At 35.9% G+C, this 57,671-nt stretch carries 55 protein-coding genes (2 of these 55 running past the window's edge); 38 read left to right on the top strand and 17 right to left on the bottom strand.

All coding sequences use genetic code 11. The features are described from left to right. Window positions 1-765: the 3' portion of a hypothetical protein gene (locus FORMB_RS11065; protein ID WP_069677514.1), read on the top strand. 147 nt of this gene lie to the left of the window's left edge; 765 of the gene's 912 nt are visible here — the last part of the coding sequence; its start codon lies beyond the left edge, outside the window; its stop codon occupies window positions 763-765. Window positions 766-826: 61 nt separating this feature from the next. On the opposite strand, the gene FORMB_RS11060 is transcribed toward FORMB_RS11065, so the two are convergent. From FORMB_RS11060 to FORMB_RS11050, 3 genes are read right to left on the bottom strand one after another with little or no spacing between them, the layout of a single operon-like run. Next, complete coding sequence (locus FORMB_RS11060) at window positions 827-2,107, bottom strand: glycosyltransferase family 4 protein (RefSeq protein WP_069677513.1); 1,281 nt, start codon at window positions 2,105-2,107, stop codon at window positions 827-829. Continuing rightward, window positions 2,104-4,512: a YfhO family protein gene (locus FORMB_RS11055; protein ID WP_069677512.1), complete on the bottom strand. Its 2,409-nt coding sequence runs from the start codon at window positions 4,510-4,512 to the stop codon at window positions 2,104-2,106. Before FORMB_RS11055 ends, FORMB_RS11060 begins: the two co-directional genes overlap by 4 nt. A gap of 12 nt (window positions 4,513-4,524) precedes the next feature. Beyond that, entirely contained in the window at window positions 4,525-4,791 is a 267-nt protein-coding gene (locus FORMB_RS11050) for a DUF4834 family protein (protein ID WP_069677511.1), read from the bottom strand. A gap of 270 nt (window positions 4,792-5,061) precedes the next feature. Between FORMB_RS11050 and FORMB_RS11045 the strand changes: the two genes are divergently transcribed. Together FORMB_RS11045 and FORMB_RS11040 are read left to right on the top strand one after the other, a co-directional pair. Beyond that, window positions 5,062-6,048, top strand: a complete 987-nt coding sequence (locus tag FORMB_RS11045) for a transporter (RefSeq protein ID WP_069677510.1) — start codon at window positions 5,062-5,064, stop codon at window positions 6,046-6,048. 6 nt (window positions 6,049-6,054) lie between these two features. Continuing rightward, complete coding sequence (locus FORMB_RS11040; protein ID WP_069677509.1) at window positions 6,055-7,170, top strand: GTP cyclohydrolase; 1,116 nt, start codon at window positions 6,055-6,057, stop codon at window positions 7,168-7,170. Window positions 7,171-7,174: 4 nt separating this feature from the next. Here the strand turns inward: FORMB_RS11040 and FORMB_RS11035 are convergent, their stop codons facing one another. The 6 genes from FORMB_RS11035 to FORMB_RS11005 all read right to left on the bottom strand — a co-directional run bounded on the left by FORMB_RS11035 (window position 7,175) and on the right by FORMB_RS11005 (window position 14,328). Beyond that, on the bottom strand, window positions 7,175-8,434 hold the full coding sequence (locus tag FORMB_RS11035) for an aminotransferase class I/II-fold pyridoxal phosphate-dependent enzyme (protein WP_069677966.1): 1,260 nt from the start codon (window positions 8,432-8,434) through the stop codon (window positions 7,175-7,177). A gap of 231 nt (window positions 8,435-8,665) precedes the next feature. Then, a complete protein-coding gene (locus FORMB_RS11030) occupies window positions 8,666-9,061 on the bottom strand; it encodes a type II toxin-antitoxin system VapC family toxin (RefSeq protein ID WP_083243955.1) in 396 nt (131 codons plus the stop codon). Next, a complete protein-coding gene (locus FORMB_RS11025) occupies window positions 9,061-9,306 on the bottom strand; it encodes a hypothetical protein (protein WP_069677507.1) in 246 nt (81 codons plus the stop codon). Before FORMB_RS11025 ends, FORMB_RS11030 begins: the two co-directional genes overlap by 1 nt. A gap of 731 nt (window positions 9,307-10,037) precedes the next feature. Next, the gene (locus FORMB_RS11015; protein WP_069677505.1) at window positions 10,038-11,081 is read right to left on the bottom strand and encodes a PLP-dependent cysteine synthase family protein; all 1,044 of its coding nucleotides are present in this window, start codon (window positions 11,079-11,081) and stop codon (window positions 10,038-10,040) included. A gap of 47 nt (window positions 11,082-11,128) precedes the next feature. Further along, window positions 11,129-13,189, bottom strand: coding sequence for a S9 family peptidase (locus tag FORMB_RS11010; protein ID WP_069677504.1), 2,061 nt, complete (start codon window positions 13,187-13,189; stop codon window positions 11,129-11,131). 119 nt (window positions 13,190-13,308) lie between these two features. Further along, entirely contained in the window at window positions 13,309-14,328 is a 1,020-nt protein-coding gene (locus FORMB_RS11005; RefSeq protein WP_069677503.1) for a threonine aldolase family protein, read from the bottom strand. A gap of 80 nt (window positions 14,329-14,408) precedes the next feature. On the opposite strand from FORMB_RS11005, the gene prfB reads away from it, so the two are divergent. From prfB to FORMB_RS10965, 8 genes are all read left to right on the top strand, one after another. Further along, window positions 14,409-15,516, top strand: a protein-coding gene (prfB, locus tag FORMB_RS11000) for a peptide chain release factor 2 (RefSeq protein ID WP_157498162.1) whose coding sequence is annotated in 2 segments (ribosomal slippage) — window positions 14,409-14,471 and window positions 14,473-15,516 — 1,107 coding nt in all. Because the reading frame shifts where the segments join, the coding sequence is not laid out codon by codon here. Further along, window positions 15,513-15,854 (top strand): arsenate reductase (glutaredoxin), encoded by a 342-nt coding sequence (arsC, locus tag FORMB_RS10995; RefSeq protein WP_069677501.1) that lies wholly within the window; start codon window positions 15,513-15,515, stop codon window positions 15,852-15,854. The genes prfB and arsC overlap by 4 nt, the downstream gene beginning before the upstream one ends. 71 nt (window positions 15,855-15,925) lie before the next feature. Then, the gene (locus FORMB_RS10990) at window positions 15,926-17,059 is read left to right on the top strand and encodes an aminotransferase class I/II-fold pyridoxal phosphate-dependent enzyme (RefSeq protein WP_069677500.1); all 1,134 of its coding nucleotides are present in this window, start codon (window positions 15,926-15,928) and stop codon (window positions 17,057-17,059) included. 28 nt (window positions 17,060-17,087) lie between these two features. Further along, complete coding sequence (gene bioD / locus FORMB_RS10985) at window positions 17,088-17,708, top strand: dethiobiotin synthase (RefSeq protein WP_069677499.1); 621 nt, start codon at window positions 17,088-17,090, stop codon at window positions 17,706-17,708. Beyond that, entirely contained in the window at window positions 17,708-18,973 is a 1,266-nt protein-coding gene (bioA, locus tag FORMB_RS10980; protein WP_069677498.1) for an adenosylmethionine--8-amino-7-oxononanoate transaminase, read from the top strand. Before bioD ends, bioA begins: the two co-directional genes overlap by 1 nt. Next, window positions 18,974-20,131 (top strand): beta-ketoacyl synthase N-terminal-like domain-containing protein, encoded by a 1,158-nt coding sequence (locus tag FORMB_RS10975; RefSeq protein WP_069677497.1) that lies wholly within the window; start codon window positions 18,974-18,976, stop codon window positions 20,129-20,131. A gap of 41 nt (window positions 20,132-20,172) precedes the next feature. Further along, entirely contained in the window at window positions 20,173-21,258 is a 1,086-nt protein-coding gene (gene bioB / locus FORMB_RS10970) for a biotin synthase BioB (protein WP_069677496.1), read from the top strand. A gap of 112 nt (window positions 21,259-21,370) precedes the next feature. Continuing rightward, on the top strand, window positions 21,371-23,818 hold the full coding sequence (locus tag FORMB_RS10965; protein ID WP_069677495.1) for a TonB-dependent receptor domain-containing protein: 2,448 nt from the start codon (window positions 21,371-21,373) through the stop codon (window positions 23,816-23,818). Between the two features lie 61 nt (window positions 23,819-23,879). On the opposite strand, the gene FORMB_RS13180 is transcribed toward FORMB_RS10965, so the two are convergent. Then, a complete protein-coding gene (locus FORMB_RS13180) occupies window positions 23,880-24,056 on the bottom strand; it encodes a hypothetical protein (RefSeq protein WP_197493472.1) in 177 nt (58 codons plus the stop codon). A 421-nt stretch (window positions 24,057-24,477) separates the two neighbouring features. On the opposite strand from FORMB_RS13180, the gene FORMB_RS10960 reads away from it, so the two are divergent. The 6 genes from FORMB_RS10960 (at window position 24,478) to FORMB_RS10930 (ending at window position 29,355) form a co-directional block, all read left to right on the top strand. Next, complete coding sequence (locus FORMB_RS10960) at window positions 24,478-25,332, top strand: competence protein CoiA family protein (RefSeq protein ID WP_069677494.1); 855 nt, start codon at window positions 24,478-24,480, stop codon at window positions 25,330-25,332. A 335-nt stretch (window positions 25,333-25,667) separates the two neighbouring features. Further along, a complete protein-coding gene (locus FORMB_RS10950; RefSeq protein WP_069677492.1) occupies window positions 25,668-26,210 on the top strand; it encodes an REP-associated tyrosine transposase in 543 nt (180 codons plus the stop codon). 190 nt (window positions 26,211-26,400) lie between these two features. Continuing rightward, window positions 26,401-27,102 (top strand): tetratricopeptide repeat protein, encoded by a 702-nt coding sequence (locus FORMB_RS10945; RefSeq protein WP_231925543.1) that lies wholly within the window; start codon window positions 26,401-26,403, stop codon window positions 27,100-27,102. Between the two features lie 135 nt (window positions 27,103-27,237). Continuing rightward, window positions 27,238-27,720: an REP-associated tyrosine transposase gene (locus FORMB_RS10940; RefSeq protein ID WP_231925542.1), complete on the top strand. Its 483-nt coding sequence runs from the start codon at window positions 27,238-27,240 to the stop codon at window positions 27,718-27,720. Window positions 27,721-27,840: 120 nt separating this feature from the next. Continuing rightward, window positions 27,841-28,662, top strand: a complete 822-nt coding sequence (locus tag FORMB_RS10935) for a hypothetical protein (RefSeq protein ID WP_069677490.1) — start codon at window positions 27,841-27,843, stop codon at window positions 28,660-28,662. 72 nt (window positions 28,663-28,734) lie between these two features. Then, window positions 28,735-29,355 carry a hypothetical protein gene (locus FORMB_RS10930; RefSeq protein WP_069677489.1) on the top strand — a complete coding sequence of 207 codons (621 nt, stop codon included), beginning with the start codon at window positions 28,735-28,737 and terminating at the stop codon, window positions 29,353-29,355. Window positions 29,356-29,533: 178 nt separating this feature from the next. Here FORMB_RS10930 and FORMB_RS10925 read toward each other — a convergent pair whose 3' ends face one another. Further along, on the bottom strand, window positions 29,534-29,941 hold the full coding sequence (locus tag FORMB_RS10925) for a DUF2721 domain-containing protein (RefSeq protein WP_069677488.1): 408 nt from the start codon (window positions 29,939-29,941) through the stop codon (window positions 29,534-29,536). 232 nt (window positions 29,942-30,173) lie between these two features. Between FORMB_RS10925 and fumC the strand changes: the two genes are divergently transcribed. Then, window positions 30,174-31,571: a class II fumarate hydratase gene (fumC, locus tag FORMB_RS10920; protein WP_069677487.1), complete on the top strand. Its 1,398-nt coding sequence runs from the start codon at window positions 30,174-30,176 to the stop codon at window positions 31,569-31,571. A gap of 4 nt (window positions 31,572-31,575) precedes the next feature. Next, a complete protein-coding gene (gene hutI / locus FORMB_RS10915) occupies window positions 31,576-32,814 on the top strand; it encodes an imidazolonepropionase (RefSeq protein ID WP_069677486.1) in 1,239 nt (412 codons plus the stop codon). A gap of 7 nt (window positions 32,815-32,821) precedes the next feature. Here hutI and FORMB_RS10910 read toward each other — a convergent pair whose 3' ends face one another. Continuing rightward, entirely contained in the window at window positions 32,822-33,703 is an 882-nt protein-coding gene (locus FORMB_RS10910) for a hypothetical protein (protein ID WP_069677485.1), read from the bottom strand. 90 nt (window positions 33,704-33,793) lie between these two features. Here FORMB_RS10910 and FORMB_RS10905 point away from each other — a divergent pair, with 90 nt between their 5' ends. Further along, window positions 33,794-34,819, top strand: a complete 1,026-nt coding sequence (locus tag FORMB_RS10905) for a formimidoylglutamase (protein WP_069677484.1) — start codon at window positions 33,794-33,796, stop codon at window positions 34,817-34,819. Between the two features lies 1 nt (window position 34,820). Here FORMB_RS10905 and FORMB_RS10900 read toward each other — a convergent pair whose 3' ends face one another. Beyond that, entirely contained in the window at window positions 34,821-35,696 is an 876-nt protein-coding gene (locus FORMB_RS10900; protein ID WP_069677483.1) for a sterol desaturase family protein, read from the bottom strand. Next, window positions 35,697-37,616, bottom strand: coding sequence for an alpha-ketoacid dehydrogenase subunit alpha/beta (locus tag FORMB_RS10895; RefSeq protein ID WP_197493511.1), 1,920 nt, complete (start codon window positions 37,614-37,616; stop codon window positions 35,697-35,699). Window positions 37,617-38,006: 390 nt separating this feature from the next. Here FORMB_RS10895 and FORMB_RS10890 point away from each other — a divergent pair, with 390 nt between their 5' ends. The 4 genes from FORMB_RS10890 to FORMB_RS10875 all read left to right on the top strand — a co-directional run bounded on the left by FORMB_RS10890 (window position 38,007) and on the right by FORMB_RS10875 (window position 41,122). Next, the gene (locus FORMB_RS10890; protein ID WP_069677481.1) at window positions 38,007-38,957 is read left to right on the top strand and encodes an isopenicillin N synthase family dioxygenase; all 951 of its coding nucleotides are present in this window, start codon (window positions 38,007-38,009) and stop codon (window positions 38,955-38,957) included. Next, on the top strand, window positions 38,957-39,286 hold the full coding sequence (locus tag FORMB_RS10885; protein ID WP_069677480.1) for a translation initiation factor: 330 nt from the start codon (window positions 38,957-38,959) through the stop codon (window positions 39,284-39,286). The genes FORMB_RS10890 and FORMB_RS10885 overlap by 1 nt, the downstream gene beginning before the upstream one ends. A 15-nt stretch (window positions 39,287-39,301) precedes the next feature. Beyond that, entirely contained in the window at window positions 39,302-40,171 is an 870-nt protein-coding gene (locus FORMB_RS10880; RefSeq protein WP_069677479.1) for a nucleoside phosphorylase, read from the top strand. A gap of 90 nt (window positions 40,172-40,261) precedes the next feature. Further along, a complete protein-coding gene (locus FORMB_RS10875) occupies window positions 40,262-41,122 on the top strand; it encodes a substrate-binding domain-containing protein (protein ID WP_069677478.1) in 861 nt (286 codons plus the stop codon). Here FORMB_RS10875 and FORMB_RS10870 read toward each other — a convergent pair. Then, window positions 41,119-41,784: a uracil-DNA glycosylase gene (locus tag FORMB_RS10870; protein WP_069677477.1), complete on the bottom strand. Its 666-nt coding sequence runs from the start codon at window positions 41,782-41,784 to the stop codon at window positions 41,119-41,121. The two genes, FORMB_RS10875 and FORMB_RS10870, sit on opposite strands and share 4 nt — an antisense overlap. Window positions 41,785-41,880: 96 nt before the next feature. On the opposite strand from FORMB_RS10870, the gene FORMB_RS10865 reads away from it, so the two are divergent. The 14 genes from FORMB_RS10865 (at window position 41,881) to FORMB_RS10805 (ending at window position 55,194) form a co-directional block, all read left to right on the top strand. Further along, window positions 41,881-44,049, top strand: a complete 2,169-nt coding sequence (locus FORMB_RS10865; RefSeq protein WP_069677476.1) for an endonuclease MutS2 — start codon at window positions 41,881-41,883, stop codon at window positions 44,047-44,049. Then, window positions 44,049-44,444 (top strand): thiol-disulfide oxidoreductase DCC family protein, encoded by a 396-nt coding sequence (locus FORMB_RS10860; protein WP_069677475.1) that lies wholly within the window; start codon window positions 44,049-44,051, stop codon window positions 44,442-44,444. The genes FORMB_RS10865 and FORMB_RS10860 overlap by 1 nt, the downstream gene beginning before the upstream one ends. Window positions 44,445-44,681: 237 nt before the next feature. Next, window positions 44,682-45,233, top strand: coding sequence for a hypothetical protein (locus tag FORMB_RS10855; protein ID WP_157498158.1), 552 nt, complete (start codon window positions 44,682-44,684; stop codon window positions 45,231-45,233). A 25-nt stretch (window positions 45,234-45,258) separates the two neighbouring features. Then, window positions 45,259-45,678 carry a helix-turn-helix domain-containing protein gene (locus FORMB_RS10850; protein ID WP_069677473.1) on the top strand — a complete coding sequence of 140 codons (420 nt, stop codon included), beginning with the start codon at window positions 45,259-45,261 and terminating at the stop codon, window positions 45,676-45,678. Window positions 45,679-46,034: 356 nt separating this feature from the next. Beyond that, a complete protein-coding gene (locus FORMB_RS10845; RefSeq protein ID WP_157498156.1) occupies window positions 46,035-47,141 on the top strand; it encodes a sel1 repeat family protein in 1,107 nt (368 codons plus the stop codon). Window positions 47,142-47,237: 96 nt separating this feature from the next. Continuing rightward, window positions 47,238-47,987: a hypothetical protein gene (locus tag FORMB_RS10840; RefSeq protein WP_069677471.1), complete on the top strand. Its 750-nt coding sequence runs from the start codon at window positions 47,238-47,240 to the stop codon at window positions 47,985-47,987. Then, window positions 47,968-50,121, top strand: coding sequence for a UvrD-helicase domain-containing protein (locus FORMB_RS10835; protein ID WP_069677470.1), 2,154 nt, complete (start codon window positions 47,968-47,970; stop codon window positions 50,119-50,121). The genes FORMB_RS10840 and FORMB_RS10835 overlap by 20 nt, the downstream gene beginning before the upstream one ends. Before the next feature lie 119 nt (window positions 50,122-50,240). Beyond that, a complete protein-coding gene (locus tag FORMB_RS10830; RefSeq protein ID WP_069677469.1) occupies window positions 50,241-51,269 on the top strand; it encodes a hypothetical protein in 1,029 nt (342 codons plus the stop codon). Continuing rightward, the gene (locus tag FORMB_RS10825; RefSeq protein WP_069677468.1) at window positions 51,257-51,589 is read left to right on the top strand and encodes an STAS-like domain-containing protein; all 333 of its coding nucleotides are present in this window, start codon (window positions 51,257-51,259) and stop codon (window positions 51,587-51,589) included. Before FORMB_RS10830 ends, FORMB_RS10825 begins: the two co-directional genes overlap by 13 nt. After that, window positions 51,586-52,158 carry a hypothetical protein gene (locus FORMB_RS10820; protein ID WP_069677467.1) on the top strand — a complete coding sequence of 191 codons (573 nt, stop codon included), beginning with the start codon at window positions 51,586-51,588 and terminating at the stop codon, window positions 52,156-52,158. Before FORMB_RS10825 ends, FORMB_RS10820 begins: the two co-directional genes overlap by 4 nt. 128 nt (window positions 52,159-52,286) lie before the next feature. After that, window positions 52,287-53,933: an SBBP repeat-containing protein gene (locus tag FORMB_RS10815; RefSeq protein ID WP_069677466.1), complete on the top strand. Its 1,647-nt coding sequence runs from the start codon at window positions 52,287-52,289 to the stop codon at window positions 53,931-53,933. Between the two features lie 332 nt (window positions 53,934-54,265). Beyond that, entirely contained in the window at window positions 54,266-54,400 is a 135-nt protein-coding gene (locus FORMB_RS13285; RefSeq protein WP_257784854.1) for a hypothetical protein, read from the top strand. A gap of 126 nt (window positions 54,401-54,526) precedes the next feature. Next, the gene (locus FORMB_RS10810; protein WP_069677465.1) at window positions 54,527-54,775 is read left to right on the top strand and encodes a DUF6364 family protein; all 249 of its coding nucleotides are present in this window, start codon (window positions 54,527-54,529) and stop codon (window positions 54,773-54,775) included. After that, complete coding sequence (locus FORMB_RS10805) at window positions 54,772-55,194, top strand: type II toxin-antitoxin system VapC family toxin (RefSeq protein WP_069677464.1); 423 nt, start codon at window positions 54,772-54,774, stop codon at window positions 55,192-55,194. Before FORMB_RS10810 ends, FORMB_RS10805 begins: the two co-directional genes overlap by 4 nt. Before the next feature lie 309 nt (window positions 55,195-55,503). Here FORMB_RS10805 and FORMB_RS10800 read toward each other — a convergent pair whose 3' ends face one another. Together FORMB_RS10800 and aroC are read right to left on the bottom strand one after the other, a co-directional pair. Continuing rightward, window positions 55,504-56,826 carry a dicarboxylate/amino acid:cation symporter gene (locus FORMB_RS10800; RefSeq protein WP_069677463.1) on the bottom strand — a complete coding sequence of 441 codons (1,323 nt, stop codon included), beginning with the start codon at window positions 56,824-56,826 and terminating at the stop codon, window positions 55,504-55,506. Window positions 56,827-56,845: 19 nt separating this feature from the next. Next, window positions 56,846-57,671, bottom strand: the 3' portion of a protein-coding gene (aroC, locus tag FORMB_RS10795; RefSeq protein WP_069677462.1) for a chorismate synthase. 239 nt of this gene lie beyond the right edge of the window; only the last 826 of its 1,065 coding nucleotides appear in the window; its start codon lies off the right edge, out of view; the stop codon is at window positions 56,846-56,848.

Genomic DNA, 57,671 nt, shown 5'->3' with positions numbered 1-57,671 from the left:
GATTTTAATGTGCTCAGACAGCGTCAAAATTCTATTCAATTTTCAAATCATAATGGAATAAACATCAGTTTCAATACAGGCTACGATTACAGTGCTTATGTTCAATATGATAGTTATGGGGCCGTCATTCAAATTGAAAATACCCCTATATATTATGATTATTATGGACGTATCAGCCAAGCCGGAAATGTGCATGTTAATTATGACTACAGAGGTCGGGTGTCTTGGATTGGCAACATGCGTATAAACTACGATCGCTACAACAATTCACACTGTAATGGCTATGTGAACCGTCAACACCGATACTACACCCCTAGCGCGTGGTATTCGTATTACAGCGTACCAAATGTTCAGTATTGTGTGATTTTCAAGACACCTTATAGAAGACATTATACGCCTGTCAGATATCAGTACCAAAGACCGTACAGAAACAATCGTCGTCCGAATGTATATAGAAATCAACGGGGTCACAATAGAGTCGCAAACAACCGATCGAATCAAAGTGATCGCTATAGAACCAACCGACGTACCAGACGAACGACGAACAACACAACGCACTCTGAGAACCGTCAAACAACACGAGGAACAACGCGTCCATCAACAAATCGATCCAATAACAGCGTTGTAACTTCCAATCAGAGGGTACGAACGAATACATCGAATCAAGTGAACCGTAGCAAACCGGTCACAAGAAATTCAAGAACAGTTGCCCAAAGAACGCCGAGAGTAAACTCAAAAAGAACGCCCGTAAGACGAAGAAAATAATTAGTTAGTTAGTTGAAAACTCCGTAGATGAATATCCCACATCACTACGGAGTTTTTATGTTTAATCCAGAAGTTTTTGAGCCAATTGTTGGGTCAATGATTTACGGCTGTAGGCTTCCAATCCTTTTGAATCCACGTTTAATTGCTGTGTTTGATAGGCATCAAAATGCTCTAACAAAAGTGTGCGGAGTGCCGCGGCTTCGTCATATCTAAAATAAGTACCCGATCCGGTTTGGTTTAAGATTTTTTCTATATCAGAAACCTCAGGTCCAATGGCTATTATGGGGCGTTTAGACGCCATATATTCAAATAATTTTCCTGGAATTATGTATTCCGTTTCCTTTGAATTTTCTTCAATAAGTAGCAATAATTGAGTCTTTTTCTGATACTCTAAAACTTCGTTGTGGGGAATATATCCAATATTACTAATATAGTTTTCCAATCCATAAATCCGAATGGCATCCATCACTTCTGTACTGACCGATCCAATAAGATTGAGTTGAAACGCCGAAGCAAATTCATCGGATTCATTTATCAAATCCGATAAAACGGTCCATAACATATAGGGATTGCGTCCCGCTAGTAAAGATCCAATATGTGATAGTGTAAACTTTGAATCTAATGTGCTATCGTTGGTGATTTCAAAATCAAAACCATTGGTAAGAACCGTTATTGGTGTGGTGGTTAATTCTGAAAATATTGTTTTAGTTTTGAAGCTAGTTACCACTATTTCATCTGCGGTTTGAAGCACCACAGTTTCTAATTTTTTATGTTTTTTTTGAGCAAACGAGCTTAGCATTAATTTTTTATGATACCCTATTTGCGTCCAAGGATCTCTAAAATCTGCCACCCATTTGATCGCATGATTTTGTTTTAATTGCAACCCAATCAAATGTAAACTGTGAGGTGGACCCGTGGTGACAATCGTATCAATTTGATGAGTCGTAATATAGTCCGATAAAAACAAAACAGAAGGACGAATCCAAGAGACTCGCGCATCGGGAATGAAAAAATTCCCTCTTACAAAAAGGAGTAGTTTTTCGAGGATTGATTGTTTTTTTTGATTTGAAATAAGCCCTTTAGATAGGTTTGCTGTTTTGGACTTAGAAAATAATTGTGCCCATTTATAGGGTTCGCGAATGGGTGTTTTTAAAACCGTTAAATCGGAACTTACATCTGCTACTAACGAAGCATCTGTAATGGGGTAATTGGGATTGTCTGGACAATAAACAATGGGTTCTATACCAAAATCAGGCAGATACTTCACGAACTTCAACCAACGTTGAACGCCCGGTCCACCAGCAGGTGGCCAATAGTATGTAATGAGGAGTACCTTTTTCACGATGGTTTTCTATAAATTAGAAGTCCTTGACCTAGAATTAGCAGCACCAACAAAATGGTACTCCCCAAGGAGATATTTGAACCTGTAGCTACAACGGCTGGATTAAACGAAAATACCACTGTATGTTCTCCCTTTGGGATTTCCAAGCCACGAAGTACGTAGTCCACATTGTAATGTTCTACTTCGACACCATCTATAGTAACGTTCCACCCATTTTTATAATAGGCCTCTGAAAATACTGCAAATCCATCTTCAAGGTTTTGGGTTGCATACACCAAATGATTGAGTTTGTAATTCACCAATTGAATCGAAGCGGTAGAATCTTTTGCAAAACGTTGCGACTTCAATTCTGAAGTATTGGCGGTCGCAGTTGTTTTTGTGTTTATTTTATCGAAGGATAAAATTTCTTCATCTGCGGTTTCAAAGGTTTCAATTGCATCTACAAACCAAGCATTTCCATTTGCTTTTTCATTTTCAAAATACAGCACTTCTCCTTCTTTGTTTTGATAAATGATATACTTTGTATTGAGCATATTAAGAACTTCAAAGTTATTTTTATCAATATGAAATTCTTGCAAGGCTTTAAAACGTTTCAATTTAGCGGCATGATACCCTCCTATTGAGTTATGAAAATAAGAAGCTTTCGTAGAATTGTCGGACATATCAAAGACTCTAAAATTTGTGGTGTCTTTTAATATTTCTTTATCAATTTTACTTGCTTGATACGGGCGATCTACTTTAATTGCAGAAACAAAATTATCATTATTCACATAGCGAAGGTCCACCCCTACAAGGTCAAAAATAAGAATAACACCCAAAATAACGATCGTGGTGTTTTGAGCGATTTTTTGTTTGAGATAGGCAAAAATCAAACCTCCAACAGCTAAGACCAATAACAAAGTTCGCAATGCATCCTCTGTAAAAATAGTGCTACGATCCATTCGCAACGCTTCTACAAAAGAAGCTCCATAATACTCCTTAAATTGTCCATCACTCATCCCAACAAAATCAAACAAGCTATTCTTAAAAATCAAAAACAAGACTGTCAATCCGGCTACAATGCCCAACGATTTTTTTAAGGCATACAGCTTCGTTTCTGAGCTGACGTCTTTTTGAAATAATTGTGACAATCCTAAGACCGCTAACAATGGAATACACAATTCTAAAATCACTTGAATGGAACTTACTGCTCTAAATTTGTTGTAAAGTGGAACATAATCAATAAATAAGTCGGTGAGAAACGATAGATTTTTTCCGTAAGACAAAAACAAAGACATCAATACCCCTGCAATCAGCCACCATTTGAAACGACCTTGGTATAGAAACAACGCCAATACAAAAAGAAAAATCACAACGGCTCCAATATAGGCAGGCGCCTCCACAATAGGTTGATTGCCCCAATACATGGGGGCTTGTTTCGATTCCTGAAGTGCTTGTAAGGGAGTTGCTCCCAATGCACGGTAGGCTTTATAGGTTTCCGAATCTTTGCCAAGGTTCTCTCTATTTCCACCACCCATAAATCGAGGGATGAACAGGTTAAACGTTTCTAAAATTCCGTAACTGAATTGCGTAATATAGGCTCTCTCCAAACCTGTTGTTTGTTCTTTGGCACTGCCATCCGAATTGATGGTCAATTCACTTTGTCCGCGGGTGCTTTCTTTGGCATATTCACTAGTGGCCATCAAATTAGTGGCATTCATTCCAAAGGCTAAAACAGCAGCGACTAAAAGAATGGCGGACGCTTTAAAAAATGATGGAAGTTCTTTTATTTTGATGGCTTGAATCAAATACGAGAATCCTAAAATTATAATTAAAAACCCTAAGTAGTACGTCATTTGAGGGTGGTTGGTCGCAAGCTCTAAACCGGACGCTACGGCGGTCAATATAAACCCTAAATAATAGCGCTTTTGAAAGGTTAAAATAATTCCTGACAATACCAATGGCATATAGGCAATGGCATGGGCCTTGGAGTTATGTCCTACCCCTAAAATAATAATTAAATAGGTGGAAAACCCAAAGGCGAACGCTCCTAAAGCAGCAACTTTGTAGTCAACTTTTAAAACCAATAACAGGATGTAAAATCCTAATAGATATAAAAATAGATAATCCGCTGGACGGGGTAAAAAACGAAGTGCTAAATCCAGTTGTTTAATGTAATTATGAGGGTATTTAGCACCGAGTTGATAGGTTGGCATGCCACCAAAAGCACTGTTGGTCCAATAGGATTCGGCATCGTAAGCTTTTCGAAAATCGATTTGCTGTTTGGCCATCCCAGTATATTGGACAATATCACTTTGATAGATTTTTTTTCCTTTTAGAACGGGATTGAAATATAAAACAGCCACAAGAACAAACCCTAAAATCACTAAAAAATGGGTGCCAAATTGTTTTAAGCTAGGGTTCATAGTCTCAGTTATTTATTCAACTTCTTCATAATCGACATATTCCCCAACATTATTATTTGATGATTTAGAATTGGGCATTTTATCAATACTAATCTCCCCTTCTTTTTGGGTAGGGGGTTTTGGAGCGGATTGATTTCTAAAATGGGCTTCTGCTTTTTTGGCAATAGACTTCATTATAAAGGGCGCAAATAAGCGCATCAAATACTTGAAAATGGTATAGACCAAAACAAAAATTAGGAGCGTTTTTAGCAATCCAATAAAAGACGCAGTTTGTAACATCGGTAGATTATTTTTTCAAAAATACAATTCTTATTTTTATTTCATGTGTCTATATCTATTGTTTTTTTAAGGACACATGCTGCCTGCCTGCCACAGGCAGGTTCGCTATTAATCATTCCTTAGTTGATAATAATTTTAGCCTACTCGTTTCATAAATTATTATATAAATGATTGCACCCACAAGAAAAAAGAGGCCCTTCCATTAAGAAATTATGTCTTATCAATTAAAAATATAAAAAAAATATGTAGGTTTGGTAAAAGTCTTTTTAAATGAAAATTCTATCCAACCTCATTACTTTTACAATACTTCTGTGTATGTGTAGCACTGTGCACGCACAATATACCGATGTTATAAACTCAAACCGACCGGGCGCTTCCCAGAGTGCATTTTCTGTAGGCACCAAAGTTTTGCAGTTTGAAGTTGGTCCATATATGATTAAGGAAAAACGAGGTCTCTATCCAAAGTATGAAGTCTCTGGATATGGGGTTGATTTTGCAGCCCATTATGGTTTTTGGAAAGAAGCTCTAGAATTTAATATTCAAGGAACTTTTCAGAAGGACACCCAAACTTATACATCGCTTGAGGATGTAGAAATTGAACGTGCAAATTTTAAAAACCTCAACATTGGAGCCAAATATCTGGTGTATGACCCCCATAAAAACAAAGAAGACAAACCAAATTTATACAGTTACCACGCCAATAATGGATTCAAATGGAGCAGTTTACTACCTGCCGTTTCTGTGGCCGCAGGTGTAAATTATGATATCAAAGACAGTCCATACACAGCACCGACAGTAGAAGGGCTCAGCTATCGAGGGGTTGTCATTACGCAGAATAATTTTTCTGGAGGATGGGTATTTATCACAAATTTTATGCTAGATCGCATTGGAAGTGAGCAAACGGATTTTCAATACATTTTGACGCTTACACATTCCTTCGATCCAAAATGGGTAATTTTTGGAGAAACACAAGGTATAAAAAGTGAATTTTATGCAGATAATTTGTTTCGATTTGGAGGTGGTTATTTGTTGAATAAGAATTTACAACTAGACACGGCCCTCACATTCAATACTAAAAACACACCTGCTGTCATGAGTCTGAATTTTGGAGCCTCCTATCGATTGGATCGCCACAAGGATAAAAACAAACCTGATAATGGCACGTCTGCAGAAGAACAAGGCGAACGAAAATCCCGTTCCCAAAATGCTGATAAAAGAAAAAAGAAGAAAAAGAATACTAATTTTGATGAGGACTAAAGCAGTATGATAACCATTAAAGAAGCGGTTTCTAAGAAGGAGATAAAACAATTTGTAACGTTCCCATTTTCACTCTACAAAGATTCTAAGTATTGGGTTCCTCCAATCATAAGCGAAGAAATTAAAGTGTTTGACAAAAACACAAACCCTGTGCTCCAAAATGCGGATGCGCAGTTGTTTCTAGCTTATAAAGATGGGGAAATTGTAGGGCGTGTGGCGGCCATCATTAATTGGCTGGAAGTCGGGAATAAAGATAGCCATAAAATTAGGTTTGGATGGATGGATATGGTTGACGATCTTGAAGTTACAAAAGCATTGTTAGCCAAAGTAGAAACCATTGGAAAAGCGCAAAACTTAAGCTATATGGAAGGGCCTATTGGTTTTTCTAACTTAGACAAAGTGGGGGTTCTCACTTATGGCTATGATGAAATTGGCACCATGGTTTCTTGGTATAATCACTCCTATTATGTGGAACACTTAAATTTGTTGAACTTTAAAGTTGAAAAAGAATATGTAGAACATAAGCATCAGTTTAGTGACATTTTAATCGCGGATTCAAACCGACTCGAAGCAGTCATTAAAGATCGTTACAACTTAAAGGCTTTGGATTTTAATAAAACAAAAGACCTAATGCCGTATGCAGATAAGATGTTTGATTTATTTAATCAAAGCTATGCATCCTTGTCCTCGTTTGTAGAGATTACAGACATTCAAAAAGCATTTTTAAAGAAGAAATTTTTAAATTTCATCAATCCGGAATACATTAAATTTGTGGTGAATGAGGCAGATGAATTGGTTGCGTTTGGAGTTGTAATGCCTTCTTTTGCAGAAGCACTACAAAAAATAAACGGTAAATTATTTCCGTTTGGAATTTTTCATATTCTGAAAGCAAAGCAGTCAAAAAAAGTGAATTTCTATTTAATTGGCGTCCATCCTGAATACCAAAAGAAGGGCGTACATTCCATTATTTTTAGCGCATTTCATAGAACCTTTCAAGAGAAAGGTATTTTAGAATGTCGAAGAACGCCAGAATTAGCGGACAATTTGGCGATTCAAAAATTATGGCGCGATTTTAATCCCGTGTTGATTAAAAAACGATGTACGTTTAGAAAAGAGTTGTAACTAACTACTCCCCCATGGCTGCTGCAACAGAAGCAGAAAGACGCTTATAAACTCCTTTTTCTAAGCGTTCTCTAATTACAGAAAATGCCTTTAAAGTTTCATCTACATCTGCTAAGGTATGCATAGACGTTGGAATCAACCTCAGCAATATGAGTCCTTTAGGAATCACTGGATATACCACGATGGAACAGAAAATTCCATGATTTTCACGCAGGTCTTTTACCAAGGCCATCGCTTCAGGAATACTTCCTTTTAGATATACGGGTGTCACACAACTTTGAGTGGTTCCTAAATCGAATCCTCTTTCGCGTAAGCCCGATTGCAATGCATTTACAATCATCCAAAGGTTTTCTTTAAGTTCGGGCATGGTTCGAAGCATGTCCAAACGTTTGAGAGCGCCTTTCACCAATTGCATTTGCAAGGATTTTGCAAACATTTGTGAACGTAAATTGTATTTTAAATAATCAATAATTTCTTTATCAGCGGCAATAAAAGCGCCTGTACTTGCCATGGATTTGGCAAAGGTTGCAAAATACACATCAATCTCATCTTGAACTCCTTGTTCTTCTCCTGCGCCTGCGCCTGTTTTTCCCAATGTTCCAAAGCCGTGTGCATCGTCTACTAAAAATCTAAAGTTGAATTTATTTTTCAACGCTGCAATTTCTTTTAGCTTCCCTTGTTCGCCGCGCATTCCAAAAACACCTTCGGAAATTACTAAAATTCCACCGCCTGTATGTTCAGCCATTTTGGTGGCACGCTCCAAGTTTTTTTCTAAACTTTCAATATCGTTGTGCTTATACGTAAATCGTTTTCCCATGTGCAAACGAACGCCGTCAATAATACAAGCATGTGAGTCCACATCATACACGATAATATCATCCTTCCCAACCAATGCATCAATTGTGGACATGATTCCTTGGTATCCAAAATTTAAGAGGTAGGTCGCTTCTTTACTTACAAATTCTGCTAATTCATTTTGTAGTTGCTCATGAAGCGAAGTGTGACCAGACATCATTCGAGCGCCCATCGGATAGGCAGACCCATAATCTTTGGCAGCTTCAGCATCCACTTTTCTAACTTCAGGATGGTTTGCAAGACCTAAATAATCATTTATACTCCAAGTGATGACATCTTTCCCCTGAAATTTCATACGGTTGGAAATCTGACCTTCCAATTTTGGAAACACAAAATAGCCTTCTGCATAGCTTGCCCATTTACCTAAAGGACCTTTGTCTTTATATATCTTTTCGAATAAATCTCTCATCATGATTCCTAGTTAGTTTGCTCCACAAAATTATACAATAATATTATGAATACATAATAATTTAAGCAATTAAACAGATATGAACCCTGTGTGAATGATTTGAATTAAGAAAGTGGAGGCTAATTGGTTTATATACCTTGAATTTAGTTTTTACTATTGCGATGTTCTTCTAACTTCTGTTCAATTTCTTTCGCTGTTTCCAAATCAGTTGATAAACCTTCTTTGTGTTTTTTATTGCGTCCAATCTTGAATTTCAATATTTTTAATATTTTTGAAATGCTTGATGTTATTTGTTACAAGCGTCATGTTATTTGAAACAGCACTTGCTCCAATTAACAAATCAAAATCATCTACAGTATTTCCGTTTTTTCTTAATCTTGCTTTTTCAATTGCATAAAAGTCAAGAGAGTTATAAATAGGAACAATTTTAATTCCGTTTATGAAATTATCTAATACTTCTTTATTTTTCTTTTTTTGTTCACTGTTTTCAACTCCGAATTTCAACTCGGCAAGTGTTATTTCAGAAATATAACAATTTTCAATTCCTGCCTTTTTGATTTTTTCATCAAGATTATAAAGACCTTTCATAAAGTAAATAGAAATATTTGTGTCTAATAAACATTTCATTATAAAGCTTCAATTTGTCTATCGAAATTTCTGTGATCTCTTAATTCAATTAATATTTCATCTGCTGATTTTTTTGATTTCCACGCACCAAATGCATCAGTTAATGAACTGTTACTGCTTGTAACATTTCCTTTCAAGGTTTTTGCGATTTTTTCGATTAAATTAATTTTAATTTCTGGACTTAAATTTTTTATAAGTCCAAAATAATTATCAAGTAATGCGGTATTTAAATCTGTCGTTTTCATATACCAAAGATAATATTTTTTTAATAAAGTTTGATTTATTGCTCGATTTTAAGTTCTAAATCAAGAACAATACCAAAAATCGACACCATTTTCTTTTGCAAATTCTTTAACTTCATCAAGTGTTTCTTTTCTCATTTTTTCAATTTCTTTTGGTGCTGTATCAATTACCATTATTCCTATACCATTTTTTTTTAATACTTCAATTTTGTATTAGCTCTTGTTAGCTAAGTTTCAAACTCCGTATAGTAGTGTCTTTATTTTGCAAGTTGAACTCTACATTCATCTCTAAGACAGAATTCCCACTTTAGCTTACTTAAAATCAAATCACCAAATGTCAAATCTTTTTTCTCATTTGTTCTATCAAAGAAAAAATTATCAATCCTAATATATAGAGTTATCGAAAAGTATTTTATAATTAAGCTGTTTATTATCAATACAGGCAATTTTAAAAGTCCAAGTACCAGATTTTTGAATCCAATGAAATCGCCCTCGGATTCAAAGTGTTTATCATATTCGAACTTATCGAAATTCAAATTATATTTTTCAATAAATTCAATAAGTAAGAAATAATTATCATCGCCCAAAAATTTTAAGTCATCAACAATTTTGGTATTCAGATTATTTATTTTCTCACCTGAAGCGTGTTCAAGAAATTTTTTAATCTCTCAATAAGCGTCTTTAATTTCAATGTATTTAAATTTCATATTTGAGGTTTTGGTAATGTATTACAACTACTCAATAAACTCAATACTTTGAGCAACCACCTCATTTTTAGCATCAAAAAAGCCTTGATCTTCCATCCATTGGTCATTAAACACTTTACTCATGTATCTGGATCCGTGATCTGGAAAAATTAAAACAACAACGTCTGTAGATTTAAAAGTATCTTTTTGATTGAGTTGTTTGACGGCCTGAACAACGGCTCCTGACGTATAGCCTGCAAACAAGCCTTCCGTTTGTGCCAACTCTCTTGCAGTATGCGCACTGTCTTCATCCGTGACTTTAACAAACTCGTCAATCGAATCAAAGTCGGTAGCTGTAGGAACCAAGTTTTTACCAAGCCCTTCAATGCGATAGGGATATATTTCATTGGAATCAAACTCTTTGGTTTCATGGTATTTTTTCAACACCGAACCATAAGCATCCACGCCTATAATTTTAATGTCTGGATTTTGTTCTTTTAAATAGTTTGCAGCCCCTGAAATGGTACCACCTGTGCCACTACACGCTACTAAATGCGTGATTTTACCTTGGGTTTGCTGCCATAATTCTGGCCCCGTAGATTGGTAATGCGCCTCTGTATTTAAACTATTAAAATATTGGTTGATATAGACCGATCCTTCAAGTTCTTTGTGCAAACGTTTTGCTACTTCGTAATACGAACGTGGATCGTCGGCACTTACGTGTGCTGGGCACACATAGACCTTCGCTCCCATACTCTTGAGCATGTCAATTTTATCTAAAGACGATTTTGAACTGACGGCTAATACACATTTATACCCTTTGATAATACTGACCATCGCAATACTAAAACCTGTGTTTCCAGAAGTTGTTTCAATAATGGTATCGCCTGGTTTAAGAATCCCTTTTTTTTCAGCATCTTCAATAATATGAAGTGCAATACGGTCTTTAGAAGAATGTCCCGGATTGAAACATTCCAATTTAGCAATAAAGGTACCAGGAGAACCCGACAAAATAGTATTCAACTTCACAAGAGGCGTGTTTCCAACCAGCTCTAGTACATTATCAAATATCAATTTATCTTTATTTACCAAGTTTGTGTATTTAAGTAAGCTACAAAATTACAATAATTTTTTCAAATCTATTTTGAAATCGATTCAAGATCTAATAAAAACGCATACTCTGCTGCCACTTCTTTCAGAGCTTCAAAACGTCCAGAAGCACCTCCATGTCCTGCCTCCATATTGGTTTGAAGATACAGTTGAGACGTGTTTTTATTCTGTGCTCTCAAGCGCGCCACCCATTTAGCCGGCTCCCAATACTGAACTTGTGAATCGTGCAGTCCCGTGGTCACTAACATATTAGGGTACGATTTATTGGAAATATTATCATAAGGTGAATACGATTTCATATACTCGTAGTAGTCTTTTTCGTTAGGATTCCCCCACTCGTCATACTCTCCTGTGGTCAACGGAATACTATCGTCTAACATGGTGGTGACGACATCTACAAAAGGCACCTGCGCTACGACGCCATTGTATAATTCAGGAGCTAAATTGATAATCGCTCCCATCAACAATCCACCAGCACTCCCACCCATCGCATAATGATGCTTAGCAGAGGTATAATTGTTTTCAATTAAATATTTTGAACAGTCCACAAAATCTGAAAAGGTATTTTTCTTTTTAAATAGTTTTCCATCTTCATACCATTGACGACCTAAATACTGTCCCCCTCTAATGTGTGCAATTGCAAAAATAAACCCACGGTCTAAAAGACTCATTCGAACCGTGGAGAAATACGGGTCAATTGTGCTTCCATAAGATCCATAAGCATATAATAACAAAGGAGTGTCAGATGATTTTTTAGTATCCACACGGCGTATTAAAGAGATTGGGATTTGAGTCCCATCCACAGCGGTCGCCCACAAACGTTCAGACGTATAATTTTCTTTTTTAAACTTTCCTCCCAATACTTCTTGTTCTTTTTGAACGGTTTTGGTTTTCGTCACCATGTCAAAATCAATCACAGAAGAAGGTGTGGTCAAAGACTGATAGCCGTATCGTAAAACAGTGGTGTCAAAATCAATATTCGTAGTGGTGTAAGCTGTATAAGTTTCACTGTCAAAAGGAAGGTAGTAACTATCAGTTCCGTCCCAACGTTTGATGTGGATGTGATTCAATCCGTTTTCACGCTCTGAAACCACTAAAAAGTCTTTAAATATTTCGATGTCTTCCAACAATACCGCTTCTCGATGCGGAATCACATCTTTCCAATATTTTTTTTCAGTTTGTGTTTCCGATGTTTTTGATAGCTTAAAGTTTTGAGCGCCATCGGCATTTGAGACGACATAAAAGGAGTCTTCAAAATGAGAAATACCATATTCTAAACCTCGAGTTCTCGCTTGAAATATTTTGAAATCGCCATCAGGAGTATTAGCATTTAAAATCTGATATTCCGATGTTAAGGTACTGTAACTCGCAATGACCAAATATTTGTCAGATTTGGTTTTATAAACACTGACTCCAAAAGTGTCGTCTGTTTCTTCATAAATCAATTCATCTGATTTTGGATCTGTATTCAATCGGTGTTTATAGATCGCTTCGGAACGCAACGTTGTTTCGTCTTTCAGCGTATAAAACAAGGTTTTGTTGTCATTTGCCCAAGTACTGCCACCCGTTGTATTAGAAATTTCATCCTTAAAAACTTCATTGGTTTTAAGATCTTTGATGTGTAATGTATATTGACGTCTGCCTGTGGTATCAATCCCGTAAGAAATTAAATCGTTATTAGAATTTATATTCAACCCAACCAATCTAAAATACGAATGATCTTTGGCCATGTCGTTACAATCAAACAGCAATTCTTCTGCCGCCTCTAAAGTTTCTTTTTTTCGTGTGTAAATAGGATAATCTTTCCCTTTTTCATATTTAGTAATGTACCAATAGCCGTTATATTTATAAGGGACTGAACTGTCATCTTCCTTAATTCTAGACTTCATTTCATCAAACAAATCTGTTTGAAATTTTTTGGTATGCCCCGTATGGGCGTTATAATAGTCGTTTTCTTTATTGAGATAGTCAATCACTTCTGGATTTTCTCTATCGTTTAACCAATAAAATTCATCAACACGCACATCGTCGTGCATTGTTAAATTTTTAGGAATTTGTTTTGCTATTGGAGCATTTGGTAATTCTGACATTGATTTCTGAGTCTTAGTATCACAAGAAAAAAGTGAACTTATTAAAATTAGAGAAAAGATTTTGAGTTTCATAAGCGTTTAGATTAAGTTTTTTCAATCCATAAACTTACAAAAAATAATTAGGGTTTGCGCAAAATTTCTAAAAGATTGGCATGCATGGCATCGGTATAATCTAAATGTGTGACCATTCTCAACTTGCCACTTCCCATATCGCTTACAAGAATATCGTGTGCTTTTAAATTGTCTAAAAACAGCGCTTCAGGGATGTTTGGGTTTAGTTTGAATATGACAATGTTAGTTTCCACAGGTTCAACACTTGAAACAGCTTCCAACTGTTGCAACACTTCTGCAATGTCTTTTGCTTTTTGATGGTCGTCTTTAAGGCGATCGTATTGGTGGTCCAACGCGTAAGATGCTGCTGCTGCCAGCGATCCTATTTGACGCATGCCACCACCCAACATTTTTCGAACGCGCAAGGCTTTGTTCAGCAGATCTTCGTCACCAACCAACATAGAGCCCACGGGAGCGCCTAAACCTTTACTAAAACAGACCGAAATGGTGTCAAAAACTTGACCGTACTGAAGTGCACTTTCTGGTTTAGCAACGAGTGCATTCCATAAACGGGCGCCATCCAAATGGAGTCCTAATTCATGGGCATCACAAACCGTACGAATTTTTGAAATCTCATTAAAATCCCAACAAGCGCCACCGCCTTTATTGGTCGTATTTTCTAAGGTCACCAAAGAGATCAATGGACTGTGGTAAAAATCAGGAGGATTGATCGCTGCTTCTACTTGAGCCGCCGTCATCATACCCCGATGTCCGTCCACAAGTTGACACGACACTCCGCTATTAAAAGAAACACCACCGCCTTCATAATTATAGACATGTGCATATTTATCGCATATCAATTGCTCTCCGGGTTGAGTATGGAGTTTGATAGCCGTTTGATTGGCCATCGTTCCAGAAGGGAAAAACAAGGCTTTTGGTTTTCCAAAAAGAGCGGCTACTCGAGCTTCTAAGGCATTTACCGTTGGATCTTCTGCATAGACATCGTCGCCTAATTTGGCAGTCCTCATTGCGTCCAACATCCCTTTGGAGGGTCTTGTAACGGTATCGCTTCTTAAATCTATTTGCATGAATTTTATTTTGGATATAAAACTACATATTATTTTCATTCTATACTATAAATTCTATTTTTGTATTTCGAAATAAAATTATGATAACACACGATCACATAAAAGATCTTTTTGAGCGCCTTGGAGCGTTGAGGAGGTATCTTTGACTTAGATGCCAAACGCATCGAAATTCAAAATGAAGAAGAAAAAACCTTTTCTCCTGATTTTTGGAACGATTCGAAAGCAGCCGAGCTGCTCATGAAATCTTTACGAGTCAACAAAAAATGGGTGAGCGATTTTGAAAAAGTGCAAACCTACACAGAAGACCTCGAAATCTTATTTGATTTTTTTAAAGAAGGAGAAACGACTGCTGAAGAAGTTGAAAAACAATTTGAGCTTGCCTCTACTTATTTAGAAGATATTGAATTCCGAAACATGCTTTCGGAAGAAGGGGATGGTCTCAGTGCCGTGCTACAAATTACAGCAGGTGCTGGTGGTACCGAAAGTTGTGATTGGGCGTATATGCTCATGCGTATGTATGTGATGTATGCAGAAAAAAATAATTTCAAAATTAAAGAGCTCAACCTCCAAAATGGGGATGTTGCTGGAATCAAAACCGTGACGCTTCAAATTGAAGGGGACTTTGCTTTTGGATGGTTGAAAGGTGAAAACGGCGTGCATCGTTTGGTGCGTATTTCTCCTTTTGATAGCAATGCCAAACGCCATACCAGTTTTGCCTCGGTCTATGTGTATCCTCTTGTGGATGATACAATCGAAATCGATATCAACCCTGCGGATATTGACATCACCACCGCGCGTTCCAGTGGTGCTGGTGGACAAAACGTGAATAAAGTGGAAACGAAAGTACAGTTAACCCACAAGCCTTCGGGAATTCAAATTTCTTGTTCTGAAACACGCTCACAACACGACAACCGTTCCAGAGCGATGCAAATGCTGAAATCGCAATTGTATGAAATTGAACTCAAAAAACAATTGGCACAGCGCGAAGATATTGAAGCAGGGAAAATGAAAATTGAATGGGGAAGTCAAATCCGAAATTACGTCATGCATCCCTATAAACTCGTCAAAGATGTGCGAACCGCTAAAGAAACGGGGAATGTGGACAATGTGATGAATGGTGACATCACCCCCTTCTTAAAAGCATATCTGATGCTGATGGGACAAAAAGAAAAACCAGATACGTTATGATAAAAATTTACCACAACAACCGCTGTCGGAAATCGCGTGAAGGGCTTCAAACCGTTCAAGCGTCTGAACAGCCCTATGAAGTTATTGATTATATTTCCAATCCTTTGGATGCAACTGAACTGAAAGAAATTATTACAGTTTTAGACATCGCACCCATCGATCTTGTGCGTAAGAATGAAGCAATATGGAAATCGGAGTTCAAAGGCAAGGAATTATCAGATCAAAGTATAATTAAAGCCATGGCAACCCATCCAAAACTCATAGAACGTCCCATTGTGATCCATAAAAACAAAGGCGTTATTGGACGTCCTAACGAGCGGATTCTGGACATTCTTTAACGTGCATTCTGTATATAGAATTCTAGTCTTATAATCTTCCAATTGTTTGTTTTTTTTTCTAAGTTAGCACTATGAAATTCCCAAACCCCCTGATTTCAAAAATAACCTCAAGAAAAAACAACAATTCGTTCAGAACGTTGACGACTTCTCATGAACGAATTGATTTTTCATCCAATGACTATTTGGGTTTTTCACGTCTAAAAACTATTACTAAAGCTGTTGAAAGCGCCTCAAAAAAAACTATGTTTGTAAATGGGAGTACAGGATCTAGACTCCTTTCTGGAAATCATGCAATACACATCGAAGTCGAAAATAAACTCGCAGGGTTTTTTAAAACCCCTAGTGCACTGCTTTTTAATTCGGGTTATGATGCAAATTTAGGTCTGCTTTCTAGCGTACCTCAACGAGGCGACATTGTTTTGTTTGATGAACTCTGTCATGCCTCAATTAGAGACGGTATTCGATTGTCAAATGCCACATCCTATAGTTTTAAGCACAATTCTATTTCGGATTTAAAAAAGAAATATTTAAATACCAAAACGGTATCAGCAACAATTTATATCGTTGTAGAATCAATTTACTCTATGGATGGAGATAGAGCACCTTTAAAAGACATCTCTGAGTTTTGTGCAAAACATTCGTGTTACTTAATTGTTGATGAGGCACATGCCACAGGCGTTTTTGGAACTCAAGGCAAAGGATTGATTGACGAACTTTGTTTAGGAGATTTTATTTTTGCGAGGGTCATCACATTTGGAAAAGCATTGGGGTGTCATGGGGCTGTTATTTTAGGTTCAAATGAGTTGCGAAATTATCTAATAAACTTTTCGAGGCCATTTATATATACGACCGCTATGCCCATTCATGCCGCTTTAACAATCAAATTTGCACTTAATGAACTTGAAATCACAGATCAGCTAACAAAGCTTAAAAGAAATATTAGGACGTTTATGAATGGCATTAAAATTCATAATTTACAAAACAAATTTATTGAAAGTGAAAGTGCTATTCAAAGTTGTATTATTGGCGACCCCTTAAAAGCAAAAGATATTGCTTCTAAAATCCGAAAAGAGAATTACGATGTAAAAGCAATTTTATTTCCAACAGTAGCTTTAGGAACAGAACGAATTCGGTTCTGTATTCATAGCTATAATTCCACCTCTGAAATTGAAGGCATTCTTCATATATTTAGTAACCTTATTTAAAAATAAATAAACCCCATATATACCCCACATGAAAAGCCTATTTATCACCGGAATTGGAACTGATGTTGGAAAAACAGTGGTATCTGCTATTGTCACTGAAGCATTAAACGCCGATTATTGGAAACCTATTCAGGCCGGCCAATTATCACACTCGGACTCTCATAAAATTAAAGCATTAATTAGCAATCCGCACTCAAAAATATTTGAGAACAGTTACGCATTGAAAACTCCGATGAGTCCACATGCAGCAGCTGAGATAGACGACATTCGTATTGACTCCAAAAAAATAGCAAAGCCAACTACAACAAACAATTTAGTTATCGAAGGTGCTGGCGGGCTATTAGTGCCTATAAATGATTCTGAAACTATTTTAGACCTTATTAAAAGTGACTATAAAGTTATTGTGGTGTCCAAACATTATCTAGGAAGTATTAATCATACACTTTTAACGATAGAATTATTAAAAAATAGAGGCATCGCTATTGCTGGAATTATATTTAACGGTAATGAGCTTAAAACCTCAGAAAGTATTATTAAAAAAATGACCAGTATTCCAATAATAGGAAGAATTAATGACGAAAAAATAATTAATAAAGCGGTCGTCAAAAGATACGCAACCCTACTGAAACCCTTATTAGAAACCCTATAATGAATTTAACTGAAAGAGATAAAGCCCATTTATGGCATCCCTTAACACAACATAAATTAAAGCCAAACCATTTGCCAATTGTAAAAGCAAAAGGCTCCTCGCTCTATGATAATCAAGGCAAAGAATATATAGATGGCATTGCGTCTTGGTACACTTGTATGTATGGCCACTGTAATGACTCTATTATTTCAAAGATTAAAGTGCAACTGGACGTATTAGATCAAGTTGTTTTTAGTGGCTTTACGCATAAACCAGCGATAGAATTATCAGAAAAATTGATGGCTATCCTCCCTTCAAACCAGAACAAACTATTTTTTTCTGACAATGGTTCTACCGCGGTCGATGTAGCTATAAAAATGGCGCTTCAATATTTTTTTAATAAAAAAGAAAAACGAACGCGGATTATAGCACTAGAAGATGCATTTCATGGCGATACTTTTGGAGCAATGTCCGTTTCAGGCTTATCTGTTTACAATGGGCCGTTTGAGTCATTTTTACTAACGATTGACAGAATTAAAGTTCCCACAAAAGACAATTTAAAAACTGTTATAACCAATTTTAAAAATTTGGTTGACACAGGTGAAATTGCAGCTATTATCTATGAACCGTTGGTTCAAGGAGCGAATTCAATGCGGATGTATGATGCTGATTTATTAGACGAACTGTTAGCCATAGCCAAAGAAAATAATGTCATCGCCATAGCTGATGAGATAATGACGGGTTTTGGGAAAACAGCTAAGAATTTTGCGTCTGAATACATGCTTCATCAACCCGATATTATTTGCATGTCTAAATCGCTTACTGCTGGCATCGCGCCAATGGCATTGACAAGTTGTACTCAAAAAATTTACGAAGCATTTTGTGATGACGATATTACAAAAGGTTTTTTTCACGGACATACCTATTCCGCCAACCCCTTAGCATGCACGGCGGCAATTGCCGGAATTGATTTATTAGTATCTAAAGAAATTCAAGACAGAATTTTAGAAATCAGTACGCGACACTTGGATTTTGAAACTCGTATTAAAAATCATAAAAACGTAAATGCTACTCGGTGTTTAGGCGTGATTTTTGCATTAGACTTAAAAGTAAAAATGGACAGATATGGATCCTTACGAGACACATTATTTAATTATTTTATGGAGGAAGGTGTGTTTTTAAGACCCTTAGGAAATACGATCTACATACTACCTCCATTTGTAATTACAAATAAAGAATTAGAAAGAATCTATGAAGTCATTGAAAATGCATTAGAACTAGTTTAAATGAAAGAAAAAATTTCAATAATGAGTATGGCCTCTATATCTGCACTTGGAAGTAATGACCAGCAAATTTGGGAGCAATACCTCACTGAAAAACATAACTTTATAAATAAAGCCTTCGACGGATTTGAATCCTTGGTGAGTGCGCTATCCGATAACGACTGGAAAGTTGTCAATTTACTAAAAGAATCTGCACATTATAAAGATTTAGATCCCTCTGTTTTACTGGCTATAGACGTTTCTAGAAAAGCAATAGCAAAAGTGTCTTGGAACAATAAATCTTTTGGAATTAATATTGGATCTTCGAGGGGCGCTACTACCCTATTTGAAAAATACCACTCGGAGTTTATACATAGTAAAAATGCAAATGTTTCAACCTTAAGTTCTCCGACAACCACCTTAGGAAACATATCCTCTTGGGTAGGTCACGATTTACAATCAAATGGGCCAACGATTAGCCATTCAATAGCCTGCTCTACCGCTTTACATGCGGTCTTAAATGGCATAGCCTGGATCACAAGCGGTATGGCCGATCGTTTTTTGGTGGGCGGATGTGAAGCATCTAATACACCTTTCACAATCGCACAGATGAAAGCCTTAAAGATTTATTCTAATGATAAAAGTGCGTATCCATGTAAAACTTTAGATTTTAATAAAAAACAAAATACAATGATAGTGGGCGAAGGTGCTGCCGTATTTTGTTTAGAAAAAGGCTCTAAAAAAAATGCAATCGCAATCATTGAAGGCATTGGATATGCAACAGAACCTTTAAAACATAATATTTCCATTTCAACCAATGCCGATTGTTTTCAGAAATCCATGGCAATGGCTATGAGCTCAGTTGAACCAGAAACTATTGATGTTATTGTCATGCACGCCCCTGGAACCATCAAAGGAGACACCTCCGAATACAATGCAATCAAACTATTGTTTAAAGATAAAACACCCGCTTTAACTTCCAACAAATGGAAAATCGGACATACACTTGGGGCATCGGGTGGTTTAAGTTTAGAACTCGCCATCCGAATGCTGCAACAGCAACAATTTATTAGTATTCCATTTTTGAAGGATCAAAAACATCCAAATAAAATAAAAAAAATACTAGTCAATGCCGTCGGTTTTGGAGGAAATGCGGTAAGTTTGTTGCTATCCATAAATTAAAATCCACGTTTTTTATAACCCCGAATTAAAGAAGAATTAAAATGAAAGCCTACTCAAAAAAAGATATCTTAGAAATATACAACAAACCATTAATGGAATTGGTTTTTGAAGCCGCGACTGTGCATCGACTGCATCATGACCCAACCAAAATTCAAGTAAGCACTTTAATTTCGATAAAAACGGGAGGCTGCCCCGAAGATTGCGGCTACTGCCCTCAAGCTGCTAGATATCATACAGGGATTGAAAAGAATGACTTAATGCCTGTAAACACCGTCATTAATTTAGCTAAAAAAGCAAAAAAAAATGGATCTTCTCGTGTATGTATGGGCGCTGCGTGGCGAAACGTCAAAGAAGGAGATGATTTCGAAAGCGTTTTAGAAATGGTTAGAGGCATCAGTCATTTAAATATGGAAGTTTGCTGCACACTCGGAATGATTACTGAAAGTCAGGCGTTGCGTTTGGCAGATGCAGGCTTACATTATTACAATCATAACCTAGATACTTCTGAAGACTATTACAAAGAAGTCATTTCTACAAGAGGTTATGATGACCGCTTAGAAACATTGAAAAATGTAAATAAAGGCGCTTTAAAAGTATGTTCCGGAGGCATCATAGGCATGGGCGAAAGTGTTGAGGATCGAATTGGAATGCTCATGAGCTTGTTGAGTTTAGAAAGAATTCCCGATTCCGTCCCCATTAATGCATTGGTTCCTGTAGAGGGAACGCCTTTAGCGTCTGAAAATATCATTCCCGTCTGGGACATTATTAGAATGATTGCGACCACAAGAATTGTGATGCCAAAAACAACGGTACGACTATCCGCAGGAAGAACAGAAATGAGTATGGAAGCCCAAGCTATATGTTTTATGGCGGGCGCCTCTTCCATTTTTGCAGGTGAAAAATTATTGACAACTCCAAATCCTGGAGAAGATAAAGATGCCGAAATGTTTTCTTTGTTGGGGTTAATTCCAACTGAAAAGAAAAAAGAAACGATTGATAACTTCAAAATTCGAAAATCTTTATTAAAAAAAGACGAAGCTGTTAAGTGGACACGTCCTGGGCATGTTATCGAAAGAAATGTAGAGGCCACAAAACAGGCTAAGGAACTTCGAAGAAAAATGAAATAGTACTTAAATAATTTCATTATTTAGACAATCTAACTCCTTATTATTTAACACAATATTAACCTGAACACACTGTTTAGGAAGTTATTTTTGTGTCCACTATTAACCGATATTTATGAATAAGTATTTCTTATTTGCCATTACTTTAGTTCTAGCTCATTGCTCTTTGTTTGCCCAAAGAAAAGTGGACAGCTTTGTTGTCTCTGGAACTATCCTAGAAAAAGAGAGCCAGCTTCCGCTTGAATATGCGACCATCGCATTTTTTAGCCCTACTGAAAATAAGATAATTCGTGGCGGCATTACAGATACCGAAGGTAATTTTAGCATTGCGATTCCGAAAGGAGTTTATGACATCTCCTTTGAATATTTCTCCTTTGAAACGCTTACAAAACCAAACTACAACATCACTCAAGATGTTAATTTTGGAGTGCTTAAAATGGCAGAAGACTTACAAGCATTGGATGCCGTTGACATCATTGCTGAAAGAACAACGGTTGAAATTAAATTAGATAAAAAAATATACAATGTAGGCAAAGACCTCACGGTAAGAGGTGGCAGCGTCAGTGATGTATTAAACAACGTGCCCTCTGTTTCTGTGGATATTGAAGGCAATGTCGCCTTGAGAGGAAATGAAAATGTACGTATTTTAATAAACGGAAAACCCTCTGGTTTGGTGGGGCTGAATTCAACCGATGCGTTGCGACAACTCCCCGCAGATGCGATTGAAAAAGTTGAAATTATCACCTCCCCTTCTGCGCGCTATGATGCTGAAGGGACTGCTGGAATTTTAAATATTATTTTGAGACGTAGCAAGCTACTTGGATTAAATGGTGCCATCATTCTAAATGCAGGACATCCAGATCAATTAGGGGGCTTGGGAAATATTAATTACCGTACAGGAAATGTAAACATCTTTAACACCTCTGGCTATTCTTACCGTAACAGTCCAGGGAATTCAACCACAAAAACTGAGTTTTTCAATACCGAATACGACGATGATGGAATATTTATTCAAGACGCTCCAAATACGTTTCGGAACGAATACCGCACCTTTGATCGGATTCGAAAAGGATTTAACAGCAACACAGGCATCGAGTGGTATATCAACCCAACCACCTCCTTAACATCTGCTTTTTTAGTTCGGAAAAATGACAATAGTAATGAGACCCTTAACAGGGCGGAAACCTTGGATGCATCCAAAACGCTTGTAAGTGAATCCTTGCGCTATGCTCCCGAATTTGAAACGGATGAAACCACACAGTTTTCTATTAATTTTGACAAGCAGTTTCACGGCAATAGCGAACACCGTTTGACCGTAGATTTCCAAGTTGAAAACAGTGCCGAAGACGAAAACTCCATCATTTATAATAATTCTGTGGTTGCCGAACGGGTTCAAACCATAGAAGATCAAGAGCGTGTTTTACTCAAAACAGATTTCACGCTTCCCATAGGAGAACACAGTCGTTTTGAAGCGGGCTATAATGGACGGTTCAGTAAAAACACAACGGATTATACATTAGAATTTTCTGAAAACGGTGTTTTTGTATTGGATACTGGCGTGAGTAACACCTTAATATATAAAGAAGATGTCAATGCGTTTTACTCCCAATTTGGAAGTAAACTCAAAGATAAATTTTCATTTTTATTTGGCTTGCGATTGGAATCGACACGGGTGACCATTCAACAACTCAGTACTAATGAATATAACAATAATAATTATGTGGGGCTCTTTCCTACGGTTAATTTGGGTTATGAATTCTCTGAAACGCAAAGCTTAACTTTAGGCTATAACCGCCGTATCAGCCGACCGCGTTCACGCTTTTTAAATCCGTTTCCTTCTAGAAGTAGCGCGACGAATTTATTTCAAGGCAATCCAAACATCACTCCAAGTTATTCGGATGGATTTGACATTGGCTACCTTAACGAATTTGGCATTTTAACACTCAATACCTCTTTGTATTTCAACCATGCAACCGATGTGTTCACTTATGTAAGTGAAGATACTGGCGAAGAAGTTGTGGTGGATGGTCAGAGTGTGCCGATCATTCGACGGGGCCCTATCAACTTGGCTGAAAACGACCGTTATGGGTTTGAGTTTACCCTCACCTACCGTCCAGCCAAAAAGTGGAATATGAATGTAAATTTCAACCTCTTTCAATCCATTATTAGAGGCACCTATAAAGGATTAAGTTATGATTCCGAAAACTTAAACTGGTTCATCCGTTTGAACAACAAATACACCTTACCCGGAAACATAGAATGGCAAACACGAGTAAGTTATGATGGTCCACGAATTGATGCCGTCAACAAACGAGAGGGTCGTTTTTCTACAAACATGGCATTTAGTAAAGATCTGTTCAAAGAAAAGGCATCTATTTCATTTAGTGTCAATGACCTCTTTAACACACAACGTCGCAATTTAGAATCTACGACGCCCACATTTTACAGCGATAGTTATTACCGATGGCGAGTACGTTCGTACAATTTATCCTTTACCTACCGTTTCAATCAGAAGAAAAAACGTGCGCCACGTGGCGGTTTTGGGAATGGTTTTGAGGGGTAACAAACAAAAAAATCCAAAACAGCAATGTTTTGGATTTTGATTTATATAAAGGAAAGCTTACTTAAGCTTCTTCCGCTTTTGCTTTTTTAGCGTCTCTCTTTTCTTTGAAGTGTTCCAAAGCAGAACCAACCAACCAATAAGGAATGGCAAAGGTTAATAAGAAAATCATTAACCAAAATCCTAAGGTTAATATGGATAAAAATGCTAAAAATCCTAAATACTGATCAAAATCGAACATGGTATATACTTTTGTTTTACACTGCAAATATACTATAAGAAAAATAGTTTTACAACATAAAATTTCAGATTTATCTATTAAAATCGATGCGTTTTTTTGTCATTTAAAAAATTAGTGTAAATTTGAGTATTGATGATGACCCCAAAGTCTAAATCTTTGTAAGCAATTTAACCGAAGCTTAAGATATTATTTTATTGGATTACATGTATGTTGGAACCGTTCCGATATGGGGTTTCACCACACGATAGATTTGACATCGTCTAATCTTCGATTTCGTGCGGTGATAGGGTTTGGCATTACAAAAATAAAATAAAGACAAACAAAACGGTGTGTGATCCCGAAATATAGAACCGTTAACATAAGATTTTGTTTGGATATAACTAGTTGTGGTGTATTAGAAAAACGAAAGAAAGTACTAAAAATGGATAATGAATTTTATGAACCAGAGAATTATCATCCAATTAAAGATTGGGCGAAAATATGTGCGACTAATAAACCTATTCACGCCAATGAAGCAAAAAAATCAGACGGACCATTTTATTGTCCAGACACATTTGAAGAATTGATAGTTAGAAAATGTGTTGACAAAAGAGACCATTTCGCTTATAAAGGAAGATTAAGTTCTGTTTATGGTGGTGGAGAATCGAAATTACATTTTGAATGCAAAACTGAAATTTGTGAAGAACTAAAAAAAGAATTTCCAGATGGGAATTGGAAAGTTGAAAGATTAATACCCGAAAATAAGGAAAAAGACATAAAGAAATTAACACCAGACATTAGCGGAAGAATAAATGGAAAACCTATTGTTATTGAAGTCCAAGCAAGTTCATTAACACTACCAAAAATTCTTAAACGTGTAAATGGATATTACGCTCGGAAGGTTAGCATTTTATGGATAGTTCCTTTGAAAGAGGATTTGGGTACTGAAAATTTCAGACCAAGATTATATGAAAAATATTTACATTCAATGTATTATGGTAAAGTTTACTATTGGATAAAAGGGAATGGCTCAAAAGTCAGTCCTGTACATTTTGACAATGCAGACAGATGGATTGAGGAGTCACATTGGTTTGAGGAAGATGGAACTGAACGAACTGAAGGAGGCTTTGATAAAACATATAAAACGATATTCAAACCTAATTATGGTAAGAAAATTGACCTTAAAGACTTTATTAGTTACGAAAGAGAGGAGTTTACACCTGAAAATGAAGATAAGACTGTTCCTAAATGTTTGATATTTAAAGATAATATGAAAAAATGGTGGAAGGGAAAATAAATAATGACAAACAAAACGGTATGTGATCCCGGAATATAGAACCGTTAACACAAAATTTTATTTGGATATAACTAGTTGGCAACAAGCTGAACAAAATCCTAACAAAAACGAAATGAAAAAAATCACATTGATAATAATCTTAATTTTTTCTCAACATATCTACTCTCAAACTCAGCAAGAAATGAGTGAAAAAGAAAAAATAAATTACAATATATCAGAAAACGAATTAAACATAGTCTACAATCAAATTCTGGAGCAAAATAAAATTAATTCCCCCGCTAGCGCGAGCATCTTGCTCGTGCCCAGCAAGAGAAAGAAGATAGAAAAATAATATTATGAGCAGAAAATACAAATTTCATAACGAATCAGCAGCCTATTTTATAAGTTTTGCTACCGTGTATTGGTTAGATATTTTTACTCGTCAAGTATATTTTAATGTATTAGAAGAAAGTATAGATTATTGCAGAGAAGAAAAAGGTATGGAAGTATTTGCTTATTGTTTTATGCCAAGTCATGTGCATTTAATATTTAGGTCAAGTAATGAAGATCCATCAGGATTAATAAGAGATTTTAAAGGTTTTACAGCAAGAAAACTAATAAAATCAATAGAAGAAAATCCACAAGAAAGTAGAAAAGAGTGGTTATTCTGGATGATGGAACGAGCAGGTAAAAAGAAAAGCAATGTTAACCAACGTCAATTTTGGCAGCAACACAATAAACCAATAGAATTATGGAGTGAAAAAGTAATACAACAAAAAATAGATTATATTCATAACAACCCTGTTGAAAGCGGTTTTGTTACCGATCCAATAGACTGGAAGTATAGTAGTGCAAGAAATTATCAAGAAGACCAAACAGTTTTAGAAATTGATATATGAGAAGAAATACTAACTTTAGTTTGTTTAAGGGCACGAGCAAGATGCTCGCGCTAGCGGCGACTATCAATCTGACTTTCAAAAATATTGTCAAACTAATGACACTATTAATCAATTAAAAATTTTGACTGAATGGAATTCGGCTAATCCAAAAGATGCTGAACTTTACACGAGTTATTTCAATTATCATTTTATGAAATCTAAGCAAGAAGTTCTTGCTATGTCGACAAATGAACCAAATGGAGAAAGTCTTGTTTTAAAAGATAGTTTAAATCAAACAGCAGGTTTTTTAGGAAGTAAAATACATTTTGACCAAAAAGAATTAGAAAAAGGAATAAGTAAAATTAACGAAGGAATTAAACTTTATCCAAATAGACTTGATATGCGATTTGGAAAAATCTATGTTTTAGGAGAAGTCTCTGATTGGAAAAATTTCACTTCCGAAATTAAAAAAACAATAGAATATTCCACAAAAATTGGAAATAATTGGACTTGGACTAACAACGAAAAATATGATGGCGGAGAAAAAGAATTTCTTTTAGATATTCAAACATATCAATTGCAATTATACAATACTGAAAATGACAACTTGCTCAAAAATATGCGTGAAATTGCAAACACAGTTCTGAAATTCTATCCAAATCATATTGAGAGTTTATCAAATCTATCAATTACTTATTTATTGACGGGAGAATATGACAAAGGAATTGAACCACTTTTACGGGCTGAGAAAATTAATCCGAAAGATTATATTGTTCTTTCAAATATTGCTCAAGGTTATAAATTAAAAGGAGACAAGAAAAAAGCAATCGAATATTACGAAAAGACTGTTGAATTTGGAGATGATAGAGCAAAAGAATATGCGAAACAACAAATAATAGAGCTGAAAAAATAAAAAATGATGCCAATCCCCGCTAGCGCGAGCATCTTGCTCGTGCCCAGCAAGAGAAAGAAGATAGAAAAATAATATTATGAGCAGAAAATACAATTTCATAACGAATCAGCAGCCTATTTTATAAGTTTTGCTACCGTGTATTGGTTAGATATTTTTACTCGTCAAGTATATTTTAATGTATTAGAAGAAAGTATAGATTATTGCAGAGAAGAAAAAGGTATGGAAGTATTTGCTTATTGTTTTATGCCAAGTCATGTGCATTTAATATTTAGGTCAAGTAATGAAGATCCATCAGGATTAATAAGAGATTTTAAAGGTTTTACAGCAAGAAAACTAATAAAATCAATAGAAGAAAATCCACAAGAAAGTAGAAAAGAGTGGTTATTCTGGATGATGGAACGAGCAGGTAAAAAGAAAAGCAATGTTAACCAACGTCAATTTTGGCAGCAACACAATAAACCAATAGAATTATGGAGTGAAAAAGTAATACAACAAAAAATAGATTATATTCATAACAACCCTGTTGAAAGCGGTTTTGTTACCGATCCAATAGACTGGAAGTATAGTAGTGCAAGAAATTATCAAGAAGACCAAACAGTTTTAGAAATTGATATATGAGAAGAAATACTAACTTTAGTTTGTTTAAGGGCACGAGCAAGATGCTCGCGCTAGCGGCGATCCGAAATATAGAACCGTTAACACATCCTTTTGTTTTGATATAACTAGTTACCCAACATTATGAAAATAATACTCAACCTATTAGTTTTTGGATTAATCCTTTCTTGCTCTTCGACAAAGAATATTAAAAAAGAAAATACAAATACATTTAAAACAATTACTGAAGCTTCATACAGTTCAAAACGAAGTGGAGAATTAACCCGTAAAAAAGCCTTAAACCAAAAAGTTAACAGAAAGGAAATTTATAATGTACAAGGAGATTTGATAGAATATTGGCGTTTTGAAAATGATGATACAATTTATGAAAAAACAAAACTCACAAAAAACAAAGAAGGAAAACTTATAAAAAGTATCACTTTTGACAAAGATGGCAATCTAAAAAAACTTACAACAACTGAATTTGATGAAAATGGAAAAATTATTGAGTACAAAACATACAATTCTGATAATGAATTAATTTTTTTACAAAAGAATGAATACGACACTAAAGGAAATCAAATAGCATTGACTAAATCGAGTGTTAAGTCAAATCGAACCTTTAAAACAACTAACGAATATAATTCCAAAAACCAAAAGATTAAAGAAACTGATTTCAAATCAGATGGAATAATAAAAGGCATAAGAACTTATAGATATGACACAAAAGGTAATGAAATTGAATCTGAATTAACAAGACCAAATGGTGATTACACAAAATTTATTTCTACATATAATGAACGAAATAATATCCTAACACAATATTGGTACGATAAGGATGGAAAACAAAAACATTGGAATAATTGGGAGTACAGTTATGATAAGAATGACAATTGGATTACTAAGAAAAGGTTTTCCAAAGGAGAATTAGGATATGTTTGGGAAAGACAAATTGAATACAAATAAAAACGTTGAGTAACCCCGCTAGCGCGAGCATCTTTTGCTCGTGCCCCAGCAATAGAAAAAAAATAAATTAATATGAAAACAAGATTAATAATACTAGCATTCCTATTCACTCAAGTATTTTATTCTCAAATTAAAATTCAAGAGGACAACCTGACTATTGAGTATGAAAAAACTAAAAAAGCGAGTCAATTAATAGCGGTGACTAATGTTAGAACAAAGTCAAAAAAAATAGTTCAATACAACATTAAAGTTAGAATCGAGATGATTGATAATAAGAAAAGATCTTTTGACCCCAACAAATTTTCACTTATAGATTATCAAAACAAAATAAGACTAAGACCTGTTGATGTAGCCTATACAAATTTCACAGACAAATGGCATTTTTACAAATTAATAAAGAATAAGCCAAGCTATAAATCTCTTGAAAATCGGTATGACCCTAGTATTAAAGATACATTTTTGGATTATGAATTTGAGGGAATTACTAATTATATCATACCCATACATTTCGAAGCATATAACAAATATAAAATAAGTTTTAAAAATCCAAAAAAAGTACCTCACGAAACGTATTTTGAACCTAAAGAATTAAGAAAAAGAAATATTAATTTATATTTTCCATTGATAAAAGGGACTAAAAGTGCTACACTTTATTATGGAAATACGAAAATTGAAGACATAAAATTTAAATAAACTTTATAAAAGAATTAAACCCACACTACCGCCACGCTTTAGCGTGGTGGCGTCAAAGAATGGTAAGTCATGGTAGTAGTGGAAATAAAAGATGTTTTTAGCTAGTTTACGGCCACTAAGTACAACTTAGCGGCAGCGGAATGATTTATGAACTCATAGAACATAAAAATAAGACTCCTTAGTTATTTTCTAAATGTTCTTCAATATCAGCAATATGATATTGCAACGCCTGAGCAGAGATCTGTATTTCCTTGATCAATAATAATAAAGAAATGATTAATAAAATTAAAGCGAACCCAAAAATCCAAACGGCCATGTTTTGTTGATGAATATAGATTAAAAACATGGTCAACACACAGAAAAGTAAACTTGAAATTCCAAAAATTTGCATCCATCGGGTTAAGTTTAGACGTAGTTTTAAATTCTTAATCTGTCTTATTAAAGACTCTTCTTTGCGTTCTAAATAAATATCGTGCAAATTTCTAATGACTGCAGCATAGGCTAAAAAACGGTTGGTATACGCCAACATAATTAGAGAAATTGCAGAAAATAAAACTGCAGGGGTAGTCAATGTTAATTCTTCCATATAGATGTCAAAATTAAGTAATTATTACCATCAAAAAAAAGAAATAGTTTATGAAAATCCCTCATCAATTTTCCGCTAGCGTGGCAGCAGCAGGCTATCCGTTTGTTTTACGCTGTAAACAGTCTATCAGAAAACTAGTTTTACTACATAAAATTTCAGATTCATCAACAGCTTGATAACAGCATGGATTTGAAGTGAAAAAATTGTAAATTTGTATTCAAATCAGAATGTTATGAAGTTTAGAATAGAAAAAGATACGATGGGAGATGTTCAGGTTCCCGCAGATAAATTGTGGGGCGCCCAAACCGAACGCTCTCGAAACAATTTCAAAATCGGAAGCGCTGCTTCCATGCCAATTGATATCGTCTATGGATTTGCATATCTTAAAAAAGCCGCTGCCTATACCAATTGCGAACTCGGAATTCTATCTTCTGAAAAACGTGATTTGATTGCACAAGTGTGTGATGAAATTCTCACAGGAAAACACGATGATCAATTTCCTTTAGTCATTTGGCAAACCGGCTCAGGAACGCAAAGCAATATGAACCTGAACGAAGTGATTGCCAACCGTGCCCAACAACTGGCAGGAAAAATTATTGGAGAAGGTGAAAAAACCATCCAACCCAATGACGACGTTAATAAATCACAATCTTCAAACGATACTTTCCCCACAGGAATGCACATTGCTGCTTATAAAAAAGTAGTCGAAACAACCATTCCAGGGGTTCAAAAATTACGAGATACACTTCAAGCGAAATCTGAAAAATTCAAATCTGTTGTAAAAATCGGACGTACCCACCTGATGGATGCGACGCCTCTGACCTTGGGGCAAGAGTTTTCGGGTTATGTATCACAACTAGACCACGGATTAAAAGCATTGAAAAATACACTGGAACACCTAAGCGAAATCGCTTTGGGAGGCACCGCTGTAGGAACCGGATTAAATACACCTGAAGGTTACTCCGAATTGGTAGCCGATTATATTGCAAAATTTACTGGCTTGCCTTTCATAACCGCCCCCAATAAATTCGAAGCGCTGGCTGCTCACGATGCAATTGTAGAAAGTCACGGGGCTTTAAAACAGTTGGCAGTTTCCTTAAACAAAATCGCCAATGACATTCGTATGATGGCTTCAGGGCCTCGCTCTGGCATTGGAGAAATTACCATTCCTGCCAACGAACCTGGAAGCTCAATCATGCCCGGAAAAGTGAATCCTACACAGTGTGAAGCACTTACCATGGTCTGTGCGCAAGTGATGGGGAATGATGTTGCCATTTCGGTTGGTGGCACTCAAGGCCATTACGAACTGAATGTATTTAAGCCAATGATGGCCGCTAACTTCTTGCAATCCGCAGAATTGTTGGGCGATGCAGCACTTAGTTTTGAAGCCCATTGTGCTTCAGGCATTGAACCCAACCACGATGTGATTGAAAAATTATTAAATAACTCCTTGATGTTAATCACCGCTTTAAATACCAAAATAGGTTATTACAAAGCTGCTGAAATAGCGAATACTGCTCACAAAAATGGGACAACGCTTAAGGTAGAAGCCATCAATCTTGGGTATGTCACAGCAGAAAATTATGATGCGTGGGTCAAACCCGAAAACATGGTTGGAAGCCTAAAATAAATTTATGAACATCCTTTTTACGCATATCAAAGAATTACTTCAAACCCGACCAAAATCGGAACTAAAAGTGGTGGGTACTGCAATGAAGAAATTACCACATATCAAAAATGCGTTTCTGAGAATTCAAGGCGATACTATTCTAGATTTTGGTACGATGGATGATTTGGTCATTCAAGAAACGGATGAAGTAGTGAATGTCACTGGAAAAATAATACTTCCGACTTGGTGCGACAGCCATTCGCATGTGGTCTATGCAGGCGATCGTTCGCAAGAATTTGTAGACCGATTGAATGGATTAAGCTACGAAGATATTGCGGCCAAAGGCGGCGGTATTTTGAACTCTGCTCAAACCTTACAAGACACAAGTGAAGATGCCTTATTTGAACAATCCATGGAGCGTGTCCATGCACTCATTCAACTTGGGACGGGTGCCTTGGAAATAAAATCTGGATACGGACTCAGTACCGAAGCGGAGCTTAAAATGCTGCGTGTCATTAAGGCTATTAAAGAGACTGCACCCTTAAAAATAAAAGCGACCTTTTTAGGAGCCCACGCAATTCCAAAAAAATATAAGAACAATAAACAAGCATATCTTGATCTCATTATCAATACCATGCTCCCAGAAATACACACTCAAAAATTAGCTGATTTTGTAGATGTATTTTGCGAAAAAGGCTATTTCTCTTTAGAAGATACCGAACAAATTCTAGAGGCAGCGACAAAATATGGCCTCGTTCCAAAAATTCATGTGAATCAATTTAATGCTTTTGGCGGTGTCGGCTTAGGCGTCAAACACAAAGCCTTATCTGTGGATCATTTGGAAGTACTCAACACGGAAGATCTTGAAGTTTTAAAAAAATCCTCAACCATTCCAGTGGCCTTACCTGGCTGTTCTTTTTTCTTAGGGATTCCTTATACGCCCGCACGAAAACTAATAGATGGAGGCATGGCATTGGCCATCGCAACCGATTTCAATCCCGGCTCTGCTCCTAGTGGCAATATGAATTTTGTGGTGAGTCTCGCCTGTATCAAAATGAATATGAGCCCCGAAGAAGCCATCAATGCAGCCACCCTAAATGGCGCGTACGCGATGAATATATCAGAGCAGTATGGAAGTATTGCAACAGGGAAAAAAGCAAACCTTATCATCACAAAAAACATGACGTCCTACCGTCAAATTCCTTATCATTTTGGGAATAACCCCATACACAAGGTGATGATTAACGGTGAATTTGTGAACTAATTTGTTCCTATTTCAAAGTGAATGTAGAAGTAGTAACCAACACATTCTGATCAAAAACGTTCACCATATAGACTCCTTTTTCATAATCACCTTCTTCAGCAGAAACAAAATCACAAACATCTAACAGTTCGTTGTCGTATGTGAAAGCACTCACGTAACTGTATTTTAAAATGTCTTCATCAAACTGAACTGGTTTATTGGATCCAATCACACTAAGGTTCGGGTCGATCACTTGAACGAAATATTTTTTATCGCCTGCTTCTGTTAACAGATTAGAAGGTACTGAATAACAGATTCTTAAATTGTCAACTCTTGAAGCACGTGTCGTTGGGACTAACTTCCCAGACTTTCGTTGGATAACTCCGTAAGCATTCAAACGTTCAACGGTTAGTTTTTTGGCAGCATCCACAGACTCTGACAAACGAAGGTTTTGCTCTGACAATACAGTATTGGAAGCTAATTGAGAAGACAATTGAACTTGCGTGCTGTCTAAAGAAGTTTCTAATAATGCATTTTGAAATTTCAAAGTTGCATTTTCATCTAACAACACTTCCATTTCAGATTCTAATTCGAAAAATTTCTTCTTGTATTTAAGCAATGCTGACACAGATGATTTTGAGGATTTAAGTTCCGCCATAAGCGCTTCTAAACGTGCTTGAGCTTCGATCAGTTTTTCATTCGCAACTTCATTATCAGCGTTGGCTTCGTTATACAAAGAAGACATGTTTTCTAAATTCCTAAGAACTTCCGTTTTTTCATTTTCAAGGAGTGCCTCAGTTGCGTTACTCTCTTGATGCATTTGATAGCTGTAAAACAAGGTTCCGATAAGCAATAAGGCTAAAATAATAATCGCTGCCTTTGAGCCTTTATTTGAAAATGTAGAATTCATAATGGTATATAATTAAGGATTAAAATAAATGGTTTTTAAAATCAATAAAAATTATTGTAATTTTAAAGTCCAGCAAATGTATTACAAAAAATGAACAATCTTCAAATTATTTCCACTGAAACGTTAAATCGCATCACGACCAAAAGAGCGGGTGAAACTAAATTTTTTGAACTTGTTAAATACCTGAAGAACACGACTCATTTACCTTCGATACTCGAAGATTCTGAAGTGAAATTTGTGCTTTTTGGAATCAAAGAAGACATTGGCGTTTTGGCGAATAATGGGCGCGCTGGTGCAAAAGATACTTGGGATGTTGCCTTGAAATCACTTTTAAACCTTCAGAGCAATCAATTTACAAACCCTTCGAATGTACTTTTGTTAGGCCACTTGGATTTTTCAGAATTATACGATACTCTGCCTTCAATCCAACCCGATCAACTCCAACACACCTATCAAACCTATGTGGAGCAGATTGACAAGAGTGTTACAGAATTGGTTTGTACAATTGTTAAGGCGGGAAAGATTCCCATTCTCATTGGAGGCGGTCACAACAATGCGTATGGCGCTATAAAAGGAAGTGCACTCGCTTTAGATTCTAAAATAAACAGTCTAAATTTTGATGCCCATACAGATTTACGAGCACTAGAAGGTCGACACAGTGGAAATGGCTTTAAATACGCTCTAGAAGAAGGTTATTTGGATCGCTACTTTATTTTTGGAGTGCATGAAAATTATACTTCTAAAGAGATTTTAAACTATATAGAGGTGTCAAAATCAAAAATAGAATTCAATACTTTTGAGGATCTTATCGTTCGTAAAAAGATGTCTTTTAAGAAGGCTTCTGAAAACGCGATGGACTTTATTTCTAATACAAAATTTGGAATTGAAATTGATTGTGATGCCATTCAAAACATTCCTAGCAGTGCGCAGACACCGAGTGGGTTTTCTGTAAATCAAACACGTCAATTTGTACACTATTTTGGAAGCGACCCAAACGCCACTTACTTACATATTTGTGAAGCTGCAACTGGTGAAGATTCACAAACAAACGCACTAACTGGAAAGCTCCTCTCCTATTTGATTACAGATTTTATGAACGCTCGAAAAGATTCTTAAATTAATCTCCTTTTTTAAACCCATAAAACAACTGACCAAAAAACCCAGATGGCATTTGTTGGTCATCGCTGTAACCTAACACAAGATTTTTATCTGGCGTTGGCACATAGTTGGTTTTAAAAATATAATCCCACAAACTTAAGCTGATTGCAAAATTAACTCCAGTTTTAAATCCTTTAGGAATTGCCTGTGCATGGTGATATAAATGCATCACGGGGTTGTTAAATACATATTTTAAAGGACCATAATCTAATTTGATATTCGCATGGTTCAGGTGTCCAATTGAAATGGCAATAAAGTGAATGATAAATGCTTGCTCAGGTTCAAAGCCTCCCAATAACATTAACGCAATCACTTTGAACGGTTTGTAAAGAATATTCTCCATCCAATGGTAGCGCAAATGTGCCGCAAACCCCATTTCTTTTACTGAGTGGTGCACTTTATGAAATTTCCATAAAAACGAAAAACGGTGTAATATGATATGTGTCAACCATTGTACAAAATCGAGAACAACAAAGAAAATCAATAATTGAAGTAGGGGTGAAAAATTAGACAAATCAACGAGGGCAATGGCATTTGGAGAAATCTGAAACGCATCGACTGCAATTTTGGTGATGATTTTATACACTCCACTAATCAACATACTAAAGATGAAAAAGTTGAAAAACATATAAAACCCATCAAGAAAAAAATCTTTTCTAAAAACTGATTGTTGTTTGCGCCAAGGAAAAATCATTTCAATTCCCCACACAATTAATGAGATCGCTATCAGACCCCAAAAATAATTTTGCGTCCAAGGCACCTCAAAACAAATGGATTTCCAAGTCCACTGTACGGTTCCCATAAAGGCGTTTAAAAACAATTCTAAATACTCCATTTAATACGCTAGTAACTCCATTAATTCATGCTCAAAAGTTCGCTTTGCAAGATACTGCTGTTCTAGCTGACTTGCAAATGGAATGGGAGTTTCTATACTTGCCACTCGTTTGACAGGTGCATCTAAAAACTCAAACGCTTGTTCCATCAATTGGGACGAAATATCAGAAGCAATACTTCCAAACAACGAGTCTTCTTGTACTATAATGGCTTTATTGGTTTTTTTAACGGACGCTAATATGGCTTCAAAATCTAAGGGTTGCAAACTTCTTAAATCTATTAAATCCGCGGATATATGCGGATGTTTCTCTAAAGTTTCCAATGCCCAATGTACTGCAGCTCCATAAGAAATAATGGTAACATCCGTACCCTTTTTGAGTGTTGAAGCAACACCGAACGGCAGCGTAAAATAATCTGTAGGCACCTCATGCCTTATGCTTCTGTACAAGGCTTTATGCTCAAAAAACAAGACTGGATTAGGATCGTTGATGGCGGTTGCCAACAAGCCTTTTGCATCGTAAGGAAAGGCGGGATATATCACTTTTAGACCAGGGGTTTTTGTAAACCAAGCTTCGTTGGTTTGGGAATGAAAAGGCCCAGCAGCCACGCTGGCTCCACAAGGCATACGGACCACAATATCCGCTGCTTGCCCCCATCGGTAATGGGATTTTGCTAAATAATTAACCACCGGATTAAATCCTGAACTTACAAAATCTGCAAATTGCATTTCAACCACTGATTTGATGCCCGCAATGGACAAGCCCATCGCTGCTTCCACAATCGCAGATTCACAAATGGGTGTATTCCGAACGCGTGCTTTTCCAAACTGTTCGACAAAATTTTCTGTGATTTTAAAAACCCCTCCATATTCGGCAATGTCTTGTCCCATAATCACCAAATCGGGATGTACTTCCATGGACTGACGAAGGCCATCCGAAATGGCATCAATCAATCGTTTTGTTTCTTGGTTTGATGTGGGTTTCGTTTCTTTATATTCAAACGATTTATAAACATCTGCGAGCTCCGTTTCTAAATCTGGAATGATCGCAGGTTCCTCAGAAGCCGTTTGCAATCCGTCTTGAATTTCTTTTTTATAGGCCGCTTTAAAATCCTCTATTTCAGTTTCTGTAATTACTTTTTCTTGAAGAAGATAGATCTCAAAATTAGAGATAGGATCTTTTTCAGCCCACGCATCTAACAGCTCTTGAGCAACATATTTCGTCCCACTCGCCTCTTCATGGCCTCGCATTCTGAATGTTTTAAATTCAATCAAAACAGGTCGTGGATTGAGTCGAACACTTTTTGCAATGGTATCTAATTTAGAAAACACTTCCATCACATTATTGCCTTCAATCACATGAGATTCCATTCCATAGCCCACGCCACGATCGGCAATGGATTCACAATTATATTGTTCATTAGACGGGGTCGAAAGTCCATAGCCATTATTTTCAATGCAAAATAAAACGGGTAAATTCCAAACAGAAGCCACATTCAGCGCTTCGTGGAAATCGCCTTCGCTCGTCCCGCCATCTCCTGAAAATACAGCAGTCAATTTAGGTTCTTTTTTTAATATATGAGAAAGTGCAATCCCATCGGCAACCCCAAGCTGAGGCCCTAAATGCGAAATCATTCCAATAATTTTATAATCTTGGGTTCCAAAATGAAACGAACGGTCCCGCCCTTTTGTAAAGCCGTTGGCTTTTCCTTGCCATTGAGAAAACAAACGGTATAAGGGAATTTCTCGCGTTGTAAACACTCCTAAATTACGGTGCATTGGAAGGATGTATTCATCGGAGTTCAAGGCCAATGTGACCCCAACAGAAATGGCTTCTTGTCCAATCCCTGAAAACCATTTTGATATTTTTCCTTGTCGGAGTAATATCAACATTTTATCCTCGATAAGTCTGGATTTCAACATATTGAAATACAATGCCTTTTGAGTTTCTGGGCTTACTTCTTTAAAATCGTAGTTAAATAATGGTTTCAAATCTAGTATATTTCTGTTTCAAAAATAGGAAAATAATAGTTAACTCCGTTTAACTTTAAAAATTGCTTTTGTATAATTTTTGAATGGATCATGTTAATTGAAATACCACCTCATTTTGTAGTTTTAAATTTATTTTCATTATTTCGATCCCGTTGCCAGATCACAGGGTTTTCACGAATGTATTTACGGATACGGTTTAATTCATTTTCAGACACTTAAAAAACGAACATCTTTACGAAGTGAGATTTGGATATTTATATTTACTGTTGTGCTTATTGTTTGAATTGTTATCTTTGTTACAAACATGATTAAACAAAAGCCATGAACAAAATTCCAAGTGTCAATCTTTCAGAGTTTTTATCCAACGATCCAAAAGTCAAACAAAAATTTGTAGATGAAATTGGTGAAGCATACGAAACAATTGGGTTCGTAGCACTTAAAGGCCATTTTTTGGATGATACTTTAGTGGATACTTTATATTCAGAAATAAAGAAATTTTTTGATTTACCAACAGCTCAAAAACAAAGCTATGAAGTTCCAGAAATTGGAGGACAACGTGGTTATGTATCTTTTGGAAAGGAAAGTGCAAAAGGAAGAAAAGAAGGCGATTTAAAAGAATTTTGGCATTTTGGACAGTATGTGCAAGACAATCCAGAACTCGAAGCAGAATATCCTAAAAACGTAGAAGTTCCAGAGTTGGCTGAATTTAATAAGGTCGGAAAAGAAACGTATAAAATGTTGGAGAAAACAGCTACTTATGTTTTAAGAGCACTGTCCATCCATTTAGGATTGGATGAATTTTATTTTGACAACTATGTGCATAATGGAAATAGCATCTTACGCCCTATTCATTATCCACCCATTCAAGAAGAACCAAAAAATGCAGAACGTGCTGCAGCCCATGGAGATATCAACTTGATTACCTTATTAATGGGGGCACAAGGAAAAGGACTGCAAGTTCAAAATCATGATGGCGATTGGATTGATGCCATCGCAAATCCAGATGAATTAATGATCAATGTGGGCGATATGCTCTCGCGTCATACCAATAATAAATTAAAATCAACCATCCACCGTGTGGTGAATCCACCACGAGAACTATGGGGTACTTCGCGCTATTCGATTCCTTTTTTCTTGCACCCTATCAGTGCTATGAAATTAAACGTCTTAGAGGACTGTATTGATGCCGAACACCCAAAACAATTTGATGACATCACTGCGGGCGAATATTTGGATCAACGTATTAAAGAATTAGGATTCGCCAAAAAATAATGGATTTAAAAGACCAACTTAAAAACCTATTCCCAGAGCATACCGAAAGTCCCGAAGACCTCTCTGAAGTAAAAAAAACATCCCTTTGGATGCAAGACGCCCCTATTATTTGTAAATACGAAAAACGAAAAGGGAAACCCATCACCATTATTGAAGGCTACACTGGGGGGGATAAAGATTTTAAAATCCTTGCCAAAGATCTCAAAAAGAAGTTCAGTGTGGGTGGCAGTTTTAAAAACGACAGCATCATCATACAAGGCGATTACAGAGATAAAATTATGGAGTTTTTAAAAGAATTGGGATTCAATGTCAAACGTGTTGGGGGCTAACCATAAAACAATTAAATGTCAATAAAAAATTCTGAACTCATACTCAATTCGGATGGTAGTATTTATCATCTTCATTTAAAACCTTCCGACATTGCGGATACCATCATTTTTGTGGGGGATCAAGAGCGCGTGACTGAAGTGACGAAGCATTTTGATACTGTAGATTTTGAGGTGCAAAGTCGTGAATTTAAAACCCAAACAGGAATTTATAAAGGGAAACGCCTCTCTGTAATTTCTACAGGAATCGGTCCAGATAATATTGATATTGTGCTTAATGAACTGGATGCCTTGGTGAATATTGACTTTGAAACACGAGAAATCAAAGCGAATAAAACAAGTTTATCGATTGTGCGTATTGGAACTTCCGGGGCTTTACAACCTGATATTGATATTGACAGTTTTGTACTGAGTGGGTATGGAATGGATATTAATGGGATGTTACAATCCTATAAAATTGCTGCGATCAAACATTCGGATATCGAAGCTGCTTTTGTGAAACATACGCAATGGAGTCCACAAAAACCCTATCCTGTCATCATTGAAAATTCAAAAATATTAGAAGTAAAATTAAAAAGTGATCAGACCATTAACGGACTGACGGCGACTTGTGGCGGGTTTTACGGACCGCAAGGCCGTGTATTACGCTTGGAATTACAAGACGAAAACATAAATCAAAAAATAGATAGTTTTGAGTATAACGGCTTGAGAGTAACCAATTTTGAAATGGAGACTTCTGCCATTTATGGATTGTCAAAATTATTGGGGCATGAAGCCTGTTCTATGAATGCTATTTTAGCCAACAGGGCTTTGGGGACTTTTAGTAAAGACCCGCAGGCCACTATCGAAAAATTAATAACTTATACGCTGAATAAACTTATTTCTTAGATGAAACATCCATAACTAAAACTTGAAACCTAAGAAAAATAATCAAATGGATGTAACATGTGACCATTAAAAATCAATAACAATACACACATGAAAAATGTACGCATTGGTGGAGTTCCTGAACACTTCAATTACGCTTGGTATTTGGCTTTAAAACAAGGCCATTTTAAACCCCACGACATCAATGTTCGTTGGAAGAATTATTTTGGTGGTACGGGTCAAATGACCAAAGCACTGCGTGATAATGAAATTGACATCGCTGTGATTCTAACCGAAGGAATTATTAAAGACATCACAGAAGGCAGTCCTTGTAAAATTGTGCAAGTTTTTGTAGAGTCGCCCTTGATTTGGGGAATCCATGTGGCAGAAAAATCCGCATTTAAAAAACTCAGTGACCTCAAAGGCCAACGGGCTGCTATCAGTCGCTATGGCTCTGGATCGCATCTGATGGCGTATGTGAATGCGTTAGAACTTGGATGGGATACAGCAACGGATTTAGAGTTTGAAGTTGTGAAAGATTTGGATGGTGCTGTGGAGGCACTTACACATGAGAAGGCTGATTATTTTATGTGGGAAAAATTTACGACAAAGCCTTTAGTGGATCAACAGACATTCCGACGTTTGGGCGATTGTCCAACGCCGTGGCCTTGCTTTGTGATTGCGGTGCGCGATGAATTTATAACTAATGAAAAGGAAACGCTTCAAGCCATTCTAGAAGTCATCAATACAATCACGGCTGGTTTTAAACAAATCCCTGAAATCGATGCAATTATTTCCGAACGCTATCAGCAAAAAAATGAAGATGTAAAAAATTGGTTAGAGCTTACGGAATGGTCACAAGAAAACATTGAATCTTCTACCGTTGAAGCGGTTCAAAATCAATTGTTGAAATTAGACATCATTTCCGAAAAACTACCCTACAATAAATTGGTTGCCTCTCTAGAAGATTAACCCCATTGAATGGGCGATTTGCCTAATGATTTCAGCACTTCATTCGTTTTACTAAAATGCTTATTCCCGAACCAATAACCACGATTGGCACTCAAAGGCGATGGATGTCCCGTTTGTAAAACAGTATGTTTTTCTGTATCGATAAATCTAATTTTATTTTTAGCAAAACTTCCCCATAATAAAAATACCAAATCCGATCGTTCCCTAGAAAGTGTTTTGATCACCTCATTTGTGAATTTTTCCCACCCGTGTTTTTGATGACTCCCCGCTTCCTTTGCACGGACACTCAAGGTTGCATTTAAAAGTAACACGCCTTGGTTTGCCCACGGACTTAAATCGCCACTAGACGGAACTGGAAGTTTCAAATCCGTTTCTAATTCCTTGAAAATATTTTTTAAAGAAGGTGGATGCGGCATTCCTTCATTCACAGAAAAACACAAACCGTTGGCCTGTCCTTCACCATGGTAGGGATCCTGACCGATGATGACAACCTTAACCGCTTCAAACGCACAGCTTTCAAACGCATTAAAAATCTGATTAAAAGGGGGATAACAGGGGTGTAAACCATATTCGGCATGCACAAAAACATCCAATGTCTCGAAGTAAGGTTTCTTAAATTCTGGTTCTAAATGGGAACGCCAAGTCCCGCTGAGTTGTAACATAAAATAGAGCTTAACAATTAAGGCTTAGATGGCAAATTTAAACTATATATTTTAAACATTAATACCTACATTTGTGACGACTTATGCACGAACGCTATGATTAATATTTCCAAGAAAACATTGCAGGATTTAGAATTTGAATCCGTAATTCAACAGGTGGCAACTCACAATGTTACAAGCTTGGGGAAAATTGAAATTCTCGGAACACTCCCTTTTTCAAAAAGAGAGGATGTGATTGAAGCGCTACAGCTCACCAACGAATTTGTAGCTTCTTTTGATAATGAAAATCGAATTCCAAACCACGGGTTTGATGCGATCACCGCAGAATTAAAATTAATTCGGATTGAGAATAATTATCTAGAAATAGACGGATTTCGAAAAATAGCAAGCATCTGTTTGACCACAAATATCTTATTGAAATTCTTTAAGAAATTTCATGAATACTATCCGCTTTTACACAAAGTTTCTTTGCTATTAGAATCCAATAAAGAGATCCCAGAAGCCATTAATAGCGTGGTTGATAAATTTGGCGAAATTCGCAACGATGCATCTGATACCTTGTACGGATTGCGTAAATCGATTCAAGCGGTTCGTATAAAAATCAATACCAGTTTCAATTCTGCTTTAAGCAATTATAACAGCTTGGATTATTTGGATGACATCCGTGAAACGGTGATGGAAAACCGACGTGTATTGGCCGTCAAGGCGATGTACCGACGCAAGGTAAAAGGCAGTATTTTGGGGGCTAGTAAAACAGGCAGCATCGTCTATATTGAACCAGATACCACACAACAACACCAACGGGATCTTAATAATTTAACCTTTGAAGAAACCGAAGAAATCAAGCGGATTTTACTTGAGCTTACCAGTTTTATAAGTGGTTACGGCCCCCTCTTAGAAGATTTTCAGTTATTTCTGACAAAATTAGATGTCATCTATGCCAAAGCAAAATATGCCAAAGTAATTGATGCCATTCTTCCAGAAGTTACAGAACATCAAGAAATTGAGCTTGTGGACGCTTACCACCCTTTGTTATTGGTGGCGAATAAAAATGAAGGAATTACCACTTTTCCACAAACAATTACGATGACTACCGAAAGTCGAATCATTGTAATTTCGGGTCCGAATGCTGGGGGGAAAAGTATCACGCTAAAAACGGTTGGACTGCTTCAAATTATGGTGCAATCGGGCATGTTGATACCTGTCCATGAACGGTCTAAACTGTGTTTGTTTGATTCAATTTTAAGTGATATTGGCGATAATCAATCGATTGAAAACCATTTAAGTACGTATAGCTACCGTCTGAAGCAGATGAATTATTTTTTAAAGAAGTGTAACAAGCATACCCTCTTTTTAATTGATGAATTTGGGACGGGAAGTGATCCTGAATTGGGAGGTGCCTTGGCAGAAACTTTTTTGGAAGTGTTTTACGAGCGAGAAGCGTTTGGCATCATTACGACGCATTATAGTAATTTAAAATTATTGGCCAACGAATTGCCACACATTCAGAATGCGAATATGTTGTTTGATGAAAAGACCTTACTACCGTTGTATAAGTTGGTGATTGGACAAGCGGGAAGTTCTTTCACTTTTGAAGTGGCTCAGAAAAACGGCATTCCTTTCAGTTTGATCAATCGGTCTAAAAAGAAAATTGAGCGCGGCAAAATACGGTTTGATAAAACCATTTCGAAGCTTCAAAAAGAACGTTCGAAACTTGAAAAAACCGAACGTGCGCTCAAACAAAATGAAATTAAAAAGAGTTTAGAAGCCGATAAATTAGAGACAACGAATGCCAAGGCAAAGAAAAAACTGCAAAGCTATCAAGAACTTTTTGACAGCAATCAGCGTTTGGTGTATCTGGGACAAAAAATTAGTGATTTAGGTGAACGCTATTTCGATAACAATCGGAAACGCGAATTGATGAACGAACTTTTTAAATTGGTGCAGATTGACAATTCGAAACGTCAAAAAATAAGCCTCAAACAAAAGAAGATTCTTTTGGCAAAAGAAATTGAATTAAAGAAGGAAGTCGGTCAAAAAGTAGCGGTGATTCGCCAACAAAAAAAGCAACAAAAAGAAAAAGCAGCACTGATTCCACCAAAACCAAAACGCACCTTGAAAATTGGAGACCAAGTCCGACTGGAAGATGGCCGCGCGGTGGGTACGATTGATAAATTAGAGAAAAATAAAGCGGTGGTCAATTATGGACTTTTCACAACCAATGTGAGTGTGGACCGCCTTGAATATGTGAATTCTAAAAAATAATGCAAAAAATTGTTTTCTTTGATGGCGTTTGTAACCTCTGTAATCGCAGTGTGAATTTCCTCATAAAACAAGACAAAAAAGGCCTTTTAAAATTTGCATCTTTGCAGAGTGATTTTGCGAAGTCCTTTCTGCCTGAAGACTTAGTAAACAGTGCGGATTTAGACAGCATCGTCTTTTCGGATGGGAAAAAATTCTTTACAAAAAGCAGTGCCGTTTTAGCAATTTGTAAATCTTTAGGAGGCGGTTTTCATTTTTTTAGAATTGGGTACCTCCTACCGTCATTTCTTAGAAATGCTGTGTACACATTTATTGCAAACAATCGCTATAAATGGTTTGGCAAAAAAGACCAATGTATGATTCCGACAGCAGATTTAAAAGAACGATTTTTGGATTGATGGTATTGAACACCCGAATGTTAAAACCCAACTCACTTTAACTACAATTAAATTATTTTTAATACATTTATGACAGATTTAGACCTCAAATCTGATTCTTCATTTTAACCAATTCAACCTTTTAGTAAGATATTAGAGTACTCAAATTGAGAGTAGCTTTTTTTATGCCTGTTTGTGAAAAGCATCTTGTAAAAACTAACAATAAAATTAAAAAAAATAAACCTACAAGTTGATTTAGTGAAAATAATTAATACATTTGTAATAGTAAAAGACAGTTTATATTCAGTTCAGTATGAAACTGAGATGTTAAATGAATTTGCGAAATGTTTTGAATTATGGAACGATCCAATCTATTTAAGAGCGTTTTTCGAGCAGCACAAGGAAGATTTAGAGCACAAGTTTTGGAATGACATAACAATTGAAGATGCCATTATTAAAACAAGAGAAGATGCTCAACTTTTTGAAGAAGAATTATTATACATCGCAGAAACTGGAAAAACTGAAAGACTTGAAACATTATCAACCTTATTTGAGCCTTTATCAAAAGGGTACATCTACGGAAAATTTGAAAAAGACAAAGCGAAAGGAATCAAAAGACACAGTTGGCTTCGGATGTATGCAATAAGAATTGAAGCCAATCTATTTGTTGTTTGCGGAGGAGCAATTAAACTCACACAAACAATGAATAATAGAGATCATTTAATTTTAGAGCTGTATAAATTAGAATTTACAAGAAATCACCTACAGGATGAAGGTAACAAACATTTAGAATTCGTTGAAATAAATTAAAATAATCTAATAATTTCAAATGCGTATGAGCAACATAAAAAATAGACTTGAAAAAAACTCAAAACAAGATAACTCTTGGGTTGAAAGAGCAAAATACCGTAAAGAAAATAAAACTTGGCTAGATATTTCTTTTACGATTGCTGTCAGAATAATGTCTGCTCTTAAAGCAAATAAAACGGCTGATGTGTTTCCAAAAACTCAAAAAGAATTAGCCGAAGCAATGGTTTGTTCACCACAATATGTGAACAAACTATTGAAAGGTACTGAAAACCTGCAATTAGAAACTGTTACTAAAATTGAACAAATACTAAATATTAGTTTAATTGAAATCCCTGAATTTCAATCAACACTTCAAGTTGAGCAATTTAGAAAGCCTGCTGCATCTGATGAGTTGGTTAAGAAAGATGTTGTGTTTAAAATCAAAAAAACAAAGGAGAAAGTTTGATTTGAAAAATTTCTTTACTACATTTATGACAGATTTAGACCTCAAATCTGATTCTTCATTTTAACCAATTCAACCTTTTAGTAAGATATTAGTGTACTGTGAATGACACAGCGGGTGCGTGTATGTGTTTTTTTAAAAACGAATCGAGTAGCGTAGCACGCATCATAATGAACAATAGACTTAGATTTTTACTGCTAAAATGGGTGAGATGAAAAAATATATAAATGAATTATATAAAACAGAACGTTCAACAATACATGCCAAATCGGGATGTATTGTTGAACAAAACACTGGATATAATGGAAATATGCACACCTAAGGGATATATACACACTAGTTAGGCACAATTAAATACAATGAAAAAATTTACATCAATAATATTATTTTGCTTCATATCAACAATAACATTTTCACAAGATGCTAGGTTTGAAAAAGGACTGAAAGCTTTTGATTCGAAACAATTCATGAAGTCTTTTAAAATAATGCAGCCATATGCAAATTCAGGTGATAAAGTAGCCCAGTTTATTGTTGGATTTTGTTATTACAGTAAGGAATTAGAAATAAAAAATGACTCACTGGCTGAACAGTATTTAGTTAAATCTGCAAATCAAGAGTTTGGGAGAGCAATGGGATTATTATCTGTTGTGTATTTTGAAAAGAGTTCAACCAATCCAAAATATAAAGTAGATGCTTTGGTCTGGGCTGAAATTGCTGCTGCTTATGACCCGATTCAAAAAGGAACGACCACTAGATATTTAATCAAGGCTTATATGTCTTCTGAGGAGTTACAATCAGCTAAGCAGATACTAGAAGAAAAAAAGCAAACCTTTGACAAAATAAATCTTGAAGAATTCAACGCTACTATTCCTGATGTGGGTAATGAAAAATCCAAAAAGTCTGAGATACCTGAGAATAAATTAGAGCTGATGGAAGATCCTTACAGAGATTGGGTATCAAGGTGGAAATATGAAAGGTTTGAGTGTGACACTCTCTATTATACAAAGTCCATAGACACATCAATAATCAATTCAACGATATCAGCTATTGAGACAACTGAAGAATTTGAATTATGGTCATTATACAGAGGGAAACAAACTGAAAATTTAAAGTTATCAGCTGAAGAAAAGAGTTATATCTTAAAGGAATTAAGCACGCTATCGAATCACGAATGGGAAGAACATCTATTTCCTTACTCTAGTCGTCTTGATAGTCCACAAGAAATTCAAAATACATTCGACCAAACTGAAAAACTAGGAACTGAAAAGGAAAAGAATATGTGCTCTATCGTTTATACCTTCTCAAAACCAATTTTCCTAAGAGATAGTACACTAGTTCTTTTTCTAGACCAAAAAAGATATAGAACGAATTACACTCAACTAAGCTTTAGCTTTTACTCGCTCGAAAACAATCGTTGGCAAGAATTGGCGGTCGTGTATAAGTATTATGAAAGTAGAAAAAATTAAAAAAAAAAGTGCCTAACACTGTATATGAAATCATAGCCGCCTATCGGCAGGCAACGCTTCATATACTTAACGTTAGCTGCAAGTTGAAGAAACCGAATGGATATAAATAGAACCATAGAAATATTAGAAGCCCTTGTCTCAGGTTGTTCACCCACAACAGGAGAAATGATTGACAATGAAAGTGTCTTAAATGAACGTGATGTTATCCGAGCATTACAAATTGCTATTGACTACCTAAAAACAAATCAACCACAACCAGTTTCAGAAATTGAGATTGACGATTTGGAAATTAAAAACGTAATTGACTTATTTAAAGAAAAAGAGCAAAACCCTACTTCCAATAAATTAGTTGGCTTCTTCCTTGGGACAAGGAAATTCAAAAATGAAACTCTTGTTTCAAATCAACTCTATGGAAAGTATCGGAATCTCTACCAAAAAGGACAGCTTTTAGATTTTTTCACTCAATATCTTTCAGACAACAACTTGACCAACAGAAACAATCGAAAAAACAACCCTTACAAGGAAATTGACTTTTTTCAAAAAGAAACATTCAATAAGCTCACCGAAAAAGCTGTTAATCAGCTAAAAGAAAAGGTTGACCAATTAGGAATTCAAAAGACCGAAAACCTTTCTGAATACGTTCAGATTGCAAGAATCAATCACCCAAGAGCATACGAATCTTGGACTGATATGGAAAAAGAGCTTCTAAACAAAGCTATCAAATACACAAATGACCTTGACCTACTTTCTGAATGCTTCCAAAGAGGGAAAGGCTCAATAGAATCTAATGGACAAAGACTAATTTATGAATCTCAAAATCTGAAAGATGACGGAAACCAAAACTGATTTAAGTGGACTGAATGAAAAACAGAGACAAGCTGTAGTTTCTGAATGTAAAAGACTTCTTGTACTTGCAGGAGCAGGTTCGGGAAAAACGAAAACCTTACTTCAAAAGCTAATTTATCTCATTGAAGAAAAGGGAGTAAATCCAAGCAACATTTTGGCAATCACTTTTACTAAAAATGCCGCTAATGAAATGCTTGATAGGCTTATTATTTCAGCAGATGATACAGAAGAATATGTCGAAATTTTAGCAAACAAAAATCGAACTGCAAAAGAAAAAGATACAGAACGATACTTTTTCACCAAGAAGTACAAATGGATTGATAACCTAACGCTCAAGACTTTTCATAGTCTTTGCTACGGCATTATCCGAAATTTTGGAGTAAATGAATTTGACAACAAATTCAAAATTATTGGAGATACAAAAGCTACAGATGATGAATTTGCAAAGTATTCGGCTACCGAAACAGCTTTTGAAGTCATTCATAAAATTCTAATCGAAAACTGCGAATCCAACGAGTATCTGCTCAACTTGAAAAGATACATTTTGGATTATATGATTGATAAAATCCACATTGAAAAAGACAAACGTCTTTCCTTACCTAAGGACGGTAAATTTTACACAACATTAAACGGAACTAAGGTTCGTTCAAAATCTGAACAATATATTGCTGATTGGCTTTATCGCCACAGTATCAAGTTCGAGTATGAACCTAATGTGAATTTCAGAGATTTTGATTTTAGACCAGATTTTTTCATTCCAGAAGCCAATCTGTACTTAGAACACGTAAGCCAAAAAAGTTATCCAACTAAAGGCAAAGAACAACAGTTTAACAAAGCAAACAAACTACTTGTAAAAACATTTGAGCACCAAACAAAAGATACAGCGCTGTTTAATTTGGTTTTAGAGCGAATTGTAAAAAATAGACTTCCTTCAAATTACCACTTCTCTACTGCCCTGTCTTTTGAGGAGGAATTTAACTCTTACCACAAAGAAGTAAAAGACTTTTTACGCCAAACTATGCGTGTAATTGATATGATAAAAGTGGAGAATATACCAACAAAAATGGTTTTAGAACAATCACAAAAAGACCAACACGAACGAGTTAGAGATTTTTACAAACTTGCCATTCCTGCAATAGAACAATATCAATCGTATTGCACCAACAAATCATATCTCGACTTCAACGATATGATTACAAAGACCATTTCGCTATTTAAAAATCATAATGAAATAGCAGATAAGTTCAGAGGTAAATATGAATATATTCTAGTAGATGAATTTCAAGATGTAAACAACCTGCAAGTGGAATTAATTAAACTTCTGTTGACAGCTAAAAACCAACTTTTCTGCGTTGGAGATGATTGGCAAAGCATATATGGATTCAGAGGTTCAAATGTAGATTACATTGTAAATTTCAAGAAGCATTTTAAGGATTCCGAAACTATAAAATTGAGTATGAATTACAGAAGCACCGAACATATTGTTGGTGCAAGTAATGAAGTAATCAAGCATAACAAATTCAAGGTAAATAAAAATGTTCAGTCCAATAAAAAGTCAAGTAGCAAGATTCACATATATTCAGGGAAAAATGAAGCTGAAAACATTGAATATGTGCTTGACCAAGTACACAAGCTAAAAGAAAAAGGCTACACGAAAGAGGATATTCTATTTCTCTATCGCAGAAGTAAAATGTACAGTCCATATTTTGAAAGATTCAAACAAGAACGAGTATTTGTTTCAGGCAAAACAATTCACGCTTCAAAAGGACTTGAAGCAAAAGCAGTCTTTATTATCGGTTTGACAGAAGGAGGTGGAGGATTTCCTGACATTTGGATGGAGGACAGAATTTATCAAGTTATCAAAGAATCGAATCACGACCTGTTACTTGAAGAAGAAAGACGACTTTTTTATGTAGCAATCACAAGAGCAAAAGACGACCTGTTTCTTATTACAGAAAAAGGAAATGAATCGAGTTTTCTAAAAGAGATTCCAGATAATTTTACTTTCAAGACTAGTATTCCATTTAAGTCTGTAATTGAGGAAATAACGCTTTGCTCAAAATGTAGCAACCGCTTGGACGAAGGCTTCGCTTTCTGTCCATATTGCGGAGACGAACAAAAACTAAATGAATAAAAAAAAACAAAAACCAGCAGCTAACAATATGTAAAGATGCATTAAAACGCATTTTACAAAGACCGTTGTGCGTCATACAAAAAAGAACAAGCTAAGCCTAGACAGGAAGTGAAATTTAAATGAAGAAACTTTACACAACAGCTGAGTATAAAAAGCGCAATACCAAACGGGCAAAAGATCGTTTGAAGCAACAGCTATTGAGTAAAGAAAAAGCCAAAGCAAAGAGAAGAGCAACAGATGGGGTTCCAATCGCAGAACAACGTGAAAGAAGGATAATCAGCCAATTTGAGAGTTTGCATGCACCTTCGAATTTTTCATTTGTAGAGAATACGGTTGCCGTTTTAGCGTATCTAGAAAGAATTCGAGAAAAGATTAATCACAGAAAGCCGGTTTTAATTAACCTAAAGGACATTACCAACTTGACAAATGATGCTATTGTCCTTTTACTAGCGATTGTAAAGAATCCTGCAATAACCAAAGGAGTTCCGATTAAAGGCAACTACCCTAGAGATGAAGAATTGAGGAAGATATTTCAGGAAAGCGGTGTTTTTGGTGCAAGTAGTTCAGATAGCGAACACAAGAATTACATTCTTACTCGACAGAATAAGAAAGCAGAAGGCGGTATTGCCAATGAATTGATAAAACGAGCAACAAAAATCGTATTTGGACAAGAGGCAAGATGTATGGGTATTTATAGTGCATTAATGGAATGCATGGCAAATACCTGCTATCATGCTAAACCCCAACAAGTAGGGCAGGAAACTTGGTGGCTCACAGTGTATCACGACCAAGCTCATAACAAGGTATCTTTTGCTTTCATTGATATGGGAGTTGGAATCTTTAAGTCTTCAAAAATGAGTGGATTCCGTGACAAACTAACATCCTTCTTTGGTATCACAGACAACCGTGATGTATTGAAAGAAATCATCAGTGGCCGAAAAATGTCAAGCACTAAGATCCCTTATAGAGGTAAGGGATTACCAAACATATACAGAGGCCTTGAACGCAATTACTACAGCAATCTTAAAATTATTTCGAATGATGTGAAGGCTGATTTGAGCACAGACAAATTTGAAAGACTATCAAAAGAATTTAGTGGAACATTTCTTTATTGGGAACTAAACAACACAAACAGATGGACAAGTTAATTATTAAAATAGCAAACGACTACACTACGATTCCTGGTGTACGGGAGGAAATTGAAGGCGATTTCCCTGGAGAAGAGTTTTTGGAAAAGATTCTCCTACCAAAATTTAAGCAAGCACTCACGGAGAAGAAAAAATTGTTAATCGACCTTGATGGTACGGCAGGCTATGCAACTTCTTTTCTTGAAGCTGCCTTTGGTGGTCTTGCAAGGGAGTACAAGGAATCCAAAATCGTGCTGGCCAACCTAGAATTCAAATCAGATGATGATCCGTTCCTAGAAGATGACATTATCGAGTACATTAAAGAAGCCAACGAAAAATGATACGCTACATTATTGGAGTTATACTGGTAATTGTTGGTGTTGTAATCGGAATGGGATTACAGCATTATTACCCGCTCTTTTCATTTGAAGACAAAATTGATGTAGTTGGATTGGCAACTTTGCTTGTCACAATTTTTCTTGCTGTCTACATCCCGATTTTTCTTGAGCGAAACATGCATAACAAGAGAAGCGAGAAAGATGTAATTATTCGCAAAGTTGAGGCCTTGCAAGGAACTATTCGAATTGTGAATCACACCGTTGCAGAATGCGTTCAAAAACAGGCCGTTTCAACTGCAAACACATACCAACTGATAAGTCTATTTACAACTATCTCTAACGAACTTGACACTATTATTACTCTTTCTGATCATTGTGGAAAGAACAAGTTTAAGGATGACTTTGATGAGATAAAGAGTTGTCGTTTTCAATATCGAAAAATGGTTACAGGAGGTGACTTTCAAAAAAAAGGATTCAAGTACTCCATTCTCGACAAAAAAGAAGAGGAAAAAATTTACCACCGATTTGATAAAGCACTGTGTGTATTAATATTTAAGGTAAATGGATTGTAACCTTAGAAGAGGAAAATATGAAAAGTAAAGCACGAACGCACAACAACACCTATACGCAATGCCCTTCCGGACACTGCGCATAGCCCAACCGTTAGCAAATATTAGCATACCGAAAACAAAAAATTAAGATGAAAACAAATTTAAAAGTACTCTTTTTTACAATTCTATTTTTAGGATTCAATACAATAAATGCTCAAACATTTGAATGGGCAAAATCTTTTGGAGAAATAAATAATGATATTGGTTACTCAATAGCTGTTGACGCTTTGGGAAATGTGTATACTACAGGTTTTTTTCAAGGTACTGTAGATTTTGACCCAGGAACTGGAATAAGCAACTTAACATCGTCAGGGGATGAAGGTATTTTTGTACAGAAGTTGGATGCAAATGGCAATTTTCAATGGGCAAAATCTTTAGGAGGGTCTTCCTTTAGTGATAATATTGGTTACTCAATAGCTTTGGATACTTCTAACAATGTCTATATAACAGGAGAATTTAATGGAAATGTTTTTGTGCAGAAAATGGACACCAATGGCAATATCCTTTGGGAAATTTTTTTAGAATCATCTTTAATATGCATTGGTTTCTCAATAGTTGTTGATACTTCTGGAAATGTATACACTACAGGATATTTTCAAGGTACTGTTGATTTTGATCCGGGAACAGGGATAAGCAACTTAACAGCGTTTGGGACTAGAGGTATTTTTGTACAGAAGTTGGATACCAACGGTAATTTTCTTTGGGCAAAATCATTTGGAGGAAATGGATATAGTGAAGGGAAATCTATAGCTTTAGATATTTCTGGAAATGTATATACTACAGGATATTTTCGAGGTTCAGGAGATTTTGATCCTGGATCAGGGATTAGTATCTTAACAGGAGGAAATGGATATGATGATGTCTTTGTTCAGAAAATGGATGCAAATGGGAATTTCCTTTGGGCAAAATCCCTTGCAGGAGATGATCATGAAGGTGGTAGTTCAATAATTACAGACGCTTCTGGAAATGTATATACTACAGGATATTTTGAAGGCATTGTTGATTTTGATTCAGGAACGTCAATAAGTAACTTGACAGCATCAGGAAGTAGGGATGTCTTTGTTCAGAAAATGGATGCAAATGGAAATTTTATTTGGGCAAAATCCTTTGGAGGAGCTAATCTAGATGGTAGTACCTCAATAGTTATAGGTGCTTCTGGAGACCTTTATCTGATAGGTTATTTTTATGGAACTGTAGATTTTGATCCTGGTACTGGAATCAACAACTTAACATCTGAAGGAGCTGGGGATGTCTTTGTTCAGAAAATGGATACAAATGGCAATTCAATTTGGGCAAAATCCTTTGGAGGAAGTAATAGCGATTCTGGTATATCAATAGCTGTAGATACTTCCGAAAACATTTATACTGTAGGAGGGTTTAATGGCACAGTAGATTTTGACCCTGATTTGGGCACTAATGACTTAATTTCATTAGGAAATTATGATGTCTTTGTTCAGAAAATGAGTCAAAGTAATTTAGGAGTACAAGAGATTAGTAATAAAATTAAAGTAATTGCTTACCCTAACCCTTCGGAAGGTATAATAAACATCAATTTTAGTCGAATAGTAAATAATGTTCAGTTTATTATTACTGATGTTTTAGGAAAAATAATTAAAATACAAACTTATAGTTCCATAATTAACAAAAACCTTGAATTACCAAATACAAAAGGAATCTATTTCTTAACTATAAAAACGCAGAATAGCCAACAGATAATTAAGATTGTAAAAAAATAACATTTGCTAACACCGTGTATAATTAATTGCTTTGGTCGTTGCCTACTTGGAAAATTCCTTCGGAATTTTCTCGCGCTCGTTTTTGTTTACTAAATTAGTTGCTTAATCACGCAACTAACCATACACAAAACCGTTGGCAACAAGCTGAAAACGAACTTAAAGAAAATGAAAGACGTATTTGACAAAACCGTTTCAGAAGAAATTATCGGACGAATAAATTTACTGAATCCAAATTCTAAACCGAAATGGGGAAAGATGACAGTTGGACAAATGTTAGCACATTGTAGTGTCACTTATGAAATGGGGTGTTTGATTCGATTCAAAATTTGGACATGCGATTGTTTTTTCCTCAAGAATTAGATTCCTATCTTGAATGGAGCGGTTTTAATGTGATTCATAAGTTTGGAGGTTTTGAAGAAGAAGCATTTAATGATCAATCGGAAAAACAGATTTTTGTTTGCCAGTAATAAGTAGACGGAACATTCCCTTATTGGAAATGGATGAACGACTCATTACCGTGCATCCAAAAAATCCTGCTCTAAAATCGGTTTGCACGGCTTTAATTATTATATTTGTACGTATAAATTAATTTTATGGATACTAAACTAACATTAAAGTTAAATCAGGAAATTATTGAGAATGCAAAAAAATATGCTTCTGATAAAAAAATGAGTTTATCTAGAATTATTGAGGCTTATCTGCAGTCGCTAACGTCTGAAAAAAATAAAACGGATTTTGAAATATCTCCTTTTGTAAAAAGTATGGCAACAGGGATTAACATTCCTGCTGATTTAGATGATAAAGAAGTTTACTCTGATTACTTAATAGAGAAATATCAATGAGTAAAAGAATTTTTATAGATACAAATGTAATGTTAGACCTTTTGGGGGAGCGTAAACCTTTCTATGAGTCCATTGCTAAAATAGCATCCTTAGGGGAAAAAGAAGTTTTAACTTTAGTGGTTTCTCCTATTTCATATGCAACCTTGAATTATTTTCTATCAAAATTTGAAAACTCTAAAAAGGCTCGAGAAAAACTGAGGAAGTTCAATGTTATAAGTGAAATTTGTTCTCTTGATGCACAAACTATTGAAAAAGGCTTAAATTCATCATTTAAGGATTTTGAAGATGCGCTTCAATATTTTAGTGCTATCGAATCTGGTTGTGAATTAATCATTACTAGAAACGGAAAAGATTTTAAAAAATCATTACTACCTGTGATGTCTCCAGATGAGTTTCTAAACAGTCTTGTTAAAAAATAATCCCACTCCCAATCCAATTCTTTTGTGTGGCATTTAAACTAAAGTAAATCAAAAACTTCTTAAAAAATTAGTGATCCTGTTTTTAAAATTTAATTTTCAATAACATACAAAATTAAGGGATTGTAAACCTCATTTTAATATAATATCTTCAAATATGCTTTTCAAATCTAAAATTAACTTTTTATTTATTTAAAGATGAAAAATTATTATTAGATCTAAATAGAAATACAGAGTAAAAAATATCTTTATTATAGGAAACTCACGATAAAGAATACCTCTTTCGTAATCAGTTAGACTCTTGAAAATAGTTTACTTCACCTCCTCCAAATGATCATCCCATTCTTTAGATTTTGGGGTGTGAAGTTTGCCTTCAAACTTTGCCACTATCATAGAAACCGTGGCATCGCCTGTGACATTTACCATCGTACGGCACATGTCTAATGGACGGTCCACTGCAAAAATAAGTGCCAATCCAATGGCCAACTTATCCGCTGGAAAGCCAACCGACTCTAGAACAATTACCAACATCACCATTCCTGCACCTGGGACTGCTGCACTTCCTATAGACGCTAAAAGCGCTGTGAGAACAATCATTAATTGATCTGTAAACGTCAAGTCAAAATCCAAGGCTTGGGCTATAAACACAGCCGCTACTGCTTGGTATAAACTGGTTCCATCCATATTGATGGTCGCGCCTACGGGCAACACAAAACTAGACACTTCTTTATCCACACCGAGGTGTTCTTCCACACGTTCCATAGTCACAGGAAGCGTTGCCGCACTACTACTGGTTGAAAATGCTAATAACTGTGCTGGACTGATTTGTTTCAAAAACCATAGTGGATTTCTTTTGGTAATCACCGATACCAATACAAGGTAAAAGCAAACCATCAGTGTTAATCCACCTACTACCACACCTGAATAAAACAACAGGGCATATAACAACTCAGGATCTCCAGAAGACACGACCACATTGGCCAACAATGCAAACACCGCAAAAGGCGCAGTCAGCATGATTAAATCCACCATTTTTAGGACGACATCATTCAAAGAATCAAAGAAATCTTTGAGGGGTTTCGCACTTTTTTCGCCTACTAACAAGAGAGAAATCCCTAAAAACATCGCTAAGAAAATGACTTGCAACATCAGTTTATTATTACTCAGAGCAGAAAAGGCATTGTCCGGTACCATATCTACCAGAAAATCCAAAGGACGACTGGCTTGTTGGCGACTTGCTTCTGCAATTTTTCCTTGCACACTGCTGTTGTCCGCATAGGTTTCAGTCAATTTCGAAATGGTTTCAGCAGAAACGCCGTCACCAGGATTTAGTGTATTCACCAAAATCAATCCAATACTAATAGCAATCACTGTGGTGAGTACATAGATTATAATGGTTTTAAGTCCAATAGACGCAAATTTTGAAATGTCTTTTAAATCTGAAATCCCTTTAATCAGTGAAGCTAAAATAAGCGGCACCGCAATTAATTTTAAGAGTTTTACAAAAATCGTCCCAATGGGTTTGATCCAACTCGCCACAAAATCAGCACCGCCTACTTCGAGCATTATAAAACCAAAGGTCACACCTGATAGCATGCCAATTAATATTTTCCAATGTAGTGCAAGTGATTTCATATGGGTGTTTTTTTATATTTTAAGCTTTACTAAGCCGATTTAACAGCATAAAGTCGGCAATAACCAAGGCAGCCATGGCTTCGACAATTGGCACCGCACGCGGTACTACACAAGGATCGTGCCGACCTTTTCCGTGCATTTCAACCACATTACCATCCTTATCGATTGTGTCTTGGGCTTGCATGATTGTCGCAACCGGCTTAAAAGCCACATCAAAATAGATGTCCATCCCATTACTTATTCCGCCTTGAATGCCACCCGATAAATTTGTTTTGGTAGAGCCATCAGCATTAAAAGCATCGTTATGCTGACTTCCTTTGAGTTGCGTCCCTTCAAATCCACTACCGTATTGAAATCCTTTCACCGCATTAATGGAAAGCATCGCTTTTCCTAACTGTGCATGCAAACGGTCAAACACGGGTTCCCCTAAGCCTACGGGTACATTTTTTATCACACAAGAAATCACGCCTCCAATAGTATCACCTTCTTTACGAATGGCTTTTATTTTGGAAATCATTTCTGCAGCCACTTCTGAATCTGGACAACGAACGTCGTTTGTTTCAGCATTGGCTAAATCTAAATCTTTATAAGATTTGTTAAGTGCTATGTCTCCAACAGAAGACGTATATGCGTTTATTTCAATTGTTTTGAGAAATTGTTTTGCAATGGCTCCTGCCACCACGCGACAGGCTGTCTCTCTTGCCGAACTGCGTCCACCACCTCTATAATCGCGTTGACCGTATTTTTCGGTGTACGTATAATCGGCATGACTCGGACGAAACACGTCTTTTATATGTGTATAATCATTCGATTTTTGATTGGCATTTTCAATGATAAATCCAATA

It is taken from the genome of Formosa sp. Hel1_33_131, from assembly GCF_001735745.1.
Classification (GTDB): Bacteria; Bacteroidota; Bacteroidia; order Flavobacteriales; family Flavobacteriaceae; genus Hel1-33-131.
The sequence above is the reverse complement of the archived record's forward strand: the minus strand, read 5'-3'. Positions and strand labels throughout refer to the sequence as shown.

Excerpts from the sequence above, each read along its gene's own strand:
- FORMB_RS10805 (WP_069677464.1), top strand. The coding sequence starts at position 54,772 with ATGAGTAAAAGAATTTTTATAGATACAAATGTAATGTTAGACCTTTTG.
- FORMB_RS10975 (WP_069677497.1), top strand. The coding sequence starts at position 18,974 with ATGAAAGAAAAAATTTCAATAATGAGTATGGCCTCTATATCTGCACTT.
- FORMB_RS10870 (WP_069677477.1), bottom strand. The coding sequence starts at position 41,784 with ATGTTACAACTCAGCGGGACTTGGCGTTCCCATTTAGAACCAGAATTT.
- FORMB_RS10830 (WP_069677469.1), top strand. The coding sequence starts at position 50,241 with ATGAAGAAACTTTACACAACAGCTGAGTATAAAAAGCGCAATACCAAA.
- FORMB_RS11010 (WP_069677504.1), bottom strand. The coding sequence starts at position 13,189 with ATGTCAGAATTACCAAATGCTCCAATAGCAAAACAAATTCCTAAAAAT.
- FORMB_RS13180 (WP_197493472.1), bottom strand. The coding sequence starts at position 24,056 with ATGTTCGATTTTGATCAGTATTTAGGATTTTTAGCATTTTTATCCATA.
- FORMB_RS10945 (WP_231925543.1), top strand. The coding sequence starts at position 26,401 with ATGAAATCTAAGCAAGAAGTTCTTGCTATGTCGACAAATGAACCAAAT.
- FORMB_RS11050 (WP_069677511.1), bottom strand. The coding sequence starts at position 4,791 with ATGTTACAAACTGCGTCTTTTATTGGATTGCTAAAAACGCTCCTAATT.
- FORMB_RS10810 (WP_069677465.1), top strand. The coding sequence starts at position 54,527 with ATGGATACTAAACTAACATTAAAGTTAAATCAGGAAATTATTGAGAAT.
- bioB (WP_069677496.1), top strand. The coding sequence starts at position 20,173 with ATGAAAGCCTACTCAAAAAAAGATATCTTAGAAATATACAACAAACCA.
- FORMB_RS10935 (WP_069677490.1), top strand. The coding sequence starts at position 27,841 with ATGAAAATAATACTCAACCTATTAGTTTTTGGATTAATCCTTTCTTGC.
- FORMB_RS10890 (WP_069677481.1), top strand. The coding sequence starts at position 38,007 with ATGAACAAAATTCCAAGTGTCAATCTTTCAGAGTTTTTATCCAACGAT.
- FORMB_RS10840 (WP_069677471.1), top strand. The coding sequence starts at position 47,238 with ATGGATATAAATAGAACCATAGAAATATTAGAAGCCCTTGTCTCAGGT.
- FORMB_RS10990 (WP_069677500.1), top strand. The coding sequence starts at position 15,926 with ATGAAATTCCCAAACCCCCTGATTTCAAAAATAACCTCAAGAAAAAAC.
- FORMB_RS10960 (WP_069677494.1), top strand. The coding sequence starts at position 24,478 with ATGGATAATGAATTTTATGAACCAGAGAATTATCATCCAATTAAAGAT.
- FORMB_RS11045 (WP_069677510.1), top strand. The coding sequence starts at position 5,062 with ATGAAAATTCTATCCAACCTCATTACTTTTACAATACTTCTGTGTATG.
- FORMB_RS11025 (WP_069677507.1), bottom strand. The coding sequence starts at position 9,306 with ATGAAAACGACAGATTTAAATACCGCATTACTTGATAATTATTTTGGA.
- FORMB_RS11005 (WP_069677503.1), bottom strand. The coding sequence starts at position 14,328 with ATGCAAATAGATTTAAGAAGCGATACCGTTACAAGACCCTCCAAAGGG.
- FORMB_RS10820 (WP_069677467.1), top strand. The coding sequence starts at position 51,586 with ATGATACGCTACATTATTGGAGTTATACTGGTAATTGTTGGTGTTGTA.
- FORMB_RS10885 (WP_069677480.1), top strand. The coding sequence starts at position 38,957 with ATGGATTTAAAAGACCAACTTAAAAACCTATTCCCAGAGCATACCGAA.
- FORMB_RS11030 (WP_083243955.1), bottom strand. The coding sequence starts at position 9,061 with ATGAAATGTTTATTAGACACAAATATTTCTATTTACTTTATGAAAGGT.
- fumC (WP_069677487.1), top strand. The coding sequence starts at position 30,174 with ATGAAGTTTAGAATAGAAAAAGATACGATGGGAGATGTTCAGGTTCCC.
- FORMB_RS10950 (WP_069677492.1), top strand. The coding sequence starts at position 25,668 with ATGAGCAGAAAATACAAATTTCATAACGAATCAGCAGCCTATTTTATA.
- FORMB_RS10880 (WP_069677479.1), top strand. The coding sequence starts at position 39,302 with ATGTCAATAAAAAATTCTGAACTCATACTCAATTCGGATGGTAGTATT.
- FORMB_RS10835 (WP_069677470.1), top strand. The coding sequence starts at position 47,968 with ATGACGGAAACCAAAACTGATTTAAGTGGACTGAATGAAAAACAGAGA.
- FORMB_RS11035 (WP_069677966.1), bottom strand. The coding sequence starts at position 8,434 with ATGAGAGATTTATTCGAAAAGATATATAAAGACAAAGGTCCTTTAGGT.
- FORMB_RS10815 (WP_069677466.1), top strand. The coding sequence starts at position 52,287 with ATGAAAACAAATTTAAAAGTACTCTTTTTTACAATTCTATTTTTAGGA.
- bioA (WP_069677498.1), top strand. The coding sequence starts at position 17,708 with ATGAATTTAACTGAAAGAGATAAAGCCCATTTATGGCATCCCTTAACA.
- arsC (WP_069677501.1), top strand. The coding sequence starts at position 15,513 with ATGATAAAAATTTACCACAACAACCGCTGTCGGAAATCGCGTGAAGGG.
- bioD (WP_069677499.1), top strand. The coding sequence starts at position 17,088 with ATGAAAAGCCTATTTATCACCGGAATTGGAACTGATGTTGGAAAAACA.
- FORMB_RS10900 (WP_069677483.1), bottom strand. The coding sequence starts at position 35,696 with ATGGAGTATTTAGAATTGTTTTTAAACGCCTTTATGGGAACCGTACAG.
- FORMB_RS10850 (WP_069677473.1), top strand. The coding sequence starts at position 45,259 with ATGAGCAACATAAAAAATAGACTTGAAAAAAACTCAAAACAAGATAAC.
- FORMB_RS10910 (WP_069677485.1), bottom strand. The coding sequence starts at position 33,703 with ATGAATTCTACATTTTCAAATAAAGGCTCAAAGGCAGCGATTATTATT.
- FORMB_RS10825 (WP_069677468.1), top strand. The coding sequence starts at position 51,257 with ATGGACAAGTTAATTATTAAAATAGCAAACGACTACACTACGATTCCT.
- FORMB_RS10860 (WP_069677475.1), top strand. The coding sequence starts at position 44,049 with ATGCAAAAAATTGTTTTCTTTGATGGCGTTTGTAACCTCTGTAATCGC.
- FORMB_RS10800 (WP_069677463.1), bottom strand. The coding sequence starts at position 56,826 with ATGAAATCACTTGCACTACATTGGAAAATATTAATTGGCATGCTATCA.
- FORMB_RS10925 (WP_069677488.1), bottom strand. The coding sequence starts at position 29,941 with ATGGAAGAATTAACATTGACTACCCCTGCAGTTTTATTTTCTGCAATT.
- FORMB_RS10965 (WP_069677495.1), top strand. The coding sequence starts at position 21,371 with ATGAATAAGTATTTCTTATTTGCCATTACTTTAGTTCTAGCTCATTGC.
- FORMB_RS13285 (WP_257784854.1), top strand. The coding sequence starts at position 54,266 with ATGCGATTGTTTTTTCCTCAAGAATTAGATTCCTATCTTGAATGGAGC.
- FORMB_RS11055 (WP_069677512.1), bottom strand. The coding sequence starts at position 4,512 with ATGAACCCTAGCTTAAAACAATTTGGCACCCATTTTTTAGTGATTTTA.
- hutI (WP_069677486.1), top strand. The coding sequence starts at position 31,576 with ATGAACATCCTTTTTACGCATATCAAAGAATTACTTCAAACCCGACCA.
- FORMB_RS10930 (WP_069677489.1), top strand. The coding sequence starts at position 28,735 with ATGAAAACAAGATTAATAATACTAGCATTCCTATTCACTCAAGTATTT.
- FORMB_RS11040 (WP_069677509.1), top strand. The coding sequence starts at position 6,055 with ATGATAACCATTAAAGAAGCGGTTTCTAAGAAGGAGATAAAACAATTT.
- FORMB_RS10875 (WP_069677478.1), top strand. The coding sequence starts at position 40,262 with ATGAAAAATGTACGCATTGGTGGAGTTCCTGAACACTTCAATTACGCT.
- FORMB_RS10895 (WP_197493511.1), bottom strand. The coding sequence starts at position 37,616 with ATGTTGAAATCCAGACTTATCGAGGATAAAATGTTGATATTACTCCGA.
- FORMB_RS10905 (WP_069677484.1), top strand. The coding sequence starts at position 33,794 with ATGAACAATCTTCAAATTATTTCCACTGAAACGTTAAATCGCATCACG.
- FORMB_RS10845 (WP_157498156.1), top strand. The coding sequence starts at position 46,035 with ATGAAAAAATTTACATCAATAATATTATTTTGCTTCATATCAACAATA.
- FORMB_RS10865 (WP_069677476.1), top strand. The coding sequence starts at position 41,881 with ATGATTAATATTTCCAAGAAAACATTGCAGGATTTAGAATTTGAATCC.